Genomic DNA, 57,671 nt, shown 5'->3' on the forward strand with positions numbered 1-57,671 from the left:
GTTGGCCGATGTACAGGACTACGCCAGAAAGGTCACGGCCGAAGTGCCGGGCACACGTCTGCTGATTCGCGGCGATGAACAGGTTCCATACGGCAAAGTGGTGGTGCTGATGGGCGGTTTGCAGTCGATCGGGATAAAAAATGTAGGCCTGATCACTGAAGCGCCGGACCCGGAGGCTTCCCGTTAACATGGGCTGGATGACAACAGGCTGGCGCCGCCCCGACAGTTATGGTTTTGCTGTGGTTGTGGCATTGATAGTTCACCTGCTGGTTGCAGGTTTGTTTTTGCTGCAGTGGCCAGAGAGCAAACCGCGGATGGCTGAGCCGGTGCCGCAGCATATGATTGCGAATGTGGTGCAGGAAGAAAATAAAGCCGTTAAGCAACGGCGTGAAAAAGCCGAGCAGCAACGTCAGCGTAAAGCCCTGGCGGAAAAACGTCGGGCGCAACAGCAACGGCAACAACAACTGGCGGCGAAACGTAAAAAAGAACAGCAGCGTCGGGAGAAGCTGAAACAACAGCAACTGGCAAAACAAAAAGCCGCTGCGGAAAAAAAGCGTAAAGCGGAAGCTGAGCGGTTAAAGCAACAGCAGCTGGCTGAGCAACAGGCGGCGGAACAAAAAGCGCAACAGCAACGTCAGGAACAGCAACGCCAGGAACAGCAGCGACTGGAGCAACAAATGTTGCGGCAGCTGGCTCAGGAACAGGCTGCCGCCGAACTCGAAGCCCAGCGTCAGGCTGAGATAAAAGCTGAACGGGCAGCCGCGACCACGTTAGAACATACGGCGTTAATCCGTGACCGCATTACTTCTGCCTGGCGTTATCCGCCAGCGGTGGCTGCTGAGATGGAGGTAACGGTGCGTCTGACTCTGGTGCCCACCGGCGAGGTAATTCAGGTGCAGATTATCAACAGCAGTGGGCATCAGGGGCTGGACCGTTCCGTGGAACAGGCCATTCATAAAGCATCGCCGTTACCTGTGCCAAACGATATTGCGGTGTTTGAACAGAACTTCCGCCATTTAACGATGAAATTCCGACCGGAGAACGCCTCGTGGTAAGCCGAACCATCCGCTCTTTTTATATAGCGACCCTGTTATTGCTGAGTACTGTCAGTGCCCGGGCTGAATTAGTGATTGAAGTCACCCAGGGTAAACAAAGTGCCATGCCGATCGCCGTAGTGCCGTTTGCCTGGAGTGGTTCTACACCACCGCCGGAGGATGTCAGTACCATTATTGCGAACGATCTGGCCTCCAGTGGTTATTTCCGCGTGATGGATGAAAGCAATATGATCAGCCGGCCAACTGAGCTGGCGCAGGTTGCCTACCCTGACTGGAAAACACAGCGCCAGGACTTTGTGGTGATTGGCCGGATGAATGTACTGCCAACCGGTTATGCGGTGGAATTTCATGTGCTGGATGTACACCAGAAAGTTGAAGTATTCCGCCATCGGGTCAAAGGAACGGGCAGCCAGTTACGCGATGTGGCTCATTACATCAGTGATTTTATCTTTAAAAAGCTCACGGGTATTGATGGTGTGTTTTCTACCAAGCTGGTTTACGTCACCACCAATCGTGAACGTACCCGCTTTAATCTCAATTATGCCGATGCCGATGGTGCCCGTGAGCGTCTGATTTTTAAATCACCACACCCTATTATTTCCCCTGCCTGGTCACCGGATGGCAAAAAGGTGGCGTATGTGTCGTTTGAAAACGGCAAAAGCGAAATCTATTTTCAGACACTGGCAACCGGTCAGCGGGAAAAAGTGGCGGCATTTGCAGGTTCTAACAGTTCGCCGGCCTTTTCACCGGATGGTAAAAAACTGGCGTTTGTACGTTCGCGGCTGGGCAATCCGGATGTTTGGGTGATGGATCTGCAATCCCGTAAGCTGGAACGCATTACCCGTCATTATGGTATTGATACCGAACCTCAGTGGATGCCGGGTGGTGAACATCTGATCTTTACCTCCAGCCGGGCGGGCGGGCCACAGATTTATCAGGTATCGCTGGCGGATAAACAGGTTAAGCGTATGACCTACGAAGGGGGGTATAACGCCCGGGCACGAATTACCGCGGATGGCCGCAAAATGGTGTTTGTTCACCAGTCTGGCGGCAACTTCCATATCGCTTCACAGGAGATAAAAAGTGGCAGAGTGCACATTCTTACCACCGAGACTCATTTGGACGAATCCCCTAGTGTTGCGCCTAACGGAAGTATGGTAATTTATGCCGCAAGTGAGGCGAATCGTAGTATTCTCGCTGCGGTATCGGTCGATGGAGAGGTGAAATTCCGCCTGCCATCGAAGTACGGAGACGTCAGGGAACCTGCCTGGTCGCCGATTTTATAATGATTTTTTAAACTAACTTTCGGACTGGAAGACGGATATGCAAAAAACTGCACTGTATAAAGCCTTTGGCGTGGCGCTGGGCGCTGCTTTGATCTCTGCTTGTTCAAGCACTGGTGACGTTAACGAAGGCGCTGGTAACACTGAGCCAACAGCGGTTGAACAACAAGTTGAACAACAAGTGGCTGAAGCGGGCCAGGAAGCGGAAACAACAGCGGTTGAAGCCGGTGAAGTTGCAGGCGAATCTCTGGAAGCTCAGGCTAACGAAGCACAAAAAGCACTGCTGGAAATGACTGTGTTCTACTTCGACTTCGATCAGAGCACTCTGAAAGAAGACGGCAAAGATGCACTGAAAGCACACGCAGCTTACCTGGCGGCTAACCCGGCAGCTCGTGTTGTTCTGGAAGGTCACGCTGATGAGCGCGGCACGGTTGAATACAACCTGGCTCTGGGCGAGCGTCGTGCCATGACTGTACGTCGTTTCCTGATGGCGAACGGTGCAAAAGCCGGTCAGCTGCAGGTTGTTAGCTTCGGTGAAGAGCGTCCTGCTATTGTTGCTCACAACCGCGATGCATGGTCTAAAAACCGTCGCGTTGAAGTGAAATACCAGAGCCGTTAATGAAACATCTCATCCTGCCTTTGGCGCTGGCTGTTGCAGCCAGTGCTGTTGCTGAGGATGAATGGGTTTCGGTAGGCGCCAACCGCACGGTGGCGCCTGCACAACCCGAAACTCTTCCCCCATCTTCCTCATCATCTGTTACCCCTTCGGCCACTCTGGCTCAGCCCGCCGCCGAATCTGACGACGGCAATGATTTATTATCTGAGTTGTTATTTCAGGTTGAGCAAATGCAGCAGGAAATTGCGATGTTGCGCAGCCAGGTTGAAACTCAGGATAAACAGCTGCGGACCATGAAGCAGGAGCAGCGGGCACGTTATCTGGATCTCGACCGCCGTGTTGCCAGCCTGGTACGCCAGCCTGCGGCACAGAAGCCGGCGACGGATACTCCGGCTGTTGCCGCGACGTCTCAGGTGCCGGCGGCAGATGCTTATAAAGCGGCGATGACACTGGTGCGTGAGAAAAAATTCGTTGAAGCCAATCAGGCATTCGCCGATTTTGTCACTCACTACCCGGATGACGCGCTGGCCGCCAATGCCTGGTACTGGAATGGTGAAGTGTATCTGGTGCAAAGCAAGCTGCCAGAGGCGGAGAAAGCCTTTGCTCAGGTTGTCGAACATCATAGCGATCACCAGAAAGCGCCTGACGCGACTTACAAGCTGGGTGTGACTCTGCATAAGCAGGGGAAAACCGAACAGGCCCGTAGCTGGCTGAATAAGGTGATTGAGAGTTACACCGGCAAAGCGGATTCAACCGTACGCCTGGCGCAATCCTATCTGGAGAAGATGCCGGCTGGCCGTTAACGCCCTGTACTTAGCGGTCGTAAGCCTTTGCGACCGGCTAAGTTGCTGAAATCGAAACTTTTTTTAAAAAAAGGCTTGTCACTCAGAAAAATTTCGGTATTATACGCCGCACTTCCGGGGTCGTTAGCTCAGTTGGTAGAGCAGTTGGCTTTTAACCAATTGGTCGCTGGTTCGAATCCAGCACGACCCACCATCATCAAACGGAAGCTAAGTTGCTGAAATAGTTACTGAATTCCAGAAATTCAGAAAAACGCGAGTTTCATCTGCGCAGCACTTATCGGGTCGTTAGCTCAGTTGGTAGAGCAGTTGGCTTTTAACCAATTGGTCGCTGGTTCGAATCCAGCACGACCCACCATTTATTCCTGAAAAGGGGAGAAAGCCAGCCGGTTTTCTCCCCTTTTTTTATGGCCGGAAAACTTTGTTGCCAGAAGCAGGGCTGGCAGTCGCCCCGGGTCGCTATGATAAAATAGCGGCACAATCGCCAATCATGTGATGAGAGAAAGATGACAGAAGCGGTACAAACCCCACAGCAGGTGATTCGGAATTACTGGTCTAAACCGTCTGAGCAGAGCCCGGCAGAACAGCAGGCATTAAAACAGGACATTCGTCAGCTGCTCCGGCAGGAAGATGCTGTACTGGTGGCGCATTATTATTGTGACCCTGAAATTCAGGCGCTGGCTGAAGAAACCGGCGGTTGTGTGGCCGACTCACTGGAGATGGCCCGTTTTGGCCGCGATCACAGTGCCAGTACTTTGCTGGTGGCCGGAGTGCGTTTTATGGGCGAAACGGCAAAAATTCTCAGTCCGGAAAAACGGGTGCTGATGCCGACACTGGAGGCCACCTGTTCGCTTGATCTGGGTTGTCCGGTGGATGAATTTTCGCAGTTTTGTGATCAGCATCCGGATCGTACCGTGGTGGTGTACGCGAATACATCGGCAGCGGTAAAAGCGCGGGCAGACTGGGTTGTAACGTCCAGCATTGCGCTGCAGGTGGTAACCCATCTGAAAGAGCAGGGTAAAAAACTGATCTGGGGGCCGGACAAGCATCTGGGTCATTACATTCAGCAGCAAACCGGTGCTGATATGATTCTGTGGGACAGCGCCTGCATTGTGCATGATGAATTTAAAGCCAAAGGTGTTGAGGATCTGAAGAAGGTTCACCCGGACGCTGCCATTCTGGTGCATCCGGAGTCGCCGGATTCCGTGGTACAGATGGCGGATGTGGTGGGCTCCACCAGTCAGCTGATTGCGGCGGCGCGGGATCTGGCTAACGACACGCTGATTGTGGCAACGGATAAAGCCATCTTTTACAAGATGCAGCAGGCAGCACCGGACAAATTACTGATTGAAGCGCCAACCGCCGGTAACGGAGCGACCTGTCGCAGCTGTGCTCATTGCCCGTGGATGGGGATGAATGAGCTGCGTAATATGCGTGATGTATTAAAAACCGGCAGTCAGGAAATCATTATTGAAGAAGGTCTGCGCCAGCGTGCGGTTATCAGTCTGGACCGTATGCTGACCTTCACTCCGGCCTGAATGGCCGCAGCCACAGCGCTCCGCCCCGGGGCCCTGTGATTGGAAACGCCGTGATTAGAAACGCGGCGATCGGATCGTTTTCAGTTGCCAAAGCGGGTCGGGCTGTTGGCCATGATCCGCACTCTGCGGCTGATGGCGGCTTCCTGCAGAAAATCCCCTTCTTTTTTGGCCTGCTTCAGGGCCAGCTCCATTTGCCGCAAGGCTTTCGCCTGAAAGCCGGTGATAAACAGATATTCACCATTAGCCCGGTGCGACAAGGTCTTTTGCTGGTTTTTACCGGCGGCGGCCGCCAGGTTGCGCCACACGTGTGGATAACCCGGACGTTGCTCAGACAGCTGTTTCAGCAGTTGGCTGGCGTTGTCGTATTGCTCGTCGGCCATCAGAATATCGGCCTTGCGACTGCTTAATTCAAAGCTGCCGGGCTGAAAGACCAGGGCTTCATCCAGTGCCTTCAGTGCCGCCTGATTATTTCCTTGTAATCGTAACAGTTGGGCCTGCAGCGAGACCGCGGCCGGGTGTTCATTATAGGGGGCGGCCATCTGTTGCAGTATTTTAAGCCCGCTGGCGGCATCGCGTTTGTCGGCGGCCAGTTGTGCCAGAGCCAGTTGTGCGGCGGCATAAGGCTGGCTGTGTTTGCTGTTCAGGGTCAGTTGGTGTTCGAAATGTTGCTGCTGTTCAGCTGCATTCAGCTGATAACGCATGCGCGCCTGGTTTTTCAGAATATCGAAGGTGAAGCTGGTAAGCCTGGGTTTGTGTGGGTAATTTTCGGCCCGCCCGGCGGCATCGGCTACCCGGTTTTCTGTCACCGGGTGGGTCAGCAGAAACTCAGGCGGCCGCTGGCTGAAGCGATTGGCCTGTAACATGGCCTGGAACATACTGGGCATGGCGTGTGGATCGAGGCCGGCGCCGACCAGGGCTTTCATGCCGATGCGGTCGGCTTCGCGTTCCCATTCCCGGCTGTAAGCCAGTTGATTCTGTACCGAAGCAGCCTGGCTGGTGACCAGTCCGGCGAAACCGGCGTCGGCATTATTGCTGGCAATCAGTAGGATGCTGGCTAATAACGCGGCGATAGCAACCGGCTGTTGTTTTTCTGCCTGCTCAATCTGACGGGCAAAGTGACGCTGACTCAGGTGGGCCAGTTCGTGGGCCAGTACCGCAGACAACTCGTCTTCGTCGCGGGCGTGCAGAAAAATACCAAAATTAATGCCGATGATGCCGCCGGGAACGGCGAAGGCATTAAGTTCTTCGCGGTCGATGATAACAAACTCAAAATCAGACAGCTTCACTTCGCTGTGCGGGATCAGGCGGTAAATCAGATTTTCCAGAAACTGATTGGCCAGTGGTGATTCCATGGTATTAGCCTGGCGCCGTAACTGTCGCAGCCACAGCCGCCCCAGCTGGTGTTCTTCCTGTAATGACACATAGCTGGAGGCACTGTCTCCCAGGTCGGGCAGATCCGAATTGCCTGCCTGAGTGCTGAATGGCAGAGCGGCGAGCAGGCTGAATAAACAGGCGGCTGATTTCAAAAGTCGGGTTCCCGGTTCAGAATGTCCAATATTCAATTATCCCTTACGTGGCGATATCGACCAGCCGGTCGCCTGAAAAGTTCTGCAAAGGCAAAGCAAAGTTCGGCAAGACTGGCCAGTGATTGCGGCTGATGGCCGTTGTGGGGCGATTACGTCAGCAATGCTTAGGTATATAATAGCCGGCCAGTTTGGCAAAAGGCGTGAAGTGTGTCTAATTCAATCTCTTATCAGCAACATCTGGATGCTCGTGGTCTGGAATGTCCGATGCCACTGTTAAAAACCAAGCTGGCACTGAAGCAGCTGAACCCCGGGGAGGTGTTGTGGGTCACTGCCACAGATGCCGGTTCCTGGCGTGATATCAAAAAGTTTACTGAACTGACCAGTCATGAATTGCTGCATGCCAGTGATGAACAGGATTGTTATCAGTACTGGATTAAAAAGGGAGCCTGATGGCTATGTTTACTGTCGTTCGCCGTTGGGTGGATCGTTATTTTTCTGACGAAGAAGCCTTGCTGCTGTTATTGCTGATTACCGCGGTGTTGCTGGTGATTGTCACACTTGGGCAGGTGCTGGCTCCGTTTCTGACGGCTGTGGTGCTGGCGTATTTGCTGCAAGGTGGTATGAACTACTGCAAAAAACGTGGCCTGGGGCATCTGGGGGCGACGGTGGTGGTGTTTCTGTTGTTCATCGGTGTGTTTCTGGCACTGCTGTTTATTATCATGCCGGCAATCTGGCAACAGACCAGTCAGTTTTTTTATGAGTTGCCCAAGATGGCCAGTAAAGGCCAGGCGCTGTTGATGTTATTACCGGAAAAATACCCCGACCTGATCAGCAATGACCAGGTGCATCAGTGGACCAAGCAAATCGGTGATGAGCTGGCCAGGATGGGACAGCTGGCGGTCAGTTTTTCGATTTCGGGCATTACCGGTGTGATGGCGGTGCTGATTTATTGTGTGCTGGTGCCAATCCTGGTGTTTTTCCTGCTGAAGGATTCCGATCAGATCGTGCGCTGGTGTACGTCGTTTTTGCCGCGCAAACGCAGCATGCTGAACCGGGTGTGGGCGGAGATGGATGAACAAATTGCCAATTACATCCGTGGTAAGGCGCTGGAAATCGTGATTGTGGGTGGTGTGACCTATATCGCCTTTATCATCATGGGGGTGAATTATGCGGCTCTGCTGGCGATTGGTGTCGGCTTGTCGGTGCTGATTCCGTATATCGGGGCCGCGGTGATCACCATTCCGATTGCCATGGTGGGGTATGTGCAGTGGGGCTGGAGTAATGATTTTGTCTGGCTGATGGTGGTGTACGGCATTATTCAGGCGCTGGATGGCAATGTTCTGGTGCCGCTGTTGTTTTCGGAGGTGGTCAGTCTGCATCCGGTTGCCATTATTGTTGCGGTGCTGGTGTTTGGTGGTTTGTGGGGCTTCTGGGGGGTGTTTTTTGCAATTCCGCTGGCAACCCTGTTTAAAGCGGTGTTACAGGCCTGGCCGGATTCCCAGAATCTGGCCGAGACTGAGCCGCCAGCCAGCGGCGACTGAGACGCAGAATTCACCTTGTCTCTTGTGTCCGGGGCGCGGCATCAGTAGTATTGCGCCTCTGTTTTTACGCTCAGAATTTGGAGTATCGCTCAATGATTACCGGCAGTATTGTGGCTTTGGTTACCCCGATGCACGATGACGGTCAGGTCGACTGGGATTCCCTCGATCGCCTGATTGAATTCCATATAAAGGAAGGTACCGATGCAATTGTTGCTGTCGGTACAACAGGTGAGTCTGCGACACTGGACACCAAAGAACATTGTGCGGTGATTGAGCGGGTTGTTAAAGTGGCTGCGGGTCGTCGTCCGATCATTGCCGGCACCGGTGCTAACTCCACCTCCGAAGCCATCGAGCTGACGCAGGAAGCCAAAATTCTGGGCGCTGATGCGGCATTATTGGTGACGCCGTACTACAACAAACCGCCTCAGCGTGGTCTGATTGCGCATCATGAAGCGATTGCCGCGGCGGTTGATATTCCACAGATTCTTTACAACGTTCCGGGCCGTACCGCCTGTGATATGTTGCCGGAAACCATCGCTGCGCTGGCCGATGTTGAACAGATTGTGGCCGTTAAAGAAGCGACCGGGGATATGGCCCGTGCGCGCCAGGTGATTGATCTGGTTGGTGACCGCATGGCGGTTTATTCCGGTGATGATGCGACAGCTTATGAGCTGATCCTGATGGGCGGTAAAGGCAATATTTCAGTGACGGCTAACGTGGTTCCTAAACTGATGCATCAGCTGTGTATGCTGGCGCTGGATGGTAAAGCCGACGAAGCCAAAGCGCTGAATGATCAGCTGATGTCATTACATAATAACCTGTTCAGCGAAGCCAATCCGATTCCGGTGAAATGGGCGATGCACAAAATGGGCTATATGGGCAAAGGCATTCGTTTGCCTCTGGTTGAGCTGGATAACCGCTATCGTGCCAAGCTGGAACTGGCGATGGCAGGCTTTGACCTGATCGGATGATATGACCTTGAAGCGTATCTGTACGTCTGCACTGCTGCTCAGCAGTGCTCTGTTAAGCGGCTGTAGTTTCCTGTTTGGTGATACTTTCCAGGATCGTGCTGATAACTATCTGACACTGGAGCCTCAGCCGGAGTTGCAGACCCCGGCCGGACAGGCTCCGCTGGCGCAGCGGGATGCCAATGTGATTCCGCCATTGCCGGTGGAAACCCGGCGGCCGGACAAATTTGCAACGCCACGTCCGTTACCACTGGTGGTTGAGCAGGTCGACGATACCGGCGTGACCAGTCTGGCGCAGTATCGGGCTGACAGCCTGAATCCCCGTCTTGATAAAGACGGTGCTGGTACACAGATTCTGCGTATGGATCTGGGGTATGCCGCGTCCTGGGCTGCCGTTACCGAAGCGCTGGCGGCGTCTGATTTAAAGCTGACGGACTTAAACCGCAGTACCGGTACCTATTATCTGCAGCTGGAGCAAACGGATGTTGAGGATACCCGTAGCTGGTGGGGGAAACTCTGGGGTGAAGAGCTGGTTACCAGCGCCAACTATCTGTTAAAAATGAATCGCTCACGGCAAGGGGTTTACCTGTCGTTGTTAACTGATGCCGATAATCTGGCAGATGCCGATGTCACCCAGCGGGTATTAACCGAAGTGAAAAATCAGCTGGATCAGTGAGATACGCATCGTTAGGCAGTGGCAGCCGCGGCAATGCCACGGTAATTGACTATCAGCAGCAATGTTTGCTGGTGGATTGTGGTTTCAGCCGCAAGGTCATTCTCGAACGGCTGACGCAATTAAATCTGGATCCGGCTCAGTTAACCGCCGTGCTGGTGACTCATGAGCACGGTGATCATGCGAAAGGGGTACAGACGCTGTGTGAAACCCTGCAGATTCCATTTTATGCGTCGTTTGGTACGGCCCGTAAAATGGACTGGCTGTCGCATCCGTTGTGGCATTGTATCCGTTCGGAAGAAGTACTGACGCTGGCGGGAATGCAGGTGTTGCCGGTGGTGGTGCCACACGATGCCCAGGAACCACTGCAATATGTGATGAGTAATCCGGAAGGTTTTAAGCTGGGAATTCTGTCAGATCTGGGGTCATTAACTCCCCATATCCTGCAGCATTATGCCGGCTGTCATGCATTACAGATTGAAGCCAACCACGATCCACAATTATTGCAGGTAGGGCCTTATCCGCCCAGCCTGCGTGCCCGGGTTGCCGGCAATTATGGCCATCTGAACAATCACCAGTGTGCCGAGCTGGTGCAGCGGATTCACTGGCCCGGATTAAAACGGGTTACCGCCGGGCATATCAGTGAAAAAAACAACAACCGTACTCTGGTACGGCAGTTACTGGCGCCGGTATTAAACTGTACGCCGGATGAAGTAACCCTGCTGGAGCAGGATAAAGTATCTGAATGGTATTCGCTGGCGTAGCCCAACTAAGCATTCTGGCCGGCAAGCCGTTTGCCGACCGACTATTTAAACTATTTTTCCGGAGAGACTCCTATGGAAAAACGCGAACTGCTTTACTCTGGTAAGGCGAAATCCGTTTACACCACTGATGATAACGACCTGATGGTTTTGCAATTCCGCAACGACACTTCGGCGTTTGACGGTAAAAAAATGGAGCAGCTGGATCGTAAAGGTCTGGTGAATAATAAGTTCAATGCGTTTGTAATGAGCAAGCTGAGTGAAGCGGGCATTCCGACTCACTTTGAAAAATTGCTGTCGGATACCGAGTCTCTGGTTAAACGACTGGATATGATTCCGCTGGAATGTGTTGTTCGTAACGTCGCGGCCGGTAGTCTGGTACGGCGCCTGGGGGTGGAAGAGGGTATTGACCTGGTGCCACCCACTTTTGAGCTGTTCCTGAAGAACGACGAGCTGGGCGACCCGATGGTGAATGAATACCACGCCCGTTCATTCGGCTGGGCCGAAGAAGAACACCTGAACAAAATGAAAGAACTGACCTTTAAAGTGAACGAAGTGCTGAAGCAGCTGTTCGCTGACGGCGGTATGCTGCTGGTCGACTACAAGCTGGAGTTTGGTTTGTTTAAAGGTGAAGTGGTGTTGGGCGATGAATTCTCGCCGGACGGTTGTCGCTTATGGGATGCCGAAACCCGTGAAAAACTCGATAAAGACCGCTTCCGCCAGGGGTTGGGCAACGTGGTTGAGTCTTATGAAGAAGTCGGCCGCCGTATCGGTATGACCTTCTGAGTCGCAGTGAGTTGTTAAAATAATGTAAAAAGCCCTGCTGGTGGAACCCAGCAGGGCTTTTTTATGGATCGTTTATGGTACTAATTTCACAGCAGGTGTGAGAAGGCATTCTATTTGCAATCTCAGAATTTGCAGGCAAACTAACAACACAAAATGTCGGGTAATAAGCCCGTGACGTACCGAATCCGGTCTGTTGGAAAACTACAAAATTTACAGGAATGAATCATGAAAAAGACTGCGATCGCTGCATTGCTGGCAGCTCTGACCCCGATGGCGGCACAAGCCGATTTATTATTTACTGTTGGCGCAAAAGCCAGCATCTGGAATGCTGAGCCGAGTGGCCAGCTGGACGATGGTGTGTCGGTTGAAAGTGATGGCCTGAACCTGGATTCTGATAACGGCCAGCAACTGACCCTGTATTTTGAACATCCGCTGCCTTTTATCCCGAACCTGCAGCTGAAAAAGACAGCGCTGGAACTGGAAGGTGATGGATTTATCAATGCGAAGTTCGGCGATAAACCCTTCAGTGAAGACGTCACCTCAACGTTCGATCTCAGCCATACCGATCTGACCATGATCTGGGGCGTGCCGCTGCCAGTGCCCTTTGTTGATGTAAACTTCGGTCTGACGGCGCGTCAGTTTGACGGGGTAGCTGAAGTAACGAGTAAGACGAATTCACAAAAGAATGAACCTGTTGACTTGGACTTTGTGATGCCATTGTTATACGGCGAAGTGGAAGTGAACACACCGTTTGGTGTTTATGGTCAGGTGGATGTGAACTACATTGGCTACGGCGATAACAAAATGAAAGACCTGTCTTACGGCATTGGTTATGACCTGCCGATTCCGGTGGTTGATCTGGGTCTGGAAGCCGGTTACCGCAGCCTGACGCTGCAGACCGATGAAGATCTGGCCGATATCGAAACGGACGTGGAAGTGAAAGGCGCGTATTTTGGTGCGAACTTCGCTGTCGGTTTCTGATCGCTGATTGCCCGTCAAAAAAAAGCGCTGCCCGAAAGGCAGCGCTTTTTTTATGCAACTCTGGAAAAGTTTTCCCGGTTTTTTATTGTTCGCCATCCACCAGTACAAACCGCGCTGAACGCGCCAGCGGTTTGATTTCCTGAACTTTAACCTGCACTTTCTGATTCAGTTTAAAGCAGGCATCACCACTGCGATGAGTCAGGGTTTTGGTTTCAAAGGTCCAGTCACCTTTCACTTTACGGCGGTCGATGGTGCCTTCGATGCCGCTGTCTTCCAGGCGCACGGTAAAGTTCATCGAATTCATATGAACGATGGTGGCGTCGTAGGGGGTATTCTTGTCCTGCCGTTTCAGCCAGTCGAGTTTCAGCCAGCTTTCACTTTGGGATGCAGCGATACGGCTGTTGGCCTGACGTTGCTGAATCTGTTCCAGTTGTTCGGTGGATGGCAGGGCCGGTTGTGCCTGTTCCAGCAATGCTTTAATCACCCGATGCAGCAGCAGATCGTTGTATTTGCGCAGCGGTGAGGTGAAGGTGGTGTAGTGGCTGAAACCTAAGCCGAAGTGTGGCCCGGCTTCCAGTGACAGGTTGCTGCGCTCCAGCTGACGGCTGATGATGGTGCGTAATGGTAAATCAGAGCCGCTTTGTTCGGCTTTCTGTACCCATTCAACAAACTCTTCCAGTTGCTGGATCTTAGGTTTACGTTCCAGATCGAGTTGTTCGCGCAACAGGGCCACGACTTCGCCAATCCGTTCGGTGCGTACGCCGTTATGGGTAATAAAGAAACCACTGTTTTGTGTTGCTAACCAATCAGCGATAGAGCGGTTACAGGCCAGCATACATTCTTCCACCAGACGGTGTGCCTGGTTGCGTTCCAGCTTAACAATTTCTTTGGCTTTGCCCTGTTCGTCAGTAATGATTTTGTAATCCGGACGTTCTTCCATCACCAGGCAGTGTGCGGCGCGATACTGGCTTAACGCCTGTGAGCAGTTATACAGATGGATCACATGGCCATGCAGCTCGGCAGGCACATCGTTTTCTTCACCTTTGATTAACTGAGCGACCTGCGGGTAGTTTAACTTCGCCTGACTGCGGATTTTGGCATTGTGGATATGGGTGCTTTCGATGCTGCCGTCTTCAGCGATTCTGAGTTCTACCACCATTGCCAGACGTAATTCGTTTTCCTGCAGCGAACACAGTTGTTCGGACAGCTCTGGCGGCAACATAGGTAATACCTGATCGGGGAAGTACGATGAGGTGGCACGTTGCCCGGCCGCTTTATCCAGTTCGCTGTCCGCCTGAATCAGTGCCGCAGGATCGGCAATGGCAATCCATAAAGACCAGCCCTGACTGTGAGCCTCGGCGTACAGGGCGTCGTCGATGTCACGGGTACCGGCGGAATCGATGGTGACAAATGGCAGATGGGTCAGATCGGTACGTTTACTCAGTTCGGCTTCCAGTCCCTGATTAACCAGTTCATTCACCTGGGTACTGACAGCGTCACTGAAGTCGGCGCTGAGGCCCGCTTTGGTCATGATAAAGCGGTGTTCGATATGATCATCCCCGGGCTTACCGATAATTTCATCGATATGCGCCTGGGCACGGCCGTTCGGGTAAGGATGCTGACTGATATGTGCCCGCACCAGATCACCTTCTTCGGCTTTCAGGCGTTTGTTGGGTGGCACAAAAATCCAGCGGTTGAGCAGATCGTTGTCTGGCTCAATAAAGTGGCCTTTACCGCGAATGGTATAGCGGCCAAAAAATTCTGTTAATTCACTGCTGCTGACTGATTCAATAATGGCTTGTTGTTTGCCCTCACCGGCTGCTTCTACCCGGAAGGCAATCCGGTCGCCGGGTAATACCTTTTCCATCTCATCCGGTGACAGGAAAAACTGCTGCTTGTCATCGGTATTTACAAAGCCAAAACGGCCAGTGGTTGCCCTGACCCGGCCTTCATGACGGGGTGTGCTGTCATGAATTTCCTGTTTCAGGGACTTAAGCTGTGTAAGGGCGTTTTTGTCGAGCATCCGTAGGGCAACCAGTGTCAGATAAAAGAGCCGCCAAGTGTACGGAAAAAGGCTTTTTTAAGCCAGCTATGCGGGCGCTCAGCCGCCAAATATGCGCTCTGGGTTATTCTGAGACGGATTACGCCGATATCAATAAAATAACAAAAAGTTACAGTAACGTTAAGCTGGCGGTGTGTTCCTGTGCCAATTTCCCTTACGGCGCGTTTAATGTTTATAAAGAAATTGCAGGCTCAGATGCTCAGGCGGTGGTGCTTCTGGGTGATTACATTTACGAATACAAAGCGGGTGAATATCCGGCCGCCGAAGACGTGGCAGCTGGTCGTCAGGAAGAAATCGGTGGCGAAATTATTACCCTGGAGCAATACCGGGCGCGCTATAGCCTGTACCGTCGTGATCAGGATCTGCAGGCGGCTCATGCGGCTAAGCCGTTTATCTGTGTCTGGGATGACCATGAATTAGCCAACGACGCTTACAAAGGTGGTGCGCAAAATCATAACGACGGTGAAGGTTCGTTTGCTGAGCGCCGTGCTGCGGCTTTCCAGGCTTACTACGAGTGGCTGCCGATCCGTACCGGTGCGGATAACGCCAAAATCTGGCGGGGTTTTGAATTCGGTAACCTGGTCAACCTGACTATGCTGGATACTCGCCAGTTCGCGCGCGATAAGTCGCTTTCTTACGATGACTACATCAGTGAAACCGGCATTGACCAGGCGGCATTTGCCGCCGACTTAGGCAATTTATCCCGCACACTGCTGGGAGACGAGCAGCAGCAGTTTGCCGATGCCTCTGTGCGTGATTCGAACGCGACCTGGCAGGTGTTAGGGCAGCAGATTCTGATGGGGCATATTAAAGTACCGGCGGAACTGTTGCTGAGCTTGAGCAAGATCGAAAAACTGATTTCTGCCGGCCAGGATGCAAGCGCAGCCCAACAACAAACGGCACAGTTGTTAGGCGAACTGGCACAAATCAAAGGCTGTATTCTGCAGGGTGACCCAGGTGTGACGGATGCCGAAAGAGCACGTATAGAAACCGTGGCGCCATATAATCTGGATGCCTGAGATGGTTATCCGGTCGCACGTGAAAAGATGCTGCGTCTGGCCCAGTATTATAATAAAAACCTGGTTGTACTGGCCGGCGATACACACAATGCCTGGGCATCGAATCTGTATCCGGCGTTTGGTGATAAGAATACCATCCTGGACGGTCAGGACAGTGTTGGGGTGGAATTCGCGACGGCATCGGTATCATCGCCGGGCTTTGAAACTTATGTCGGTTTCGGCAGTGATGCTCAGCAGCAGGCTGACTTTGAGCAGGTGGTAACGACTCTGGTGGATGTGACTCCGCAACCGTAGCCTGATTCTGTGCCGTTAAATACGGCTGATCGTGTTAACCGGATTGCTTCACCGACGAGGAGAGGCAATCCGGTTATTGCCTGTGTTTAGGCTCGATATAAATTCACCCAGCGAAACTCATCCAGTTCATCCAAATCGGGGACGGTAAAGGATTCTTGGCGACCAATTTTCTGATAGGGCGGGAAATTAAAATCTTTCACCCGTGAATCGGCTACCAGAACCTTACTGGCTTTTTGCCGAAATATGTCCAGCAGTGGCAAATTCGCTTTGTCATACAACACGTCGGCGGCAATCAGCAGGTCGAGTGGTTCGTTGAAGTCAAATAAATCACCGTGTAAGCGATAATCCACCTGATTTAACCGGGCGTTGGCAGCACAGGCCAATAACGCATCCGGATCAATATCGCAGGCGATCACTTCGCGTGCGCCGGCGATGACACAAGCGATGGCCACCACTCCGGAGCCAGCGCCAAAATCCATCACTTTTTTATCTTTTACCCAGTGTGGATTGGCTAAAATCTGACGCGCTAATACCTGGCCGCTGGCCCAGCAAAATGCCCAGTAAGCCGGATAGCTCTGAATGGATAATATTTCTTGCTGGCTGAAAGGGCGCCGCATCGCCTCAGGTTCAACCAGCCAGAGTTTAATTTGCTCACATTGGGGTAAGGACTGAATACTGACGCTGGCATCGCTCAGCATCTGTTGTATGCATGTGTTTAACGGCTGTTGTGGTGATTGTGGTTGCTGCGTCAAGATGGGTTACCGTTTAATTCAATGGGCTGATCCGGCCGGGCAACGCGGTAACCGGCCTGTTGTAATTGCTCTGCTGCCTGTTCGTTGGCGTAATGGTACAACACCAGTCGCTGGCGTATATCTTCCCGGTATTCGTGTAAATCGCTCAGGCCGGTGTGGGACGGATTCGGGTGCAGGCCACAGTCATGACAAATAACCTCATTACCTGTGAGTTTATGATGCAATATCTCCGGGATCGGACGGCTGTCGCCGCTGTAAAAAAATACCCCGGGCAGGTGCAGAGAAAAACCGGAGTTTGGTGCGTGATGGCGGTTGGCGTACAGTTTAAAATGCAGCCCGGCGTGGTAAAACTCATCAGTAACCGGAATCAGCTGAAAGGCCTGCCAGAAGTCGTGGCCACCTTCGGCCATGGTGCCAAACTCCGGGTAAGTTGCTAAGCGCTGATGTAAAGTGGTCAGCAAATTCAGAGGCACAAATAGCCGCGTTAACGGCAGATTGTGTTGTTGTTGTTGTTGTTGTTGTTGCTGCTGCAACTTTAAGCGAACCGTTAAAATTTCCAGATCAGCGATATGATCCAGATGGCAGTGGCTGATAAAAATGGCTTTGGGAAGCTGCTGGTAACGCTGCAGGTAGCTGTGAATTGTACCGGGGCCGCAGTCAATCAGCAGCACCGCCTGGCCATCGTTTTCCAGAGTGGCCGCCGAACTGCCCATGGTTATTTGACCGCCACTGCCTGTGCCGTGAAAATTGAGTGAATAGTGTTGCGCTTTTGCGGTCATAACCCTACCTAACATCATCGAGAGGTCTGCATTATGTGGCGTCCTAAATTAATGTCTATACCCACCGCCGATCAGGCATTGCCAGGCCGGGATCAGCCGCTGACGGTTGATCCCCACCATTTTGTCAGTGGTGAACGTTTTGACGGCGATTGCCCGGCATATCTAAAACAGCTGATCATTGGTATGGGGTGTTTCTGGGGGGCGGAACGACGCTTTTTTCAGCAGCCTGGTGTGGCAGTAACGTCAGTGGGTTATGGCGCAGGCCACACCCCCAATCCAACCTATGATGAAGTGTGCAGTGGCCATACCGGTCATAATGAACTGGTGCGCATCTGGTACGATCCGCAGCAAACCACGCTGGAAGCGTTATTAAAAGTGTTCTGGGAAAGTCACGATCCGACCCAGGGCATGCGACAGGGTAATGATATCGGCACTCAGTATCGCTCGGGGATTTATCTGTTGCACGACGACGAGCTGGCATTAGCGCAACAGAGTAAACAGCACTATCAGCAGCGCTTAAGCGAGCAGGGGTTGGCTGAGATTACCACCGAAATCAAAAAAGCCGGGCCTTATTATCTGGCCGAAACCTATCATCAGCAGTATCTGGCGAAAAATCCCAATGGTTATTGCGGCTTAGCGGGCTGTAATGTCCGCTTTGACTAGGGCCTGTTAGCCGCTGCTGGCGGACAGCGGCTGTGTTTCACCTGAGGGAATGCCAGGTGAATAGCCCAGGCGATCGCCGTGGCGTAGGATAAATTGGTGGCCAGTTCGATATGTGGGTTATTCAGGAATTCCCGCTGTGATGCCAGGCCACGGATTTTACTCGCCAGTTCCGGATCGAATGCCAGGTGCTGATTCCAGACTTTCTGATGCAGGGCGGCATCAATATGATAAATGCCATAACTTTTGTTGGTCAGGCAGCTTGTGTCCGGCAGCTGGGTCTGGGCCAATAGCAGATTCTCGGTCGCGGCACACTGTTTGCCAAGGTAGCGCAGGGTGGGGCGAATGATGTGTTCACGCAGTTCCTGAGCGTCTAATTCCATGACTGTCATCCGCTACAAATGGCCAAAACTGGTAAACAAATAGCAGCTCTGGCGCAACTTGCCAAGTCTGTAATGATTCAGAGGACAGCCGATGGCAGCCAATAATGCCTTAGCCCGGTTAAAATGGGTCGATAGTCATTGTCATTTTGACTTTGATGCGTTTCGCCTGCATCGCTCACAACACTGGCAGCTGGCGCAGTCGCTGGGGCTCAGCGGATTAATTATTCCGGGTATTCATCTGCACCAGAGTGCACAACTGCCGGCGTTTTGTGCGGCAACGGCCTGGCATTATGCTCAGGGATTACACCCGTACTTTCTGGCGCAGCATCAGTCTGCAGACATCGCCCGGCTGGCAGAGCTGCTGCAGCGGGATAAGGCCATTGCCGTGGGGGAAATAGGACTCGATTGGACGCTGGCCAGGCAAACGGCGGATGAACATGCCGCACGACAACAGCAGTGGTGGTATTTTACCGAGCAGGCAACGCTGGCTGAGCAACAAAAGTTGCCGCTGATTTTGCATATTCGTGGTGCCCATGATGAGGCCGCTTCCTGGTTACGGCGCCAGCGCTTCAGTCAGGGCGGGATTGTGCATGCGTTTTCCGGCAGTGTGCAGCAGGGCCAGCGCTGGCTGGAACTGGGTTTTAAGCTCGGTATTGGTGGGGCAATGACCTTTCCCCGGGCACAAAAACTGCGCCGTACCCTTCAGCAGCTGCCGTTACACAGCTGGCTGCTGGAAAGTGATGCGCCGGATATGCGTCCGTCCTTTTTTAATGCCGGAATCAATAGTCCGGTCGCTGTACCTCTGTACGGACACATACTGGCGGCGTTAACCGGCACTGAAGTGGAAGAGGTTGCCGCGGCTAATCTGCGGTCTCTGACGCAGATTTTTCCTACCGCTGTTTTTTAGAGGATCGGGCACTGTAAATCCGAGTTTTTAGATCAGGTTTTTCCATCAGCTTGTGTCCGCTGCTGACTGTGTATAGCTTGAAGGCAAGTCCACAAAGCAGAGGATACTGCGTATGTTTCCCAATCATATGTTCGGCTTGTTATATCATCCCCGGGAGGAATGGGATGCCATTCGCAAAGAAGGGGCTCCCAGTCTGGTGCAGGTATTCGTGCGTTATGCTTTGTTACTGGCTCTGATTCCGCCGGTTTCGTTGTTTATCGGCTCCACTCAGATGGGCTGGAGTGTGGCCGGCGGTGATGTGGTGAAGCTCAGCACTGAGAGCGCTGTACCCATTGCCATTGCCTTTTATTTTGCCCTGTTGGTCGGGATCGCGTTTGTTGCTTATTGCATGTATTGGATGGAACGTACCTTTGGGGTGACGGCCAGCTTTGAGCGTTGCCTGATATTTACCGTATATACTTCTACCCCAATGTTCCTGGCCGGTTTTATCGGCCTGGTGCCTATTCTCTGGCTCGACTTTTTTGTCGTGTTGGCTGCTGTGGCTTACAGCGTGTATCTGCTATACAGCGGCATTCCGATTTTTATGGATATTCCGGAAGAGCGTGGTTTTATTTTTGCCAGCTCGGTGTTAACGGTTGGCTTGTGTGCCCTGGTGGGTTGTATGGCGATTACTGTGATTATGTGGGGAATGGGAATAGCCCCAAGCTTTATTTGACGCTGAGCTGAAGATATGAAAAATCCCGCCCGGTAGAGGATACCGGGCGGGATTTTTTGTGGCTGGCAGAAACTCAGCCCCAGATGGCTGTGAAACTATAAAAGAAAATCACGGCCAGAGCGGCACCCGCGGGTAAGGTGACAATCCACGACACAAAAATAGAACCGATTTTTTTCATATTGAGGGAGTCAGCTCCCATCGCCAGGCCAACACCAAGGATGGCACCCACCAGGACATGGGTGGTCGAGATGGGCAAACCTGTGCCGGAAGCGACCACAACTGTGGTGGCTGCGGCCAGGGTGGCGGCAAAGCCACGGCTTGGCGTTAACTCAGTAATACCACTGCCAACGGTGGCGATAACCCGGTGACCAAAGGTCATTAAGCCCACCACAATGCCCAGAGCGCCAACCAGTAAAATCCAGATTGGCAGTGCGGATTTAGCAGCAATTTCACCACCGTGTTCAATAATGCTGACGACCGCAGCCACCGGACCGATGGCATTAGCCACGTCGTTGGAACCGTGGGCAAATGCCATGGCACAGGCGGTAAAAATCATCAGAACGGAAAAGACTTTTTCTACATTAGCGAGATGGATCGCTTCTGACACTTCCTGATCAGCATGAATTCGCTGCACAAAAAAAGCGCCGATGGCCATAACAACCAGGCCGATCAGGGTAGCCATCCACAGGGCATCCTGATACGACAGGTTCAGCCCCAGATGTTTCAGACCTTTGGTTAGTGTCACCATCGCAATAACAAAACCAACCAGCAGAATATAAAAGGGCACTAAGCGTTTAGATTGACGAAAAGGATCGCTGCTGTCGTGAATCCAGTGTTTAACGGTTTTATACAGCACAAATGAAATGCTGCCAGCCACAGCCGGAGAGACTACCCAGCTGGCGGCGATGCTGCCAACTTTACCCCAGTTCACCGCATCCATTGAGATGCCAACGGCGGCAAAACCAACAATGGCGCCAACAATGGAATGGGTGGTGGAAACCGGCCAGCCCCGAAACGACGCAATCAGCAGCCAGGTGCCCGCTGCCAGCAGTGCTGACAACATGCCAAACACTAATAACTCCGGAGAATCGGCGGTGAATGATGGGTCAATAATGCCTTTACGAATGGTCGCGGTGACTTCGCCGCCGGCAAAGAAAGCACCCGCAAACTCGAAGACAATGGCAATTAAAACAGCTTGTTTGATGGTTATGGCTTTAGACCCAACGGAGGTCCCCATGGCATTGGCAACGTCATTCGCACCAATACCCCAGGCCATAAATGCACCAAAGACGCAGGCCAGGATAATAAACACAGACCCCTGGTCGGCAATTAATTCCATGATGAACTCCTGAGTTCACGGTAAAAAACGGCGCGATTCTACCTCAGCGTTTTCGTCGATCATAGGCGCCAGGGCATGAAAAACGGCATTAACTGAACTTTTATTCAATCTGGCTGGCGCTGGCTGAAAAGGGTCAGACCAGAGCGTCGCTGGCCCTGGCTGTGGTAAACTGGCGTATTATTTTTCTGGTGTTGTTAGCGTGTCTCATTCAGGTAAAAAATCCGGGCCTCCGGCTGCCCGCAAACGTCTGTCATTGTCGGGTGAAGCGGTTGAGCGCAAGCCCAGAATTCAGGTGCGTAAAGCATCAGCGACGGTTGCCAGCGCGAAAAAGCCGGCAACGAAAGCGGCCGCCAGAGCTGGGAAAACAATCGGACTGCATCGTCGTAATGTTCACCAGGGGCGCTACGACATGGCGGCACTGGTTGCGACTTTGCCAGCGCTGGAGGCGCACCTGACGCTGAATCCACGTGGTGAACAAACCATTAATTTCTCCGATCAGCAGGCAGTTTTATGTCTGAACCAGGCATTGCTGCAGCATCATTACGGTATTCATGGTTGGCACATTCCGGCCGGTTATTTATGCCCTCCTATCCCTGGTCGTGCTGATTACATTCATTATGCGGCGGATCTGCTGAAAAAATATCAGCTCGATCAGGGCCGGGTGACGGTGCTGGATATCGGTACCGGTGCCAATCTGATTTATCCGCTGCTGGGGGCTGCTGTGTATCAGTGGCAGCTGGTGGCGAGTGATATTGATACCGCTGCGCTGGAAAATGGTGGCGCCATTCTGGCCGCGAATCCGCAGCTGGCCGATCAGATTGAGTTACGCCAGCAGTCACAACCGCAGGCCATTTTTCAGCACCTGATTCAGCCGGGGGAGCATTATCAGCTGACGCTGTGTAATCCGCCGTTTTATGCTTCTGCTGAAGAGGCGCAGGCCGAAAATCAGCGAAAACAGCGCAACCTGTCACGCCATCAGCAAAAGCGCCAGGAAGTCGTGAGCTCTGCTCCGGAGCTGGATGGAGTGTCGTCAGACCCGTGGGGTAAGGCGAAAGCCCGGGCTGAGCAGCGTAATTTTGGTGGTCAGCAGAATGAACTCTGGTGCGACGGTGGGGAGCTGGCGTTTTTGCAGCGGATGGCGCGGGAAAGTCGGGAATATTCGTGTCAGGTCGACTGGTTCACCTCACTGGTGTCGAAGCAGGATAATGTCCCGCTGTTGCTGGAATACCTGAAACGCCAGGGGGCGAAAAAAACCGAAGTGGTGAAGATGTCTCAGGGGCAAAAAATCAGTCGTTTTATCGCCTGGTGCTTCTGAATCCTGACGGTTACAGCCAGGCTTTACCAAGCAAAATCACCCCGGAGCTCAGCAATAACACCCGGCACAATGCCATAAAGCGTACCTCGCTGATACGCCCCTGAATTTTATGGCCGAGCCAGACGCCCGCTAATGCCACGGGAGCGAGAATCAGAGCTGTGAGAAGCAGGGTCTGATGCCATTGACCGAGGAAATAATACGGCACCAGTTTTACGCTGTTCATCACGCCAAAAAAGATGGCGGTGGTCGCCAGCCAGCGCAATTTAGGCAGCTGACGGCCGATCAGGTAGATGTTGATCGGCGGTCCGCCGGCGTGAATTAACGTGCTGGTAAAGCCGGCGATGCCGCCCCATAACCAGGCGGCACCGCGCAGCTGAGACAGGTAGCGGGTCAGTGGTTGCCAGCAGGCAAACAGGATACACAGAATAGCCAGTGTCAGTTGCAACACACTTTCGGGGAGTTTTCCCAGTACCAGGCTGCCGAGCAGAATGCCGGCCAGAGCGGCAGGGATAATATGTTGTAATTCGGATCTGATCACATGCTGGCGATAATGCCAGATAGTCCGGGCGTCCATTAATAACAGCAACGGCAAAACCAGAGCGGCCGCACTGGACAGCGGCATCGTCAAAGTCAGCAGGGGCACCACGACGGTTCCGGCTCCGCTGGCGAAGCCGGATTTTGAAATGCCGGTGAAAATCAGGCCAATGACGGCCAGAACCCAGAACAGTGGCTGATCGTAAGGAATCATACTGTGTATTTTGTTAATTGTGACTGGCGCAGTATGAACCTGTTGTGTTCATAGTGCTACTGGCGGCAAATCAAACCACAAAGCGGTCAGTGGTTCGTGACTGGTTGCTGTGATGGTTAATGGCCTGACCGAGTGGCAGCCTAATGCATCCGCCGGGTTCAGAGTCAGTTGTTCCCCGCGCTGGCTGACCCGCGCGGTGCCATTGATTATATGCAGGTAACTGCTGCCTGGCTGATTACAGGTTGATCAGCCTTTCTGAGCGAAATGTCAGCGCTTCTGCCTGCCAGCTCTGCAGTGCCGGAATCAGTCTGGCATGACCATCGACAATAAACTTGGTCGGCTGGTCACTGTTGAGCAAATTCAGCAGCGCAGCGCCAACATCACTTAATCGCAGGCTGATGGGTAATGACACCGTTTGTTGCTCTCCCGCTTCAAGGGTAACCGACTGCAGCTCTGCTGAACTCAGGGTTTTGCCCATCGCCTGCAGATTAAAACCCAGTTGTTGCAGGGTTAAGGCAAAGCTGTTGGGGTTATCCAGTGCCAGTTGCAGTTGCAGCTTGATCTGGCTGAAGCCGGCCTCCAGCAACTCAACATCTTTCAGTTGTACGTCAGGCAGGCGTGGAACGGGTAACACATCCTCGTATTCCAGCGGAATGGCAATGTCACCCAGGACAGGCACCTGGATACGAATTTTACCACTCAGGCCGTAAGGAACTTCGTTCTGTTGCCGGGCATGATCCGCTGCCGCAAATAACTCCTTAAAACGCAGCACTATTGGCAGTTCTGTTGTGGTGCTGCCGGATGCGGGCAGGGTCAGCTGGGTATCCGGCTGTTGGATCTGTGCCAGTGATTGGCCGGCGATGGCCAGATCAAGTGTCAGCCCGGCTGTTGTCAGTGGAAACGGATTGGGGTTGTCGAGCTTAATCCGGGCGTTCAGGGTGATGCTGGTGAGTGATAAATTGGCCACTGCGACACTGGTTACTGCTGCTGTGGGTTTTTGCGCCTGACTCAGTTGCTGCAGATTGGCACAGCTGGCAAGCATCAGAATGGCGAACCAGAGTAGTAGTTGCAGGGATGATTTCATAATAGCCTCCGTTATCAGGCGTCAGAGTGTAGCGCAAAGTGCCACGACTGTTTCACAGTGTCAGCAGCGCTCCGCCTGTATTTTGTATTTCTGCGGTATGGTAACGGCCGGTATCAGTCATGGCCGGGACCGTCTGTTCTGGATTTTTATTACATGTAATTGTTTGACTTGTTACATGTGAGGAGGGTAGTCTGCCTGTATGAAAGCAAAATCGTCAGCCCATTATCAACGAGAATACCGCCGCCGTTTGCGAGAGCAGGGGCTGGTCAAGAAGGAAGTATGGATTCTGCCGGAGCATGCCAAGCAGTTGTCGGAGTTTGAAAAACAGCTGCGTAAGCCCGGCGAAGTAAGCGAAACAACAGGAGTTGTGACTATGACTGAAAACATCAAACGCTGGACGACTGCCAGCTTGTATGACGCGCTGCGACAGGCGGAGTTGTTTGCTGAGCAGCGGGCAACCATTGAGCTGATCGATGGTGTTGATCCGGCTTTGCATATTGTAATGAATGAATATGGCGATCTGCCGCTGTTCTTAACGGTGGTCGGTGATCAGATTATTGTTGAAGCGGTGTTGTGGTCCGCGTCTGATGTCAGTGACCTGGTGCAGTTTAATGATGCCGTCCTGCGTACCCATAAATATCTGCCGCTATCGACCATCAGTCTTGATCAGGTTGACGGTGAGGACTACTACCACATGTTTGGTGCGCTCAGTGCCACGTCTTTACTGGCCAATGTTATTTTTGAAATTGAAGTCCTGGCCAGTAACGTCATTCAGGCTACTGAAGCCTATGGCGAGTTTTTAACCCTTCCTCTGGCTGCCAATTAAGGCAAGGAGCACGATATGAATATCTGGGTAAAAATGATGTCCGCTTTGCGCGGTGGTGTAACGGAAGCCGGTGAAGCCATTGTTGATAGCCAGGCGTTGCGTATTCTGGATCAGGAAGTACGCGATGCCGCCACTGAACTGACTCAGTCGAAAAACAGTCTGGCTGAAATTATGGCGCGTCAGAAGGTGGCAGAAAATAAATGCCAGGCGCTGCAGCAGCAGATTGAAGAACATGAAGGTTATGCGCTGAAGGCGCTGGAGAAAGGTGATGAAGGCCTGGCGCATGATGTGGCCGGTAAAATTGCTGAACTTGAGTCGCAGCTCGCTGTTGAGCAGGAAGCTGGTAATGGCTATGCCGCCAGTGCTGCCAGATTAAAAACGGCCATTGCGCAAACAGAGCGTAATATTAAGCGTTTAAAACAGCAGGTTGACACGGTGAAGGCCACTGAAAATGTACAGCGCGCACAGGCTGCGGTGGCTGAACGTCATAGTGGTTCACACTCGCGACTGCATACTGCCATGGAATCGCTGGAACGTATTAAAGAAAAGCAGGCGTTGCGTGATGCGCAAATGGAAGCTGCAACGGAAATGGCGGAACAGACAACCGATGCTTCGCTGCAGGAAAAACTGGAGCAGGCGGGTATTGCTGTCGGGGGGCACAGTGCCGATGATATTCTGGCCCGTATCAAAAGTAAGAAAAACTGATGTAAACTGCCGGCCAGCTGCCGCGGTGGCGGCTGGTTATTCAATGAGGCACAGGGAGTAGGGATGTTTGCCATCTTTTTGACCGAAGGAATGAATCCTTTTTATCAGAATATCGCGTCGTTCCCGACGGCTGTTTTTACCTTTTTACTGGCGCTGGCTGTCTTATATTGGCTGGTGGCGGTATTAGGATTGGTGGATATTGATATTCTCGATCTGGACTTGCCGGACGGTGATGCCGACCTGGATATTAACAGTAATCACAGCACGGCAGATGCGTTAGCCGGATTGTTATTGCGGTTCGGCCTGGTCGGGGTTCCGCTGACTGTCATCGTTTCTCTGATCGCCTTATTCGGCTGGCTGATCAGTTATTATTGTGTGCACTTCTTATTCGGCATGATTCCCGATGGGCTATTGCGCTGGCTGGCGGGTGTGCCGGTATTGCTGGTCTCTTTATACCTGGCGGTTTTAATTACAGCCCAGGTTATTAAACCGTTACGTTCATTTTTTCAGGCAACCGAACAACATACCGAGAAGAAGGTATTGGGCCAGGTTGCCATTGTTCGCACTGCTCGTGTTGATGAACATTTTGGTGAGGCCATGCTGGCAGATGGTGGTGCCGGACTTATTCTTAAAGTCCGTTCCCTGCCGGATAGTCAGTTTGCCAGAGGAGACCGGGTGGTATTGCTGGAATATCTGGCTGAACAAAATGCCTATCAGGTTATTTCTGAGCAGGAATTTAATCACTAACAGGCTGTTAAACAGCCACCTTCACCGGTTGTCAAAAACCGGTATTTAAAACAAACAGGAAATGGAGTACCAGGACATGGCAGACTTGTCTGTATTAATGCCCATTGTTTCAGGAATCGGCATTGTCTTTATTATCCTTATGGGGCTGGCGGCCCTGTTTAAGGCTTTCTATTTTAAAGTCGATCAGGGCACCGCGCTGATTGTCAACGATATGAGCTCGACCCCTAAGGTGCATTTTACCGGGGCGCTGGTTTACCCGATCATCTACAAAAAAGAGCTGATGAAAATCTCTCTGATCACCCTGGAAGTTGATCGCCGTGGCAAGGATGGTCTGATCTGTGCGGATAACATGCGTGCTGATATCACCGTAGCCTTTTACTTACGGGTGAATGAAACCGCGGAAGATGTGTTAAAAGTCGCCAAGTCGATTGGTGCCGGCCGGGCATCCGATAAAGCAGCCGTGAATGAGCTGTTTAATGCTAAGTTCTCAGAAGCGCTGAAAACCGTTGGTAAACAAATTGATTTTGTCGCTCTGTTTGAGAATCGTCAGGATTTTCGTGACAAAATTATTGAAGTTATCGGTGATGACCTTAACGGCTATGTGCTGGAAGATGTTGCCATTGATTACCTGGAGCAGACGCCGAAGGTATCCCTTGATCCTCATAACATTCTTGATGCAGAAGGTATCAAGAAGATCACTCAGCTGACCGCTGCGCAAAATGTGATTACCAATAATCTTGAGCGTGACGAAGAGCTGGCAATCAAAAAGAAAAATGTAGAAACCGTAGAAGCGATGCTGGAGCTGGAGCGTCAGCAATCCGATGCTGAAGCCAAGCAAGAGCGTGAAATTGCAACCATTCGGGCGCGGGAAGAAGCTGAAACCAAAAAAGTTCAGGAAGAAGAGCGTCGTAAAGCAGAAGAAACCACCATTATGGTGGAAAAAGATCTGTCCGTGCAGCGTGAAAACCAGCAGCGTGAAATTGAGGTGGCGGAGCAGAATCGTCAGCGCGCGGTGGTGATAGAAATTGAAAAAGTAACCCGGGCAAAAGACCTGGAAGTGGTTGCTCGTGAACGTGAAGTGGAAATCCAGAAGATTGAGGCAGAAAAAGCCATCGAACTGGAGCGTAAAGAAATTGCCAATGTTGTACGTGAGCGGATTGCAGTCGACAAAACGGTAGCGATTGAAGAAGAACGTATTAAAGAAGTACGCGAAGTTTCCGAAGCCGATCGGGCTAAGCAAACTCAGGTGCTGGCGGCTGAAGCGATTGCTGAAGAAGAAAAAGTGAAGCAGGTGAAAGAAGCGGAAGCGAAAGAGCTGGCTGCTAAACACAAAGCGATCGAAATCACCACCATGGCTCAGGCAGAGCTGGAAGCATCGGCTAAAGAAGCCGACGCCAAGAAGAAACTGGCTGAAGGTGAACAGGCTGAGCTGGCGGCCCGCGGTCTGGCTGAAGCGAAAGTTCAGTCTGCTAAAGCTGACGCGTTTGAGAAAGAAGGGTTGGCTGAAGCGAGTGTTATCAAAGCCAAAGGTGATGCCGAAGCGGACGCACTGTTGGGCACTGGTAAAGCCGAAGCGGAAGTGGTGGCAGCTAAAGGTGATGCCGAAGCGAATGCTGCGCGTGAGATCGGTATGGCGAATGCTGCAGTTACCCGCGAGCAATACAAAGCCGAAGCGGATGGCCTGGTAGAGAAATTCGACGCGATGAACAATATGAGCGACGAAGCCCGTTCGCACGAAGAATTCCGTATGGGTCTGGAAACCGCGCTGAAAGAAGCTCTGGCCTCTATTGACGCCGGTAAAGACATTGCCCGTGAAAATGCTGAAGTCCTGGCTGTCGCACTGCAGAAAGCCAAGATCGATATTGTTGGTGGTGAAGATCACTTCTTCGATAACTTTGCTAAATCGCTGTCGATTGGTAAAGCCATCGACGGTTTTGCCGGTAAGAGTAATACCATTCAGGCCTTGCTGGGCAAGGTAATGGCGGCGGCTCCGGCAGACGTAGCGACAGAAAAAGCAGAGCAGCATTAATACGCTGGTGCCTGTAACCATAGCGGTTGCAGGCACACCTGATTAACGGATCAATGCCCGGCTGATGGGATAAGGAAAAGTACATGGCAGAGCAACAACAGGCTGCGGATATTGTCGATTCAGCAGTTGCCGAAGGTGGTGCCTACGACATTATTAAGAAACGCCTGCAGGAACAGGGCGGTCAGCTGGAACAGGCTATTGATACGCTGAATCAGGCGCGTACTGACGAATTTGGCCAATCAGATATGAAAGTGGTTGGCCGCACCCGGATCCGCACCGAAAATAACTGCATTGCCCGTGATATGGTGCAGGTTGGCGGACATTTATTGTTTGGCTACAACGTGTTTATCGGGTTAAAAAAAGAAACCCGGGTTGACGATGTATTTGCCCTGTTCGATGTGCAGCAGCGTGATGGCCAATATGAAGCGGTTGCGGTTGATCCGGCCGGAACTTTTCTCGCCGATCCGTCGTTTGTCAGTGATTTTGATGAGTTGTATCGCTATTACAAACATACGCGGCTGGTCGAGCTAACGGTTAAAAAAGGAAAATTACTGGCAGGCTTCCAGATTGGCGAGCGGCTGGAAGATGTGCGGGTATTCCGCTGGTCGGTATCGGCAGATGGGCAGACGGTCAGTTATATCGATAACCGTGGCGAACGTGATATTCAGTTGCCACCGGCCTACGATTTTGAATGGACTGAAACCAGTCGCGATGACAGTGTCAATGGTCGCCATCCGCATATCAATATTCTCGACACCGTGTTTGTTGAAACGGTGGGCGGCAGTCTGACGATTAAGATTGAGAATAATACCGAGGATGGCCTGGGTATTTATCAGGAAGATGTCGAAGACCGGACTCAGTCACTGGATGATGCCGATATCTTTTATGCTGCGGTTGGTGGGCTGATTCTGCTGCGTATAAAACCCTACCGTGAGCAGCAATGGCGCCATTTTATTTATAACACTCTGACCGAAACCGTGGTGCGTGTGGATGCCATTGGGGAGTCTTGTGTGCAGCTGCCGGAAGATCACGGCATTATTTTCCCCGGTGGGTTTTACCTCAGCAACGGCGACTACAAACAGTTTGATGAAAGTACTGCCGGGTTGCGTTTTAAGCGTAAATTCCGTTCGCCCAACGGCGAAGATATGTTGTATATCTTTTACCAGCCGGTCAGCGGTGAAGTCGGATTGCTGTCTTATAATCTGATCGATAAAAACCTGCAGAACCCGGTATATGGCCACGGTTATGCACTGGCGGATAATGGTCAGCTGGTGATTTTTTCAGCAGAAAGTGAAGCTACCCGGGTGCACCCGATGCAGATCTGGGAAACACCGTATCAATCCGCAGAATTTGCCAGCCGGGCACCGGCCAGTCAGACATTTTATGGTCGCATTGGTAATGCCGAGCTGGTGCGTGGGGTGTCTGATTTATACAGTGTGGTACGCATGGTTAACAACCAGAGCGTATCGGCACGACTCTATGAAGAATTGACGAAAGCGGCGTTAAAAACCTTCGATGATCATTATTGGTTAGCTGAAAGTGAAACCAGCCAGATTGCCGGTTTGCTGAAAGATATTGCCGCGACTTCGGAACTGGTGATTGACGAGTTTGAAAAGGTTCAGAGTATCCGTAAGCAGTCCGCCAAGGCGATGACGGAAGCGGAAGGCGAACAAAAGTCATTGTTGCAGGCGGTACAGACAGAAAGTTGGGATAGTGCGGAGGAGTATGTCAGCGCGCTGGCACGTATCCGCCGTCAGCGTGGTCACCTGATGACATTGCGTGACTTGCGCTATATCGATGTCAGCCGGCTTGAACAGCTGGATGCTGAACTGCAGCAGGTTGAGGAAAACCTCAGTGAACGCACGGTTGGCTTCCTGGCTGATGAGCAGGCACTGCAGCCTTACCAGGAAAAAGTTGCGGACATTAATCAGCAAATTGACAGTGCGACCTCGGTGGCCATGCTTGACCCTGTTATTGAACAGATTGACGAAAGCGCCAGTCAGCTGGATTTATTGTCTGAATTAATGGGGACGCTGAAGGTTGATGATGCGACATTACGTACCCGTATTATCGACGCGATTTCGCAGGTCTACTCTCAGCTGAATCAGAGTAAAGCGCGTGCTCGTCATAAACATAAATCGCTTGGATCTGACGAAGCAATTGCTCAGTTTGGTGCACAGTTCAAACTGTTCTCACAAAGTATTGCTAATGCACTGGGCATGGCCAGTACGCCGGAGAAATGTGATGAGCAGCTGTCGCGTTTGCTGGTGCAGCTGGAAGAACTGGAAAGTCAGTTCAGCGAGTTTGATGAGTTCCTTGCCGATATTATGGAAAAGCGCGAGGAGCTGTACGAATCGTTTGAAAGTCATAAACAGCAGCTGCAAGACGAAATTCAGCGCAAGGCGCAGTCGGTAACGGATGCTGCCTCGCGTATTTTAACCAGCATCGAAAAGCGGTCACTGAAGTTTACTCAGCAGGATGAACTCAATACCTATTTTGCCTCTGATGCACTGGTTATCAAAATCCGTGAACAGGTTGAGCAGTTGCGTCAGCTGGACGCTTCGGTTAAAGCGGATGATGTAGAAGCACGGTTAAAAGCCATTAAAGAGCAGGCATTACGCTCGCTGCGCGATAAAACCGATATTTATGAAGACGGTGGCAATGTTATTAAGCTTGGACCGCGGCATAAGTTTTCGGTCAATACCCAGGAACTGGATCTGACGATTATTCCGCGCGAAGGGCTGCTGAATATTCATTTATCCGGTACCGATTTTTATCAGCCTATCGACGACCCTGAATTACTGGCGTTGCGTCCGTTCTGGGATATGAACCTGGAATCGGAGACGCCACAGGTCTATCGCGCTGAATATTTAGCCAGCCTGATACTGGAAGCTGCCCGTCAGCATAACGATGGTCTGAGTATGGAGCAGCTGCGCCATGCGCTGTTGAGTGACGAGCTGGATGAGCTGGTACAGCGTTTTGCTGCACCACGCTATAAAGAGGGGTATCAGAAGGGTATCCATGATCACGATGCCACGCTGTTATTACGCGCTCTGATACCGGCGCTTGATGGCGCCGATCTGCTGCGCTACGACCCGCTGAGCCGTGCGCTGGCGCAGGTATTCTGGTCGAATATTAAGGAGCTGGCACGTTCTGACGAAAAACCAGCGCTGATCAGGGACGAGCCGGATGACAATCCGCAGCAGAAAAAACAGGCGGCATTGTGTGTCAGCACCTGGCCATCCCGGGCCCAGTCAGCCGCGCAAATGGCGTCGGTCTTTCAGAGTAATGAAGCGGTGGCCTTATTGGCTGCCGAAGTCCGTACGTTATTGCAGCAATTTATTGCACAACATCCGATTGCTGTCAGTCAGCTGGATATTCGCCGGGCGGCGGATTATTTAGTTGCTGAGCTGGGACGTGAGGACAGCGCTTTTATTGGCAGTAAATACGCCCGCCAGCTGGTGGATGAGCTGAAGCGTTCGCTGGATGACGAAACCTGGCGCCGTTATCAGATGGCACTGGATAACATGCTGGGCTGGCCTGCGGAACGCTGGAATCTGACCTCTGCCTGGTTGCAGGCACTGGTCGATGACAAAGGCTTGCCGAAGCTGGCGCGTTATATTCCGGAGGCGGTGGCGCTGATCAACGCCAATGAGCGTATTGAGCGACGTTTTACTGAAACTGATCTGGAGCTCAGTGTCGGCGGCCTGATGGGGGACCACCCGTTATTACAGCAACAGACACTGGCGTTTGCTGTGGATGCTTTTTTATTAAAAATGGAGCATCACCTGCATGAAGTGGTGCCAGCTTACCAGCGTTATCTGTCATTACGTCAGCAAACCATCAGTGAACAGAGAGAGGCGCTGCGGCTTGAAGAGTTTAAGCCAAGACCACTCAGTTCATTTGTCCGTAACCGCCTGATTAATGAGTCCTATCTGCCGATTATTGGTGATAACCTGGCAAAACAAATGGGCACCATCGGTGAAAATAAACGGGCCGATTTAATGGGCCTGCTGATGATGATATCACCACCGGGCTACGGTAAAACCACCCTGATGGAGTACGTCGCCAGCCGTCTGGGGTTAATTTTTATGAAAATTAACTGTCCGTCTCTGGGTCACGAAGTGACATCACTGGATCCGGCTCAGGCGCCGGATGCCACCTCCCGCAAGGAGCTGGAAAAACTGAATCTGGGTCTGGAAATGGGCAATAACGTGATGCTGTATCTGGATGATATTCAGCACACCGACCCAGAGTTTTTGCAGAAGTTTATTTCACTGTGTGACGGCACCCGGCGTATTGATGGTGTCTGGCAGGGTAAAACCAAAACCTATGATATGCGCGGACGCAAATTCTGCGTGGTTATGGCGGGTAACCCGTACACCGAATCCGGCGATGTTTTCAAAATTCCGGACATGCTCGCTAACCGTGCGGACATCTATAACCTGGGTGATATTCTCGGTGGTATGGAAGAGCAGTTTGCCCTCAGTTACATTGAAAATGCGCTGACCTCCAACCCGGTGCTGGCACCGCTGGCGGTACGTGATCTGGCGGATGTTTATAAACTGGTGGATCTGGCCAAAGGACGTGACGTGGCAACCACGGATTTGTCTCACCAGTACAGTGGTGCGGAAATTTCTGAGATCACCAGCGTGTTGCAGAAAATGATGGTCGTGCAGGATGTGGTGCTGAAAATTAATCAGCAATACATTGCCTCTGCTGCCCAGGATGATAAATATCGCACCGAACCTTCGTTCAAGTTGCAGGGCAGTTACCGCAACATGAATAAAATGACAGAAAAAATTTCTGCCGTGATGAATAACGAAGAGCTGATGCAGATGATCGCTGACCATTACCTTGGTGAGTCACAATTGCTGACCTCCGGTGCCGAAGGCAACCTGCTGAAACTGGCAGAGCTGCGCGGCAATATGACGCCGCAACAACAACAACGCTGGCAACAAATTAAAGACGATTTTATACGTAATAAAGCCATGGGCGGTGATGATGCGGATACCGGTGCCCGGGTTGTGGCTCAGCTGGTGGATCTGGTGGCCGGCGTTGAAGCCGGTGTGCAGACCTTGTCGGCCAATGCTCAGCAGCAGCAACGTCATCTGCATGAGCAGAGTCAGCAAGTACGGCAACAACATTTACAGCAGCATGAACAGCAGCAACAAAGTCAGCAGGCGTTATTAGCAGCCAGTAATAAAGCCTTTCAGCAGAGTAATCAGCAACTGGCTGGCAGTGTGTTAACCGGACTGAAACAATTTGCTGAAGCGCTGCAGCAGATTAAACCTCAGGTGAGTGTGGTGAATCAGCCGGTCCCGGGGATGGACAAAATTCTGCGCGTGTTGGCTGAAACCATCGAGCACAGTATTTTCCCGCTGGTGCGCAGCATGGATAAAAAAATTGATATCGACTTACGCACCCACGACAAAATGCGTGATATCTCCGATCAGTTGCGTCAGCTGGAGCAGCAGGTAACGACCAGCGGTGATTCTCAGAGTGCCAATAGTGGGCATGAGCACAATTAAAGCTGCTCTGAGCGTTATTCTGCTGCAGTCGTTGGTGCTGGTGTTGGTGTTTATCGCCAACGCTATCAGCGGTGCGGCACTGAACGATTATGGCATTATTCCGCGTTATGTCGATGGCTGGTTTCATGTGCTGACAGCTCCTTTTATTCACAGCGACCTGAGTCACTTGCTGAATAATCTGCTGGGGCTGAGTTTACTCAGCCTGATCAGTATATGGCGTTCTGTCTCGCAGTATGTGTTGGCCAGTGTTTTTATTATCGTCATCACAGGCGGGCTGGTGTGGCTGTTTGGCCGCCCGGCATCTCATATTGGCGCCAGCGGCTGGATATTTGGTTTGTGGGCCTGGCAGATATCGCTGGCGTTGTTTGAGCGCAGTTTTGCCAGCCTGGCAATATGCCTGCTGGTGATTGTGTTACACGGCGGAATGGTGGCTGGTTTAATGCCTACTGATTCGTCAGTGTCCTGGGAAGCCCATGTCGGTGGTGCCATCTCGGGTTTGTTGTACGCTTATCTGGCCAGCCGCTGGCGATCGGAACAACAGAATAACTGACATCACTGCGTGCAGTGATCCATTCACTCCGTAACGGAAACAGGAGTTTTATATGAAAGAAAGCCGTGACTATCTGGAGATGTCATTCCATTCAATTAATTGTTTTTCTGATGACGGCACACTGGATGTGCATGAGCTGGAAAAGATCCTCGATATCGCTAAACGTGACGGCGTTATTGATGACAACGAAAAGCGGGTATTAGCGAATATCATCGGGCGTTTATCCGATAAGGAGCTGCGTGGCGAGTTGCGTCGCCGGGTGGATGATCTTAAAGCTGAGTACGATATTTAAGGATCAGCTGGCCTCCTGCCAGAGGCCGAACTATCTTTTAATTCTCGCTACTTTCAAGGTTTTTGCGTTTTTCGGCTTCTTTAATACCCCCATATATACCCCCATGTTTATTGGGGTGGGGGGTATTGGCAATATTCTGTTTGGATCAACAGGCAAGGTTTAGGCAAGGTTTTTCAGGCCCAGATAGTCCCATCTCTCAAGCGGTTCTTTCACGCTACAGGCAGCCCGAATCGCTGGTCGAGCCAGGGCACAGCGGTCGATATCAAAAGTCTTTGGACGATATTGCTCGCTAATGTCCCTCCCTTTCCAGTTCAGTCAATGTACTCTAAGCCTTTTACCTGGGGAGGCAGACTTTGGTTCCATTCTCTATGTTACTACTAGCGCTAACGAGTGATTACCCTGAAAGCGCGTGGAAGAACTATTTTCGCTATATGACCGGAGCTTCTCTGAGGACCGTAAATCATAATTTGAGTACAAAGACAGGCGAAGAATTTATGGCTTGGCTCATCTCAAAAGCAGAGAAAAACCAGAATTTTCCTGAGACGTTAAGGCAGGACTTTTCAGATTTTAAGCAGGCGAGAGAGAATGGTAGGGATTGCATAATGCCAGGTCGGAATATGGCATTGGCAGAGCACTATGGTGTTGAATCATTTTATAGCATGAAGCTGATTGACTTGATGGCGTATCCCTTCTCATCTGATTTCACTAACGGAAGTCTGGATCGCGCAGACGATTATATTTTCTGGGCTCAACATTATCCGTATTCTGAAATCATTGCTTATGTTGGTGATAGATATTTTTGGAAATTTCAGATTGAAACGCGTCTTGCAATGGATGCTCTGGTTATGTCGTTGGCTTGTCTTGCTTTGGATTCTGGTGACTATGTTGAAAACATTGATGATATAATGAACATGGTGATTATCCCTTATCTTAATAAGAGTAAGAGTGAAAAATCTTGCCGTGGTCACTGGTTTAAACAGCTTAGGAATAAGGTATGTGAAAAACACTCTTTAGGTGTCAGTGACTTTTATGGCTCTATTGCAATAGGTGACGAAGACCCGGATAACGTCGAAAAGCGATACAAACGTTGGATGAGCGGTAATAACCAGGCAACAGAGACAAAAGTTGGTGAGTTGTTACAGCAGCTTCAGAAAGAATTTGAATGGGATGATAGGGATGTTATGGCGGCAGCGAATGCATATAAGTTCTATTGTTCGGTTCCTTTATTAAATTCATCATTAAATTCATCTGATCTGGGTATTCTGCATTCAGTACCGTGTGGCGATGTTGGCTTTAAGGTTCGTGAAGAATTCAATGACGATTTTTCTGAACGATTTAAGTTCTGGATGATGTCACTTTCAGAACAGTTTAAATAATAAAGCCTACTCCAAGGAGTAGGCTTTTCTTGTCAGCGTTTGGGTGGGTTGTTTCCACGTCCTTTCCCAGAGCTGTTACCGGTTGTGCTGGGACCGTTGTGTGGTCTCGGTGCAGTTTTGGCCATTGTTTTGTCTCCATTTTTATACTCGACATTGAGTTCTTGTATAAAACCAGAGCAATGTCGCCAGTCACAGGGACATCCGGCAGCAATTAGATAAATAAAACTCTATTTCATCGTCATGGAGAGGGTATTTCCCACACGCCTTTCAGCCTTTCCACGGTATGCCGCCACTTGGTCGCGGTCGGCTTACAGACCGTGTTCTGATTACCAAATAACCCGGTTTCACTGAATGCTTTGCCGGTGGCCTCGGTATGCAGCCAGTTGACGGGCACAATGTATTCGGCCATTTCGTCAGGCTCTGCAGCAAAGTCACTGTAATCCATCTGAGTTGGCAGGCTGGTTAATGGCTTACCGTCGATACAGAAGTCGCTGATGCGCTGGCGTTCGCCGCTAACAATGCCCACGCCAACATAACCTGTTTTAGGGATGTTCACCCAGACCCGGTCGCCTTCGGCCAGCATATTCAGAGTGTTGGAATACCACTGGCCGGCACCGGCTGAGATAAATCCGTATTTAAGAGCGTCTTCCCAGTTACGGCGCTCGCCATGGCCGAAGGATACATAGAACTCGCCATTCCACGGCTCGCGGGCGCCACGGGTGCTGACCAGTTGCTGAGTCTCCTGTGGGTCGATCATCCAGGCACGGGACAGGTAGCGGTTATTGCCGTCAGTAAATGCAGAAAAGAACACCGCGTTAATACCCACGCCATGGCGGTTGTTCAGGTAGGTGATGATGCGCTCGGTACTGGCATCCAGCTCAGATGCCACAATCACCATCTGGTGGGAATCATTGATGCTGATGTCTTCCAACGGCTGACCAAATTTCGCCTTAAAAGCTGCATCCAGGCTTTGCACTGGCAGCTTATGCTTGGTGGCGAAGTCGACGTAACAATCGACCAGCTGATTGTCTTCCAGCGTTTCTATCCACGAAGCGTAATCAATAGCCTGCGCCACCACATCCCGCGGTGTTTTATCGCGCTTTAGTTCAATGATGATGACGCTGCCGTTGGCATCCAGTGCCAGCAGGTCGATGCGCTTATCAAAGCTGGTGCGTACCTGACGGCCTATCAGCAGCCAGTCGGCGTTGATGATGGATACATCCTGCACAATCAGCTCTTCCAGCTGGTTTTCATCGTCCAGGCGGGCGGTCTCCAACCGGGTTGGTGTGCTGGCTGTGCTGTTGCCGGCGTTGATGCGCCAGATGCCTTGTTGAATGGCCATAACATCCTCTTCCTGACTATTTATCTTGAATCAGTGGCTGGGTTAGTAGCTGACCCACTGAGTTGACAGCTTTTTGCCAGCGGCCTAAAGTCGCCACCAACACGCCCCCGGCCTCTTGGTGGCCAGCAACCTACGCTGAGGCTTTTTGCACCCCTAAGGCGTCTGCGTTATGGCTCAAAAAAACTGGCTGGCGGTGATTGCATGGTTCTTTCCATACCATCGCGCAGTGATTCGAGCTTTAACATAACCTTGCGGTTTTGTGCGTTAAGAATATCCGGTGATACCCATTGGCGATCATCAAAACCGCCAATGTAAACTCTTTCCGTTCTGGTTTCCCCAGACATCAATCCACGTTCACCAAAACCGACGTAGAGGGGTTTTTGGGTTGTAAAAACGGGAGTCCTTCCGTTGTTCAGGTATAGCCTGGCATGAACGTAACCACTGCTGAGGGTTTTGTCGCTCTGGTTGCGTACTGTCACTTGTATGTTGGGTTCGATGCGACCAAAAGAGCCTTTCGTATATTGCAGTTTTACATCCAGTATTTCTAAGTCGGCGTTACCGATGCCAACACTGTCCCCATTACTGAAGATAGTTTTTAGTTTACTGATATCCGGTAACACTTTTGCGACCTGGTTTGCTGTCGTGGTATTGGTATCAAGGCCGCTATGTACGCCCAGCTGGTCAAAGCTCGACGATTTGATCGGGACACTCTTCCTCATGCCATCGCTTATGCCAATCAAATTCAAAATCAGCTGCCGGTCGCTGGCATTCAGAATGTCGGGGGATTTCCAGCGCTCCTCTGAAAATCCACCCATGCTAACGCGGGTAGTAACGGTTGAATTAGGCTTCAGGCCATGGTCACCAAAGAAAATGTACAGATTTTCACGGCTTCGCCCTGCGCTGGTATCTACCGCAGGTTCCTTCTGACCCTGGATATATAAGCGAGCATCCAGTTTGGCGGAACTTAAATACAGTTCTGTTTTGTTATTCACGGTTATTTCAATGAATGGTTCCGTACTTCTGAAGCTACCCTCACGATAGCTTAAACGAATATCGGTAATTTCAAGATAGTTGTTTGGAATGGCAGTGTGTCGCCCCTGCTGCATGTGTTTACGCCAGGCAGACGTTTCATTTTTATCAGTATTTGAAATTGGCTTTGGTATATCTTTCTTATCAGCAACCTCAATATTTTTTTCAGTAACTTTCGCTGAAGACTTTGGTTCATGCTTAGTGGTTTGCGATGCAGACGATGGTTTGGGTTGTGGCTTCTGTAGTGCAGCCCGAACCTCTGTATTTTGTTGCCCCAGTTCAGAAACAAGCTTAATAGTCTTCGTGCCTTCTGGAATTACGAGGGGTTGTACATGTTTAGTTGGCTTTTGATTAATAAGCCATTGATACCCCATATAGAGAACAAGCATGACCATCACCCAGCGCCAGAACCGCCGACGAGGTTTTGCGGCTGGTATCGGCTTCAAGCCAGAAGCAGGGTCTTGCTGCATTGTTTTAGCACGCTGCATTGTCTGATCAGTCACCAACTCTTCCAACTGAGCAACGGCCTTTCTTGCAGTATCCAGAAAAATTTCAGGCTCGCTCAATTCAAAATCATGTTCATGCATCATCTTGTTACGAATCGTGGCGACATAGCGCAACTTTTTAAGCAACGGCGCTGGAATATAGCGCTCGGCATGTGACAACTTTTCATGCATACCACGCCCTTCGGCCTTGAAGTGCGTTTCCAGAATATGCTCGGCCTTTTTGGTGTGGTTAATAACCTGTTCGATGATGCTCATAGTCTGTTTCCGTACATAACCAGCGCACTCCTGCGCTGGATTCTTGTGGTTGCCTTGTATTTAACAGTCAGTGTCGTGTGTTGGTTGAATTGGGTTCATTGCTCAGTTCAGCGCTTGCTCGATGATGGCGTCGGTGAGGTTTAGCTGGGTTTCGCTCGCCTGCTGCAGGCGGTCTTTCAGCTGGTCACAGAGGGCGAATAGCTCGCCGACTTTGGCGATGACATTGGTTTGTTCAATTTCAGACGGGAAAGGGCAGAGTAAATTTTCTAGTTTTCCCTGGTAAATTGCCCAGACGTTGGTGGTTCCGGATTTTATTTTATCAAGTTCATACTTTCCCGATATGCTTCGCATCCAAATATCAATAAAATAAGATGTTGCTGGTTTTGAGAACTTAGCGCGTAGAATATTATTGTTATATAGTATTTTTATATTTTTTTTATTTTCAAAAACACATGTTTTTCCTACAAGCTCTTTGCTGTTTCTTGTATTGAATAAGAAATCACCAGAACTCAAATGGAATTTTAGTGCTTCTTCTTCTGTTGCATCCACATTCGTGATTTCTGCAATGTCGAAACCTCCAGTATTTAATATGTTATTCATTTTGAAATAGGGGTACTTCAAGTCGGGTGACTGACTATTTTTCCCCTTATCTATTCCCACGTGATGTTCAAGTGATAGTGTTCCGAATCTCACCCACTCCCACCCCTCTGGCAGTCCAAACGGTTTCTCTTCGTCACTCACCGGCGGCAGTTTTTTCGGCTTTTTGATTTTGCCTTCTTTCACCAGTCGGGCTTTTTCGGCGTCGATGCGTTTTAGCAGTTCTGACGCGGGTTCATCCTCTGGGTTTTGTTGCACCAGTTTACCCATAACGGCGAGTTGGAGGATGGTGTCTTTCAGGCGGTCGATGGCCCAGGCGCCCATGGGGCCGGAGAACAGCAGGTCGAAGTGTTGGGCGAGGCGTTGCCAGTTATCGCTGAGTTCTTGGGCGTTAGCTGACTCTGTCAGCGTTGCCAGCAGGGTGTCGGTTAGTTGCTGGTGGGCGGTGAGCTGGTGTTCGCTCTGTTGCTCCAGCTGGTCGCAGAGGGCCATCAGTTCATCGACTTTGGCGACGATACGTTGTTGTTCGGCGAGAGGGGGGAGCGGAATGCATATATTCCCCCATTTGCCTTTATTCAATATCGAAATGGTAGTGCTTGATGAATTACTCCACGCCATCTCTTGAAAGTATGAACTGCTCAGAGCTGCGAGCAGATATTCTTCCATAGGCAAGAAGGGGGTTATGGAATTGATCTGTTGATTGAAGCTACAGCGTTCGCGAGATATTGCGCACTTGCCAATAGTCCCAATACATACCATCAGTAAGGAACCTTTCGGCACCTCTCGACCTAAAGCATTTAGACCCGATTCAGATAGAAACTCGCTAGAGTTCTTCAGTATTCCTTGGTCAATGTCGCCTGGCTTCACGAATGGGATGTTGCCAGTGAAATATTCTGCCTTTCCTTTCGCTGGTGTCCCCCCTGTTTGGGTATTTCCCAAATTCCCCAGCCTTACCCATTCCCATCCCTCAGGCAGCTCAAAAGGCTTTTCGTCGTCATTCACCGGCGGCAGCGGCTTCTGCTTTTTCAGCTTACCGTCTTTGACCAGCTGCGCTTTTTCCGTCTCGATGCGCTGCAGTAACTCTGCAGCCGGTTCGTCATCCGGGTTTTGTGGTACCAGTTTGCCGCGTACGGCCAGCTCTAAAATCAGCTCACGCAGTTTTTTGATGCCGGTGAGTTCGAGCTTGCTGCTTTTCCCGGAACCACGGCCGCGCCCAGCGGTGGATTTGGGTGTGACGGTGCTGGTCCAGAGGTCGAGGTGTTCTGTGACCAGTTGCTGGGGGGGTCGTTGCTCTTTACCCGCCGCAGGCGCTTGGCTGTCCGAACGCTCTGGTGGATTTTGACCAGCTATCTCTGCTTGGTAGCGCGCTGCGCCTTCGTTGATCTGGTTGCTCATTTGGCGGTTTCTCCGCCTTTTTCGCCCGTGAGAGCAGCAGCCAGTATGCCTTTGAGCTGGTCGCGCAGTTTCTGGATGTCGTTCTGCTGGTCGGCGTATTGGGCCAGCAGTTCGTCCGGGTCGTGGCTGATTTGCTCTCCGACGTGTGGGTTTTTGATATCCAGGTTGTAGTTGCGCGCCTGAATATCGCTAAGGCTCACTTTCCAGGCTTGTTCGTTTTCTACACGTTTGGCAAAGCCGTCGGCTTCGTTGCCCCACCAGTCGATTTCGGTGGCGAATTCGTCAAAGCGCATGGGTTTGGTTTTGCTGTAGCTTTTGTAGCCTTCCGGGTACGGGTGTTCGTAGTACCAGATGTTCTCGGTCGGTTGGCCTTTGGTGAAGAACAGCAGGTTGGTTTTGATGCCGGTGTATGGGTTAAACACGCCGTTGGGCAGGCGCACGATGGTGTGCAGGTTGCAGTCATTGAGCAGGCGTTCTTTTAAGCGGGTTTTCATGCCTTCGCCGAACAGAAAGCCATCGGGCAGTACCACGGCGGCGCGGCCACCGTCTTTCAGCAGGCGGATAAACAGGGCCATAAAGAGGTCGGCGGTTTCGCGGGTGCGGAACTCGGCCGGGAAGTTGTTTTCAATGCCGTCTTCTTCGGTGCCACCAAACGGCGGGTTAGCCACAATAACGTCGACACGCTCTTTTGGCCCCCAGTCGCGGTAAGGGCGGTTGAGGGTGTTGTCGTGGCGAATCTGATCAGGCGTTTCGATGCCGTGCAGAATCATGTTGGTGGTGGCCAGCAGGTGCGGCAGTGGCTTTTTCTCAACGCCGTGTATGGTCTGCTGCAGGACTTTTTCGTCTGTTGGTGACTGCACGTAGCGTTTGCGCTTGTGCTCGATGGTGCAGGTTAAAAAGCCGCCGGTGCCGCAGGCTGGGTCCATCACGCTATCTTCGAGTTTTGGATCGACGCGGTCGACCATAAATTCGGTGACGGCACGGGGTGTATAAAACTCGCCTGAGTTACCAGCACTTTGCAGGTCTTTCAGAATCTGTTCGTACATGTCGCCGAAGGCGTGACGCTGCTGCGATTTGTTGAAGTCGATACCTTCCTGAATTTTGTTGATGACCTGACGGATCAGCTGACCAGATTTCATGTAGTTGTAGGCGTCTTCGAAGACGCTGCGAATCACGGCGGCGCGTTTGTCGCCAGCGATTTCGAGGTTCTGCAGGCCAGGGAAGAGTGTGGCGTCGATAAAGTTTTTCAGTTCGTCGCCGGTAATGCCTTCCGGGTTAGCTGCCCAGTTACGCCAGCGCATAGCGGTCGGTATCGGGCTTTTGTAATTGTCGTCAAAGAGTTCCCACTCTTGTTCGCGGTCGTCGTAGATTTTGAGAAACAGCATCCAGACTAGCTGGCCGATGCGCTGGGCGTCGCCGTCGACGCCGACGTCTTTGCGCATGATGTCTTGGATGGATTTGATTACGGTGCTGATGCTCATGGGGAGGTTCTACCTTCTGTGGTCGCGGGCATGGCCCGCTCCTACGTGTTATCTGTTGTGTTTTTGTTCGCGGGCATGGCCGCACCTACGTTATGCCAGGGTGGTGGCAGAAAGCCGGTAGTTTAACCGGCTTCGTCGTTGTAGAGGGTATTTTCCAGTTCACGCAGTGCTTGTTCGTAGCCACTTTTGTCGCCGAAGGCGTTGATCAGCTCCATGCCGGTTCCCAGTTTGTCGAATGGGGGAAGCTGCAGAATCTTGATGTCTTCGATGCTCTGTACGCCGGTGTCGGCGTATTTATCAAGCAGGGTGTCGAGTACGGTTTGCGCCTGCTTACTGTAGCGGTCGAAGATGTTACGCCGGCGTTTGGCTTGTACGGCGCGCTGCTTGCGGGTGAGGGCTGGCTGGTCGTATACGATGTGGGTAATCACATCGAAGGGGTCGGGTTCGTCGCCGAGTTTGCCTTTAAGGTCGTCGATCAGGTCGTCCCAGGAAACGCCCTGGGCGGTCAGTTCGTCGATAACCGCTTGTTTGCGTTCGGCTTCGTTCCAGCGTTTGAGGAAATCGCTGAGGGTGGCGTAATGGCCCTGCACCGACTTGCGGGTGAAGTCGGTGAGGTTTTCGGTAATGAGTTTGCCATCGCTGTCGAGATGCTGAATGCGCTGGTCGATGATGCTGAACTCGACGTCGCCAATGCGGAATTTTTTCTTCGGCTCGCGTGGCTCGTCACCGGGTTCCCAGGGGCCTGTTCCGGTATCTGCGCCACTATTGCCCGATGAGGTGCCGTATTCGCCTTCCGGTTCTTTGATGCCGGTTGGCTGTTCAGTACCGTTTTCGTTTGTCGGGTCGGGCGGCAGAATATCGTCGTTATCACTGGGGACGTATATCTGTTCGGGGTCGCCGTCGAATTTTTCATCGGCGAACAGTTCCGTCGCTTTCTTAAAATCGAGAATGGTAAACCACTGCTTGCCGTAGGCTTCGTCGATACGGGTGCCGCGGCCAATAATCTGTTTAAACTCGGTCATCGACTGTATGCGCTGGTCGAGCACTACCAGTTTGCAGGTTTTGGCATCGACGCCGGTGGTCATCAACTTACTGGTACAGGCTATAACCGGATAGGGTTCTTCCGGATCGATAAAGTGGTCGAGTTCGGCTTTGCCTTCTTTGTCGTCGCCGGTGATGCGCATAACGTACTTACGGTTTTTGGCGACCTGCTCCGGGTTCAGGTTAACCAGTAGCTGGCGCATACGCTCTGCGTGGTCGATGTTTTCGCAGAAGACGATGGTTTTCTGCATAGGGTCGGTTTTTCGCATGTATTCGGTGATGGTCTGGGCAACCAGCAGGGTACGCTGGTCCATAACGATATTTTTATCGAAATCGCGCTGGTTGTAGATGCGGTCGTCGATCAGCTGGCCGCTTTTGTCTTTCTGCCCTTTGTTCGGACGCCAGCCCTGCAGGTCTTTATCGAAATCGACACGAATAACTTTGTAGGGGGCCAGGTAACCGTCGTCGATGCCCTGTTTCAGTGAGTAGGTGTAAACGGGTTCTCCAAAGTAGTGGATGTTGGATACTTCTTTGGTTTCTTTGGGCGTGGCGGTGAGGCCGATGTGGGTGGCGCTGTCAAAGTATTCGAGAATTGCCCGCCATGCTGAGTCTTCTGCGGCACTGCCGCGATGGCACTCGTCGATCACAATCAGATCGAAGAAATCGGGTGAGAACTGTTTGTAGACGTTGCGTTCTTCTTCGGTGCCACTCAGGGCCTGATACAGACCGAGGTAGATTTCATAGGAGGTGTCTACCTTGTTGACCCGGTCTTTGTCTTTTTTAACGGCGAGTTCGATATCCAGCTTTTTGCCGTTGCGTTCCATACCGCCACCTCGTGGCGATAGCTTGGCCATGGCGCCAGCGAAGGGTTTGAAGTCGTTGTTCATGGTCTGGTCGACCAGAATGTTGCGGTCGGCCAGGAACAGAATGCGTTTCTTCTGTTTCGACTTCCACAAACGCCAGATTATCTGAAAAGCGGTGTAGGTTTTGCCGGTACCGGTGGCCATAACCAGCAGAATACGGTCTTGCCCTTTGGCGACGGCTTCAATGGTGCGGTTAATGGCCACCATCTGGTAATAGCGCGGCGTTCTGTCGTTGGCGGCTTCGTGATAGGGCTGGCTCATGGCGGCCTGACCATCCGGGATATCTTTCCAGCGGCAATAGGCTGCCCACAGGGTATCGGGGCCTGGTAATTCGCTCAGAGCAATTTCGGTTTCTACTTGTGGGTAGATCAGCCCGTGCGGGTCACGGAACAGGAAGCTATCGCCATTACTGCTGATGGCGAAGGGCACGTCCAGCTTTTCGGCATAATCCATCGCTTGCTGCATACCGTCACCAACGCGGTGCTTGTTGTCTTTGGCTTCGATAACGGCAATGGGCTTGGCTTTCTGGTAGCAGAGAACATAGTCGGCCCGGCGTGGGGCCTGGCGGCTGTGCATTCGGCCACGCACGACGATACGGCCATCGCTGACAGAAAATTCTTCATAGACCTGGGTCTGGATATCCCAGCCAGCGCTGATAATGGCAGGTGTGATGTACTTGGTGCGGATATCCGTTTCGGTCAGGCTGCGCTTATCCATGCTGATGGGGTCAACTCCGGTCGCTGAGAATTTAGTTAGCAGGAGTGTACTGGAGTTTGCCGGTGCGCTGAAGCCTCTGGGCGGGTTGCGCCAGGGGGTGTAAGAATTTTTGACAGGTGGCTGGCCTCCCCAACGGCACCGTATGCGTTCTGTTCGCCAGAACGGGCGGTGCCCCTTGGTAATCTATAAAGGAGTACGCATAGCGGGTAATGCGAGAGTAAAAAGCCGCCGGACTGGTACGCATAGCGGGTAGTTCAGCATCTTGCTGGTGGAGTGGCCGGTTGTATTGGCCCACATAGCGGGTAGTTTGGTACGCATAGCGGGCAGCGAATTTTTTAGTGTTGGTCTGGTTCTCGGTAAAAACGATACAGTCCACTGGGGGCCTGCGTTTCTTTTACGTCCAGTTTTCCTTTGCATTCATCAATGGCTCGCCATGTTACGGCATACAGTGAACAGCGGTTTTTACCGCCCTGGCGGGTTTGCTCAATCATGCCGACTTCCTGCAGTTTCTTCAGCGAGCTGTTCAGGGTTCCTTTTGAGTTCCAACCTTTGTGCTGCAGCTGTGACCAGACGGCATTCAGGTCGCCGTTGTTAAAGCCGGTGAACTGCACGGCAATATCAATCAGGAGTTTTACATCCCAGCCATCCAATGCGCGATATGCCTCACTGCCGAGTACGCTGTGGGGAATATTCAGAAAGGGCGCATTGCCTTTGCGCCCGTTGGCTTTCGCTCTGCGGTCTTTTGCCATGGTTGGCAGCCTGACGGGTGAGGGTGGAAAACAGGCTGCGGGTTGTTTGCCGGCAGCCGGAAGGTCAGTTCCATGACGGTTAATGCGGCAGTAAAAAATTCGGGTCGTTGGCGGCCTTCATCAGAAACTCCACGTTTTCGCGCATTCGTGGCGTCAGCGTGTTCAGCACTGTGCTCTGGTCGATCACATGGTAGCGGGCATGAGTGCCTCCCACGTGGGGTTCATCCACGGTTTTTATGGCTGCGCCCGCGTTGCGCAGTTCATGTATGACGGTGGACAGACGAGCGTGCTGGTAGTTGTTGATGGCCTGCCAGCTGGAAATATGCCCCGCCGCCAGCAGATGGGCGATTACGTATTCTTTTTTGCTGAATGACTTCATGCTGCACCTCCCTGCCTACGGGAAGCGTTGATGCGGCTTTCGATCCAATCATTGATTTCGCTTTCAACCCAGGCAGACGCTCGGGCCCCGAGTTTTACGGATGCAGGGAAGGTACCTTCCTGAATCATGGCGTGGGCCTGAGAACGGCAGATGCCGACGCGGGGCTGGACGTCTTTCCAGCGCAACAGGCGTGATTGTTGAGTATGGCTGATATTGGTCATTGGTTGCCTCCTGTGGGCGTTGTTGGTGACCAAAACAGCTTCATCTGTGAGTTGGTATTAATGTAGGGGAATAAAAATTTCCTTTTTCCCGTTGCTTTTTTGTACGACCCAGCGTTCGTAGTAACGCCTTACTGTATCGGGGAATTTATTGAGTGATTTTGCTACTACTTCGTAAGCTTTGGATTTGTTTGTCGTATTCTTTAGTTCAAACTTTACCATGCCAATAATTTGCAAAATTTTTTGCTCCGTCATGGAGTTAGGTCTGCCGGATATTTTTTGTTCCATACCAAGACTCTGCAAAGCCAGATTCTCTGAAAAGGCTTCACTAAATAGGCGCTCTAGCAGCTCGCCAAATAGGCCAATGTTTCCAGTAGTAAGCTTGTCTTTAAGGAAAGCGACGAAGCAGTACCAATCGAAAGGTGTCAGACGGGTGGTGTCTAGCGTGGAATTAATTTGACAATATTTCTCGTAAGCAGCATCTATCATCGTTGCTGCGTCATCATAGTCATCCCAATAGAATCCAATGATGTATAGCAGTTTCTTTGTATGGCCTTCAGGCGGCAATGATTTCCAGTCCAGCATTCTCAGAGTCCATTCATGTTGCTGTTATAGATTATCCGCCCACCACTGAAGCATTTCCGTTCGTTCTTCCAGATAGTCCGCCCGGTTGTAGGCTTTACGTATCTGATTGCGCTCTTCGTGGGCCAGTTGTTTTTCGATCACATCCGGCCTGAATCCGGCTTCATTCAATACGGTTGAAGCGGTGGAGCGTAATCCGTGAGTGGTGGTGTGCTCTTTGAAGCCTGTGCGTTTAAGCAGCACCAAAAAGGCATTTTCAGACAAAGGCTTCTCAATGGTATTGGGGCTTCGCAAAAGCCATTCAGTGTGGCCCGTGTGTTGTTTAAGCTCTGTCAGTACATCAATGGCTTGACGGCTTAAGGGTATCAGGTGGTCTGTCTTCATTTTCATACGCTCTGCCGGAATTAGCCAAAGCTGCTTTTCAAAGTCGATTTCACTCCAGCGACCAAAGCGTACTTCACCGGTTCGGGTCATGGTCAGTATTAGCAGCTTAAGTCCTAGCTTTACTACCGGGTGGCCTCCGTATGCGTCGATACTGGTCAAGAAACTCCCCATCATTGCGAATGGTAAGGCACGCTGATGGTTGACGGCTGGTACGGCTTTTAGCGCTGGAGTGATACCTGTTACCGGGTTGTTTTCGACGAGTCCTTCAGCAATGGCAAATGCAAAGATACCTTGAAGGTAATTTTTTACTTTGCGGGTGGTTTCACCAATGCCTTCGTTTTCCATTAAGCGCAGTACAGTCAATACGTCGGCGCTGGTAATCTGGTGAATGGGTTTGTCGCTAAGGTAGGGCATTAAGCGCCGGTCAATCATCTGGCGAACTTTGAGCGCGTAGCGCGGTGTCCATCTGGGGGTATTGAGTTCGTGCCAGCGGTAAGCCAACACCCCAAAAAGATTCTGAGCCTGAATACGTTGTAGGCGCTTGGCTTCCATGCGTTCGTCGGTGGGATCAATGCCTTTGCGAATCTTAGATTTGGCAATGTCGCGTTCTTGTCTGGCTTCCTTTAACGAATAATCGGGGTATTGGCCGATGGTATAGGCTTTCTCCTTGCCATCTAGGCGGTATTTTACCCGCCACGATTTGATCCCTGTTTTGCTAACCATCAAATACAAGCCGCCAGCATCAGATAGCTTATATCCCTTATCCTTGGGCTTTGCGGCTTTGATAGCGGCAACGGTCAATGACATTGGTTGTTCTCCTTGTGGGGGTATTGGAGCTACCCGAACACGATACCCCCTGTGCAATACCCCTAACTAGGAGCGGTTGTCCATAGACGTTGCTGGTCGCCTGAGAATATGAATGTCAGTATTAATGCGGCTTTGGGGGTGGTTTAGAGGTTGTTTCATGTGCGGTAAAGCAGGAAGTGAGCAAATTTCTAGATAACTTGAGCTGATTGTTCCGTATATAGAAGTAATGGTTGTTAATGAACCTCTATTGGATCTAACAATAAGAGTCAATAATGGCGCCTCAGCTTTTCCTAACCAGTGAACTCTAATCTGTATGTAAAGCTATATGGCCTCGACAGATTACTCAGTAGACAACCGGCTATGCCTCCTCCTAGAAGAAAAAGAAGCCAATTACCGCTTTTAGTATAGCTACCAGCTACTCCTCCTAATATCGCACCAATTAAAGTAGCTTGCAGCTGAGGACTATACTTCCTACCCTGAATTAGCATATATGCAATATGTTCACAGTTATTACCGACTACTTCGTACCGATGATCATTGTTCAAGATACGCTCCAACCTCTTGGTCAATAATGAGTGATCATCTACATGGCTACGAATTACCTTGACTGGTTTCCCTTCGGAATACTGATCAACAGAGATTAGTTCAACATTGTTCTGAGGGCTGTTATGCAAAACTTGCCCATTGCCCAGGTAAACCCCTGCATGCTGAATAATGCCTTTGCTTCTATATAGCAAATCACCGGATTTCAGATTATTATTCATTTACAAACTTCCTATTCATTTACGTTTTACGCAAATATACATTAAACGTAAATAGTTGCAAACTTGCTTTGTCCTAAATAGTATAAATTTGGTGATTTATGAATGCTGAACAAACGTCCTATTCTGCTGTTTTGGGTGTTGTCTTGAGCAACCTCCGTAAAGAGCGCCGTATTGAACAAGGCGAAATGGCGGCAAGAATGGGGCTTTCTCAAGCAAGCTATAGTCGTCTTGAAAGTGGAAAATCAGCTTTTTCTATCGATCAGATGTATCAGGCTGCCTCTGCACTAGGAATAGATGAGAGTGAAATTACAACTCGTCTAAATTCCACAGTTATCCAGCTAAATGCCAATGGAGTACGCGTCGTCCCTCAGTTAAGGGGAAACACCACACAAGCGAAACAGGAAAGCTCTGATGTCGGAAATTTTATCGCTGGAGCAGCGTTAGGTGGATTACTAATTGGACTACTGAGCCGGAAATAACACAGACAGGATGTCAAATGGCAAGCAAAAGCAATAACAGAAAGACAGATTCATCGGAGCTAGTTCGCTACTCCAGAGCAGGAGACACCTTTCACTATCGCTGGGCTGCGAGACGCTGTTTACGTCTGCTTGATTTCAATTCAGACCTAACCCACATCACTATTGAGGGCTCTAAAGAAGCAAAACTCGGCGGCGAATATGTCATTGATACAGCTGAATACAGCTCGGACAATGGTAAAGGATCATCAGTCGCTTATTTTCAACTAAAACATTCAACTACACGCTGCAATGAAAACTTCACTCTTAGCGGCCTGAAAGAAACTATTATCGGATTTTCTAACAGATATAAAGATCTCCAAGAAAAAAACCATAGTTTTACATCTATCCAATTCCTAATAATAACTAACCGACCAATAAGCCCTAGATTTAAAGAGTCTATTAACAAGTTAGCAAGGGGTGAATCCGGTGGAAAAAGCTTCGACGATACGATAAAGGCTTACTCAAAACTTACGGGAAAGAAGTTACAAGAGTTTTGCGGTCTCCTAAAGTTAGTTGACGGTGAAGGTAATTATGATGCACAAAAACATGCTTTACACCGAGAAATAGCCAATTTGGCCTGTGATAGCAGTGATGTTAGTCAAATGCTAAAGCTTGTCGAACTAGTACGCGAGAGAATAGAGCCTGGAGCCAAAAAACAAGAAATTGACAGAAATGACGTTCTAGAGCAATTTGGTCTAACGTCTGAAAAAGACTTGTTCCCAGCCCCCCCCTTATTTGAAAAGCTACCTTCAATTATTGAGCGTGAACAGTATGATAGCCTTTATAAAGAAATAGTAGATTCTACATCTCCATTTACGATCCTATCTGCTGTAGGTGGCACCGGTAAATCAATAACATGTAATCATTTAGTTGATAGGTTTGTTAATGGTTCCCTAGCTATTGCTTATGATTGTTTTGGCAATGGCGGATATAGAAGATTAAGTGGACATAGGCATCGCACATATGATGCTTATATACAGGTTGCAAATGAACTTGCTCAAAAGGGATTGTGCGAACCCATAATTCCAAGTAGCAGGAATCACGATGACAGGCTTACAAAGTTATTCCTATCGCGATTATCTCAGTCTATCGAAAAACTAAAAGAGAGAAACGAGAATGCTCTGTTAATTATTTTATTTGATGCTGTTGATAATGCAGAAATGGCCGCTACAGAGTTTGGGGACAGGTGCTTTGCCAGTCACCTATTGAAAGAAAACATTCCAGACGGATGCCGAGTCGTTTACCTCTCTCGTCCTGAACGGATAAAATTATTTTCCCCATCAGAAAAAATTCCACAAATTGAAATAAAGCCATTTAGTGATAATGAGACTCTATTCCATCTTAAAACAAAGTACCCAGAAGCCACTCTTGAAAATGCTGTTGAATATCGACGACTAACTAATGGAAACCCCCGGGTTCAGGCTAATGCACTAGCATTGAATAAGAACTCGGTCGACGACTTATTAACTCATTTTAGCGCTAGGGAGAAAACGGTAAATGACCTAATTGAAGACCAGCTTAATAATGCTTTGACAACAATAAAGGAGCAATACCCTAATAGCTTCAGAACTCATGTCGAAGATATCTGTACAGGTCTTGCGACACTACCACCATTTGTACCGGTTGAAGTACTTGCAGCAGCTGCTGAAGTTAGTGTTTCGGCCGTGAAAAGCTTTATCTCTGACCTAGGTCGGCCTCTTTGGTTAACGGATAACTATGTACAATTTAGGGATGAACCAACTGAAAGCTGGTTCGTCTCAACATTCAGCGCTAAGAAAAGGCAGATAAAGGCTTATATTTCTAGATTGAAGCCTTTAGCTGGCAAATTCTCCTATGTTGCCGAAGCCTTGCCATCTCTTTTACTAAAAGCAGGGCAATACAAAGAGATTATTCGTCTTGCTTTGTCGGAAGATATGTTACCGACTGACAACCCAGTTGAATCGAGAAGCATCCAGGTTTACCGATTACAATTTGCATTCAAGGCAGCTCTAAAGAATAAGAAGTATTTAGATGCCTGTAAGCTTGCGCTACGTGCGGGAGAAGAAGTTTCAGGAACGGATCGGCAAATAGAGCTATTAACTAAAAATATTGATCTCGCTACTCAGTATTTATCTCCACAGCGCATCATGGATCTAGCTCATCAGCGTGAAATGAGCGGTGAATGGAATGGCTCAGAAACCCTATATTCATCAGCACTATTAGCACCAATGCCAGAATGTGAGGGTGAGGCGCGTAGTTATTTAAGGTCAGGTTGGCATTGGTTAACACGTTATATTGAAGATAGAGATAGTAGAGATGAACGATCCCACTATAGAGATAGTATTAAAGACATCGACATATTAGTCATGTTTTATAGCTGCTTCTACCTTGATGGTTATAAAGCAGCGATTGATTTTATCTTACGCTGTAAACCACCTGAGCTGATTTTCAGAATAGTATCTGATTTTTCTTCAAGGATGGTAGATAAAGCTGAATATGAAGTATTAGAGCTAATGGCTCATTATGGTAAAAATTGCCCTCCACTGGTTCTTGCGATAACACATGAATTACTTAAGATTGGCCGTATACCAGACAAAAAGTGCATTACTCGAGCACTAAATAAAATTGTAGGGCCTGGAAAGTGGCTTATTAAGCCGAAAGGTGGATTCGATAATCACAACATTAGCACTTCTGCTTATCTGTCATTGCTCGAAGCCTCGATAATCCATAAGCTCCCTCTGAAAAATATCAAGCGAGCACTAAATTACTATATTGATGGGCCTAGAGCATATTCTATAAATTCTGATTGGGATGGCAGTAGTAGAAGTTGTTTTATGAGGTCTATATCAATTAGAGCCTGTATAAATAATTCTTTTGATTTTTCAGTCGAATCTGTCATTCCAAAGTCATGGTACTTAGACAGCAATGATTATCATGATAGAGAGGAAGTTAAGGGGGCTAAAGAAGCTATTTCTATATTGCTACCTTGGTATTTGATTCGGGCAAGGCTTTTATCTGGAAATAGAATATCTATAGAAGATTGGCATCAAAAAGCTAAGGAGGGGTCGTCCCGATTATTGAGAAGTCGATATAAAACATATGACCCGCTACCGTTTGAGATTACAACAGCCAGGTTCTTCAATCTGGCAATTTCACAAACAAATGTTGATAAAGAACTAGATGATATTGCTAGTGGTATTAATGATAACAGCATTAGTTTTCGCTATCCAGATAAAGTTAACGCCCTAAGAATAGCGAATCGGCAGATTAGACTCACTAGGATTAGCGATATTTTAGAAGAGTCATGCTATAAGACTGCAAAGATAGTTGATGAAGAAGAATCTCCTATAGATCATGCAAATAATTTCATTAATCTGTCTAGGGCCGTTTTATCTATAAGTAAAGCCGATGCAGAAATTTATTTTGAAGAAGCAATAGCAGCAGTCTCTCGATTTGGTGATGAAGCCTATGAAAGGTGGATGGCGGTGAATTCAATAGCCAAACGATCGGCCGAAAAGTTAACAAATCGTAGTAAACATGCATATCGTTATATGCGTTGTGCAGAGCTTATAGGTGACACAATCGGTAGAGAAAAGAAATGGGATAGAGATGGTGCTATGGAAACGTGCTTTCATCTTTCCCCAGAATCGGCCTTCGCAATTGCTAGCAGATGGAAAGATAGGGATGTTGGACGTTCAGGTCGAATGCTTGCGTCCTTACTTCAAACCGCTGTTGTAGAAAATGCCATTTCTCCTTCTGCAGCTTGGTCACTATCAGTACTTCCTTTTGATTATGATCTCTCCATATTCGCTGAACAATGTATTGAAAGAGAATATGATGAAAGCAGGCGGAAAATCATCTTCGATTCTCTAATATCCGATTTTAGAAAGAAGGGGATTACTGGTAAGCCTTGGAAGAAAATGAGTGAAATCTCTGAGAAATATGGACTATTTAATGAAGTATTAAATGATCTAGCTATTTTGATGAGAGAAAAGTCAGAGGGAGGATCTGAAACTGGTCGTAATTTTCTTATTAAAGAACCCAAAGAAAGCGACCACCAAATTGGTCTGTACGATGATATCAATATTTTATCTGATGAAGGATTGCAAGAAGTTCTAGAGCGCTTTGAGTCGTTGGATTTTCCTAAAGATGTAGACGCTCCATGGAAATATGCAGCCAGTAAGCTAACAGCAGGAAATGCTACAAAATTTCTTTTCCTACTCGCAAATTCTGAATTTCTTAATGCCTATCATATTCAAAACGCTATAAATTGGATTCCTGATAGGTTAAAACGAAAACCCAGCGTCATTAAAATTTGGCCGGATATCATAAAAATTATAGCTAAACGTTTTCCAGAAGAATTCACTCGCTGGTATAGCCGGGATAGAATACTCGGAGAAATAGGATCTGACGTTACTACAGTAAATGCTATACGAGAAGGGGTTCTCGAAGGTCTATCGGAGTCCAATGGACTAGAATCTGCCAGTACATTTTTTGGATTTGTAGATTACTACGTTAACTCTCTTTCATCCTCTGATGCAGCAAAACTTTTAGATTATGCACTGACGAGATTTGAATTACATATCAATGATGGGTATTCAGATGGGAATTGGTCTTCTAGTTTAGAGCCACCGGAAAATATTGTTCAGTCATTTACTGGATATCTTTGGGCAGCACTTGGTTCCCCTCGAGCTTCAGAACACTGGTGCGCAATGCACGCAGTAAGGCGTTTATATCAACTGCGCTGCGAGGAGGAGTTAGATGCACTGCTTGAATGGATGATCTCTGATAGCGCAGGGTCTTTCATCTATAAAGGCTATCCATTTTATAACATGCATGCTAAGCAGCATCTCTTAATGGCTTTAGCGCGTTGTGCTATTGAAGATCCATCCGTTATTGTAGGAAAGCATAAAATATTCTCAAATATTGCACTAAATGAACAGCATATCTTGATCCAAAAGTACGCTGCAGATATTGCTCGATCAATAGCCAAAATCTTCCCTAGCGCTCATACGGAAAAAGTTCTTGTTCAGTTAGAAGAAATCGAAAAATCACCTTTCCAGATTGAATATTCGGATAACTACAATGAAAAACGTGATACCCCGTGGCACAAAGATAAGAGTATCGCTCTAGATACAGGTTTATATTTTGCTCACGATTTTGATCGATACTGGTTTGAACCACTTGGTGAGGTTTTCAAAGTACCAGGATCGCAAGTTGAAGACTTAGCAGCCGATGTAATTATGAACGACTGGAAGCTACCAGTCTCTGAGCGCTTTATTCGTGATCCACGCCAAGATATTTGGAATTCTTACCGGGATCAGAGCACATACCACAGTCACTCTGGTTATCCAAAAACGGCAACATATAGTTTCTATCTTTCGTATCATTCTATGATGGTGGCTGCGGCAAAATTATTGAATGCAATGCCTACTTTCCATTCTAGAGATTGGCATGAAAATCAATGGGAAGATTGGCTACATAGACACCTGTTAACAAGAAAAGATCAGTATTGGCTATCTGATACAAGAGGTTTTATACCCGCACATCGTAGAGCCTGGACAGACGATAAAACAGATAAAGACTGGCGCTGGCAAGTTTTACCTAGGGATTTCTTAGAAGTTCTCTTGCTTCAAAGAGAAAAAGATACCTGGCTTAACGTAGCTGGGTCGTGGGATGAATATTACAATGGCCACAATGAACATATATCTGTCTCTAGCAGGCTAGTTCCGAGTTGGGCATCTAGCTCACTGCAGAGAGCTATGACTCAATACCGATCTCACTGGCCTGGTACAAGTAGCTTAGATGCATTTAGTGGACAAGAAGAGAATGATAATTGTAATGGAAATCCGTTTAGATTGAGTTGTTGGTATAGTAATGCTTATCAAGACAACGGAGTTGATGAACTGGATCCCTATGCAGGTTGCATTGGATATCCTCCGTGCACAATCCATCAAGATGTTATGAGCCAACTTGATATATATTCAGACAATGAATCATGCCAATGGATTGATTCAAATGGGGCTGTCATTGCGCATGGTCAGATTTGGAGTGAAGACAAGCCTTTGCGAGAAGACGAGGAGTATTGTTGTAGAGGCAACCGATTACAGGCCTCATTAAGCTTCTTAAAAAAAATGTGTAAAAAGTTGGATGTAGATTTAGCAATACAAGTAGATATAAAAAGAGATTTAGTCGGAATACATAGAGATAGGAACGATGATATTGGATATCTCCCCCCATATAGAAAAATTTTTATCCTCTCCAGAAATGGAGTGCTCAAAGACACAAGCACGACTTTTAGGCTTAGGGAACAAGTTAGCGAAGAACTTTGAAGGTGATAATGGAGATGAATTAAGCGAATGGATGTCTCATTATATCGCCGAAAAAATTCTGGAACTAGAAGTGGCTACTGGTGAAGAGAAAAGATCTTTACAAAAATATTGCTTTGAAGCGATATTGCTACTATGGAGTCATCAGGCCTATTTCCCTAGTGGATCTAGACCATTTGAAAACTTTGAACCAGTATTCCGAGCTCTTGATCATATAGACCCAGATAGGCCAGGGTATTCTTATATCAACGAACAACCGGAGGCAAATTCTGATGTCCCTAAAGATATAGACCTATACGTCAAATATATTGTCAATCTTGATGCTACAACAAGAGTGCTGCTTTCATACTTTGTAGAGCTAGCCATAAGTTCTGCAGCTGACCAGAGCACAAAAGATTGGATTAATAGTCTAGGTGTGGAGACTAGATCAGAGGTACCTAAAGTTCTTTTGAGTTTTTATAGGGACAGACGTGAGAAATCGGATAAAGACATAGTTGAAGAAAAGATTGAAAAATTGTCTGATCAAATTCGAAAAATCGACGCTTTTGTAGATGTTAGCAAAGATATTAGATTAGAATTAGCCAGAAAGATCGAAAATCTGAAAGGCTAAACTCCACATAATAATTACTAATATAATAGATTTCTAGATAGAAATATGAGCAAATAATTACACTCATGGTGACTTCAGGTTATATCCTATGCAGAGATTTATATTACATTCAAGGTTAGTATTTGAATGACATGGATTATGAAAATCTATTTCCTTCGATCGCTTTCAGGTTTATTTTGGTTTTCGACTTTCCAAAATTCGACTCGGATTTAAAGAAATGTCGAGTCAAAGGTCCTTGGGAAAATTTCAATTGATATATTAGTTAAAGCTAATGATTGAGCTTATGAAAAATGTCTAAATCAAGCGGTGGAGGAGGTGGACGAGGCCCATCTTCTCATCCTGGCCAGGTGGTAACTGGCCTAGTATAACAGGGAACCCATCTGGCGGAGGGCGAGATAACTCTCCGTTTAAGTAGTTAACTCGCGGCCAGGCCAGCCGGGCTTCTCCATTCGGAGTGCCTCAGGAAAATAACTATCTAATCAGGT

General features: G+C 49.8%; 48 protein-coding genes, 2 tRNA genes and 1 pseudogene (1 of these 51 running past the window's edge). 32 read left to right on the plus strand and 19 right to left on the minus strand.

The features are described 5' to 3' along the window. The 8 genes from tolR to nadA all read left to right on the plus strand — a co-directional run. A protein-coding gene (gene tolR / locus ACFOMG_RS02870) for a protein TolR (protein ID WP_376864671.1) crosses the window boundary here: on the plus strand, positions 1 to 187 show its 3' end. It extends 263 nt beyond the left edge of the window; 187 of the gene's 450 nt are visible here — the last part of the coding sequence; its start codon lies off the left edge, out of view; the stop codon is at positions 185 to 187. Between the two features lies 1 nt (position 188). Continuing rightward, the gene (locus ACFOMG_RS02875) at positions 189 to 1,055 is read left to right on the plus strand and encodes a cell envelope integrity protein TolA (RefSeq protein WP_376864673.1); all 867 of its coding nucleotides are present in this window, start codon (positions 189 to 191) and stop codon (positions 1,053 to 1,055) included. Next, positions 1,049 to 2,341: a Tol-Pal system beta propeller repeat protein TolB gene (gene tolB, locus ACFOMG_RS02880; protein WP_376864675.1), complete on the plus strand. Its 1,293-nt coding sequence runs from the start codon at positions 1,049 to 1,051 to the stop codon at positions 2,339 to 2,341. Before ACFOMG_RS02875 ends, tolB begins: the two co-directional genes overlap by 7 nt. A gap of 37 nt (positions 2,342 to 2,378) precedes the next feature. Continuing rightward, complete coding sequence (gene pal / locus ACFOMG_RS02885) at positions 2,379 to 2,957, plus strand: peptidoglycan-associated lipoprotein Pal (RefSeq protein WP_376864677.1); 579 nt, start codon at positions 2,379 to 2,381, stop codon at positions 2,955 to 2,957. Then, positions 2,957 to 3,757 (plus strand): tol-pal system protein YbgF, encoded by an 801-nt coding sequence (ybgF, locus tag ACFOMG_RS02890; protein WP_376864679.1) that lies wholly within the window; start codon positions 2,957 to 2,959, stop codon positions 3,755 to 3,757. The genes pal and ybgF overlap by 1 nt, the downstream gene beginning before the upstream one ends. A gap of 117 nt (positions 3,758 to 3,874) precedes the next feature. After that, positions 3,875 to 3,950: transfer RNA gene (locus ACFOMG_RS02895), tRNA-Lys, on the plus strand. An 86-nt stretch (positions 3,951 to 4,036) separates the two neighbouring features. After that, positions 4,037 to 4,112: transfer RNA gene (locus tag ACFOMG_RS02900), tRNA-Lys, on the plus strand. A gap of 148 nt (positions 4,113 to 4,260) precedes the next feature. Then, on the plus strand, positions 4,261 to 5,292 hold the full coding sequence (gene nadA / locus ACFOMG_RS02905; RefSeq protein ID WP_376864681.1) for a quinolinate synthase NadA: 1,032 nt from the start codon (positions 4,261 to 4,263) through the stop codon (positions 5,290 to 5,292). Between the two features lie 80 nt (positions 5,293 to 5,372). On the opposite strand, the gene ACFOMG_RS02910 is transcribed toward nadA, so the two are convergent. Continuing rightward, positions 5,373 to 6,818 carry a M48 family metalloprotease gene (locus tag ACFOMG_RS02910; protein WP_376864683.1) on the minus strand — a complete coding sequence of 482 codons (1,446 nt, stop codon included), beginning with the start codon at positions 6,816 to 6,818 and terminating at the stop codon, positions 5,373 to 5,375. A gap of 207 nt (positions 6,819 to 7,025) precedes the next feature. Here ACFOMG_RS02910 and ACFOMG_RS02915 point away from each other — a divergent pair, with 207 nt between their 5' ends. The 7 genes from ACFOMG_RS02915 to ACFOMG_RS02945 all read left to right on the plus strand — a co-directional run bounded on the left by ACFOMG_RS02915 (position 7,026) and on the right by ACFOMG_RS02945 (position 12,528). After that, positions 7,026 to 7,268 (plus strand): sulfurtransferase TusA family protein, encoded by a 243-nt coding sequence (locus tag ACFOMG_RS02915; protein ID WP_376864685.1) that lies wholly within the window; start codon positions 7,026 to 7,028, stop codon positions 7,266 to 7,268. Then, positions 7,268 to 8,359: an AI-2E family transporter gene (locus ACFOMG_RS02920; protein ID WP_376864687.1), complete on the plus strand. Its 1,092-nt coding sequence runs from the start codon at positions 7,268 to 7,270 to the stop codon at positions 8,357 to 8,359. The genes ACFOMG_RS02915 and ACFOMG_RS02920 overlap by 1 nt, the downstream gene beginning before the upstream one ends. Before the next feature lie 92 nt (positions 8,360 to 8,451). Then, positions 8,452 to 9,330 carry a 4-hydroxy-tetrahydrodipicolinate synthase gene (dapA, locus tag ACFOMG_RS02925; protein ID WP_376864689.1) on the plus strand — a complete coding sequence of 293 codons (879 nt, stop codon included), beginning with the start codon at positions 8,452 to 8,454 and terminating at the stop codon, positions 9,328 to 9,330. Position 9,331: 1 nt separating this feature from the next. Then, positions 9,332 to 10,003 (plus strand): outer membrane protein assembly factor BamC, encoded by a 672-nt coding sequence (gene bamC, locus ACFOMG_RS02930; protein ID WP_376864691.1) that lies wholly within the window; start codon positions 9,332 to 9,334, stop codon positions 10,001 to 10,003. Next, positions 10,000 to 10,764, plus strand: coding sequence for an MBL fold metallo-hydrolase (locus ACFOMG_RS02935; RefSeq protein ID WP_376864693.1), 765 nt, complete (start codon positions 10,000 to 10,002; stop codon positions 10,762 to 10,764). Before bamC ends, ACFOMG_RS02935 begins: the two co-directional genes overlap by 4 nt. A gap of 72 nt (positions 10,765 to 10,836) precedes the next feature. After that, positions 10,837 to 11,547 (plus strand): phosphoribosylaminoimidazolesuccinocarboxamide synthase, encoded by a 711-nt coding sequence (gene purC / locus ACFOMG_RS02940; RefSeq protein ID WP_376864695.1) that lies wholly within the window; start codon positions 10,837 to 10,839, stop codon positions 11,545 to 11,547. A gap of 225 nt (positions 11,548 to 11,772) precedes the next feature. Continuing rightward, on the plus strand, positions 11,773 to 12,528 hold the full coding sequence (locus ACFOMG_RS02945; RefSeq protein WP_376864697.1) for a TIGR04219 family outer membrane beta-barrel protein: 756 nt from the start codon (positions 11,773 to 11,775) through the stop codon (positions 12,526 to 12,528). 82 nt (positions 12,529 to 12,610) lie between these two features. On the opposite strand, the gene ACFOMG_RS02950 is transcribed toward ACFOMG_RS02945, so the two are convergent. Further along, the gene (locus ACFOMG_RS02950; RefSeq protein ID WP_376864699.1) at positions 12,611 to 14,551 is read right to left on the minus strand and encodes a VacB/RNase II family 3'-5' exoribonuclease; all 1,941 of its coding nucleotides are present in this window, start codon (positions 14,549 to 14,551) and stop codon (positions 12,611 to 12,613) included. A 14-nt stretch (positions 14,552 to 14,565) separates the two neighbouring features. Between ACFOMG_RS02950 and ACFOMG_RS02955 the strand changes: the two genes are divergently transcribed. Next, the gene (locus tag ACFOMG_RS02955; RefSeq protein ID WP_376864701.1) at positions 14,566 to 15,609 is read left to right on the plus strand and encodes an alkaline phosphatase D family protein; all 1,044 of its coding nucleotides are present in this window, start codon (positions 14,566 to 14,568) and stop codon (positions 15,607 to 15,609) included. 12 nt (positions 15,610 to 15,621) lie between these two features. Next, positions 15,622 to 15,903, plus strand: a pseudogene (locus ACFOMG_RS02960) (alkaline phosphatase D family protein); the annotation flags it as partial. 86 nt (positions 15,904 to 15,989) lie between these two features. Here the strand turns inward: ACFOMG_RS02960 and ACFOMG_RS02965 are convergent. Both ACFOMG_RS02965 and ACFOMG_RS02970 read right to left on the minus strand, forming a co-directional pair. After that, positions 15,990 to 16,655: a class I SAM-dependent methyltransferase gene (locus ACFOMG_RS02965; protein WP_376864703.1), complete on the minus strand. Its 666-nt coding sequence runs from the start codon at positions 16,653 to 16,655 to the stop codon at positions 15,990 to 15,992. Then, positions 16,652 to 17,434 carry an MBL fold metallo-hydrolase gene (locus tag ACFOMG_RS02970; RefSeq protein WP_376864705.1) on the minus strand — a complete coding sequence of 261 codons (783 nt, stop codon included), beginning with the start codon at positions 17,432 to 17,434 and terminating at the stop codon, positions 16,652 to 16,654. The genes ACFOMG_RS02965 and ACFOMG_RS02970 overlap by 4 nt, the downstream gene beginning before the upstream one ends. Positions 17,435 to 17,485: 51 nt before the next feature. Here ACFOMG_RS02970 and msrA point away from each other — a divergent pair, with 51 nt between their 5' ends. Then, a complete protein-coding gene (gene msrA / locus ACFOMG_RS02975; RefSeq protein WP_376864707.1) occupies positions 17,486 to 18,097 on the plus strand; it encodes a peptide-methionine (S)-S-oxide reductase MsrA in 612 nt (203 codons plus the stop codon). Here msrA and ACFOMG_RS02980 read toward each other — a convergent pair. After that, entirely contained in the window at positions 18,094 to 18,477 is a 384-nt protein-coding gene (locus tag ACFOMG_RS02980; protein ID WP_376864709.1) for a hypothetical protein, read from the minus strand. The two genes, msrA and ACFOMG_RS02980, sit on opposite strands and share 4 nt — an antisense overlap. A gap of 91 nt (positions 18,478 to 18,568) precedes the next feature. Here ACFOMG_RS02980 and ACFOMG_RS02985 point away from each other — a divergent pair, with 91 nt between their 5' ends. Together ACFOMG_RS02985 and ACFOMG_RS02990 are read left to right on the plus strand one after the other, a co-directional pair. After that, on the plus strand, positions 18,569 to 19,384 hold the full coding sequence (locus tag ACFOMG_RS02985) for a TatD family hydrolase (protein WP_376864711.1): 816 nt from the start codon (positions 18,569 to 18,571) through the stop codon (positions 19,382 to 19,384). 112 nt (positions 19,385 to 19,496) lie between these two features. Beyond that, on the plus strand, positions 19,497 to 20,099 hold the full coding sequence (locus tag ACFOMG_RS02990) for a Yip1 family protein (RefSeq protein ID WP_376864713.1): 603 nt from the start codon (positions 19,497 to 19,499) through the stop codon (positions 20,097 to 20,099). Between the two features lie 73 nt (positions 20,100 to 20,172). On the opposite strand, the gene ACFOMG_RS02995 is transcribed toward ACFOMG_RS02990, so the two are convergent. Further along, on the minus strand, positions 20,173 to 21,438 hold the full coding sequence (locus tag ACFOMG_RS02995; protein ID WP_376864715.1) for an inorganic phosphate transporter: 1,266 nt from the start codon (positions 21,436 to 21,438) through the stop codon (positions 20,173 to 20,175). A gap of 199 nt (positions 21,439 to 21,637) precedes the next feature. Between ACFOMG_RS02995 and rlmF the strand changes: the two genes are divergently transcribed. Beyond that, positions 21,638 to 22,753, plus strand: a complete 1,116-nt coding sequence (rlmF, locus tag ACFOMG_RS03000) for a 23S rRNA (adenine(1618)-N(6))-methyltransferase RlmF (protein WP_376864717.1) — start codon at positions 21,638 to 21,640, stop codon at positions 22,751 to 22,753. A 10-nt stretch (positions 22,754 to 22,763) separates the two neighbouring features. On the opposite strand, the gene ACFOMG_RS03005 is transcribed toward rlmF, so the two are convergent. Continuing rightward, a complete protein-coding gene (locus ACFOMG_RS03005) occupies positions 22,764 to 23,501 on the minus strand; it encodes a sulfite exporter TauE/SafE family protein (RefSeq protein WP_376864719.1) in 738 nt (245 codons plus the stop codon). Positions 23,502 to 23,736: 235 nt separating this feature from the next. Further along, positions 23,737 to 24,585, minus strand: coding sequence for an LEA type 2 family protein (locus tag ACFOMG_RS03010; RefSeq protein ID WP_376864721.1), 849 nt, complete (start codon positions 24,583 to 24,585; stop codon positions 23,737 to 23,739). Between the two features lie 199 nt (positions 24,586 to 24,784). On the opposite strand from ACFOMG_RS03010, the gene bacA reads away from it, so the two are divergent. The 8 genes from bacA to ACFOMG_RS03050 all read left to right on the plus strand — a co-directional run bounded on the left by bacA (position 24,785) and on the right by ACFOMG_RS03050 (position 36,641). Continuing rightward, positions 24,785 to 25,411, plus strand: a complete 627-nt coding sequence (bacA, locus tag ACFOMG_RS03015; protein WP_376864723.1) for a biofilm formation regulator BacA — start codon at positions 24,785 to 24,787, stop codon at positions 25,409 to 25,411. Positions 25,412 to 25,426: 15 nt separating this feature from the next. Continuing rightward, entirely contained in the window at positions 25,427 to 26,116 is a 690-nt protein-coding gene (locus ACFOMG_RS03020) for a PspA/IM30 family protein (RefSeq protein WP_376864725.1), read from the plus strand. Between the two features lie 63 nt (positions 26,117 to 26,179). Further along, positions 26,180 to 26,863: a DUF1449 domain-containing protein gene (locus ACFOMG_RS03025; protein WP_376864727.1), complete on the plus strand. Its 684-nt coding sequence runs from the start codon at positions 26,180 to 26,182 to the stop codon at positions 26,861 to 26,863. A 76-nt stretch (positions 26,864 to 26,939) separates the two neighbouring features. Beyond that, the gene (locus ACFOMG_RS03030) at positions 26,940 to 28,892 is read left to right on the plus strand and encodes a flotillin family protein (protein ID WP_376864729.1); all 1,953 of its coding nucleotides are present in this window, start codon (positions 26,940 to 26,942) and stop codon (positions 28,890 to 28,892) included. Positions 28,893 to 28,975: 83 nt separating this feature from the next. Then, on the plus strand, positions 28,976 to 34,423 hold the full coding sequence (locus ACFOMG_RS03035; protein ID WP_376864731.1) for a DNA repair ATPase: 5,448 nt from the start codon (positions 28,976 to 28,978) through the stop codon (positions 34,421 to 34,423). Beyond that, entirely contained in the window at positions 34,410 to 34,973 is a 564-nt protein-coding gene (locus tag ACFOMG_RS03040; RefSeq protein WP_376864733.1) for a rhomboid family intramembrane serine protease, read from the plus strand. The genes ACFOMG_RS03035 and ACFOMG_RS03040 overlap by 14 nt, the downstream gene beginning before the upstream one ends. A 52-nt stretch (positions 34,974 to 35,025) precedes the next feature. Next, on the plus strand, positions 35,026 to 35,265 hold the full coding sequence (locus ACFOMG_RS03045) for a hypothetical protein (protein ID WP_376864734.1): 240 nt from the start codon (positions 35,026 to 35,028) through the stop codon (positions 35,263 to 35,265). Between the two features lie 494 nt (positions 35,266 to 35,759). Continuing rightward, entirely contained in the window at positions 35,760 to 36,641 is an 882-nt protein-coding gene (locus tag ACFOMG_RS03050; protein ID WP_376864735.1) for a hypothetical protein, read from the plus strand. 238 nt (positions 36,642 to 36,879) lie between these two features. Here the strand turns inward: ACFOMG_RS03050 and ACFOMG_RS03055 are convergent, their stop codons facing one another. From ACFOMG_RS03055 to ACFOMG_RS03105, 11 genes are all read right to left on the minus strand, one after another. Then, on the minus strand, positions 36,880 to 37,983 hold the full coding sequence (locus ACFOMG_RS03055) for an endonuclease NucS domain-containing protein (RefSeq protein WP_376864736.1): 1,104 nt from the start codon (positions 37,981 to 37,983) through the stop codon (positions 36,880 to 36,882). A 167-nt stretch (positions 37,984 to 38,150) separates the two neighbouring features. Beyond that, positions 38,151 to 39,773, minus strand: coding sequence for a hypothetical protein (locus tag ACFOMG_RS03060; RefSeq protein ID WP_376864737.1), 1,623 nt, complete (start codon positions 39,771 to 39,773; stop codon positions 38,151 to 38,153). Between the two features lie 102 nt (positions 39,774 to 39,875). Next, entirely contained in the window at positions 39,876 to 41,765 is a 1,890-nt protein-coding gene (locus tag ACFOMG_RS03065; RefSeq protein WP_376864738.1) for a restriction endonuclease subunit S, read from the minus strand. Next, positions 41,762 to 43,246 (minus strand): type I restriction-modification system subunit M, encoded by a 1,485-nt coding sequence (locus tag ACFOMG_RS03070; RefSeq protein WP_376864739.1) that lies wholly within the window; start codon positions 43,244 to 43,246, stop codon positions 41,762 to 41,764. Before ACFOMG_RS03070 ends, ACFOMG_RS03065 begins: the two co-directional genes overlap by 4 nt. A gap of 122 nt (positions 43,247 to 43,368) precedes the next feature. Then, on the minus strand, positions 43,369 to 45,867 hold the full coding sequence (hsdR, locus tag ACFOMG_RS03075; protein ID WP_376864740.1) for an EcoAI/FtnUII family type I restriction enzme subunit R: 2,499 nt from the start codon (positions 45,865 to 45,867) through the stop codon (positions 43,369 to 43,371). A 335-nt stretch (positions 45,868 to 46,202) separates the two neighbouring features. Then, complete coding sequence (locus ACFOMG_RS03080; protein WP_376864741.1) at positions 46,203 to 46,616, minus strand: hypothetical protein; 414 nt, start codon at positions 46,614 to 46,616, stop codon at positions 46,203 to 46,205. Between the two features lie 79 nt (positions 46,617 to 46,695). Then, the gene (locus ACFOMG_RS03085; protein ID WP_376864742.1) at positions 46,696 to 46,995 is read right to left on the minus strand and encodes a winged helix domain-containing protein; all 300 of its coding nucleotides are present in this window, start codon (positions 46,993 to 46,995) and stop codon (positions 46,696 to 46,698) included. Further along, positions 46,992 to 47,216, minus strand: a complete 225-nt coding sequence (locus ACFOMG_RS03090; RefSeq protein WP_376864743.1) for a helix-turn-helix transcriptional regulator — start codon at positions 47,214 to 47,216, stop codon at positions 46,992 to 46,994. The genes ACFOMG_RS03085 and ACFOMG_RS03090 overlap by 4 nt, the downstream gene beginning before the upstream one ends. A 57-nt stretch (positions 47,217 to 47,273) precedes the next feature. Continuing rightward, complete coding sequence (locus ACFOMG_RS03095) at positions 47,274 to 47,798, minus strand: hypothetical protein (protein ID WP_376864744.1); 525 nt, start codon at positions 47,796 to 47,798, stop codon at positions 47,274 to 47,276. A gap of 24 nt (positions 47,799 to 47,822) precedes the next feature. Then, the gene (locus tag ACFOMG_RS03100; RefSeq protein WP_376864745.1) at positions 47,823 to 48,986 is read right to left on the minus strand and encodes a tyrosine-type recombinase/integrase; all 1,164 of its coding nucleotides are present in this window, start codon (positions 48,984 to 48,986) and stop codon (positions 47,823 to 47,825) included. A gap of 290 nt (positions 48,987 to 49,276) precedes the next feature. Further along, positions 49,277 to 49,750, minus strand: coding sequence for a lecithin retinol acyltransferase family protein (locus tag ACFOMG_RS03105; protein ID WP_376864746.1), 474 nt, complete (start codon positions 49,748 to 49,750; stop codon positions 49,277 to 49,279). Between the two features lie 98 nt (positions 49,751 to 49,848). On the opposite strand from ACFOMG_RS03105, the gene ACFOMG_RS03110 reads away from it, so the two are divergent. The 3 genes from ACFOMG_RS03110 to ACFOMG_RS03120 are packed head-to-tail and all read left to right on the plus strand — an operon-like array spanning position 49,849 to position 57,186. Further along, positions 49,849 to 50,229, plus strand: coding sequence for a helix-turn-helix domain-containing protein (locus tag ACFOMG_RS03110; protein WP_376864747.1), 381 nt, complete (start codon positions 49,849 to 49,851; stop codon positions 50,227 to 50,229). Between the two features lie 17 nt (positions 50,230 to 50,246). After that, positions 50,247 to 56,579, plus strand: coding sequence for a hypothetical protein (locus tag ACFOMG_RS03115; RefSeq protein WP_376864748.1), 6,333 nt, complete (start codon positions 50,247 to 50,249; stop codon positions 56,577 to 56,579). 31 nt (positions 56,580 to 56,610) lie between these two features. After that, positions 56,611 to 57,186 (plus strand): hypothetical protein, encoded by a 576-nt coding sequence (locus ACFOMG_RS03120; RefSeq protein ID WP_376864749.1) that lies wholly within the window; start codon positions 56,611 to 56,613, stop codon positions 57,184 to 57,186. Positions 57,187 to 57,671 lie beyond the last annotated feature (485 nt).

It is taken from the genome of Bacterioplanoides pacificum (assembly GCF_042648445.1).
Taxonomy (GTDB): domain Bacteria; phylum Pseudomonadota; class Gammaproteobacteria; order Pseudomonadales; family Oceanobacteraceae; genus Bacterioplanoides; species Bacterioplanoides pacificum.

Coding starts and splice junctions, on each gene's coding strand:
- ACFOMG_RS02875 (WP_376864673.1), top strand. CDS start 189: ATGGGCTGGATGACAACAGGCTGGCGCCGCCCCGACAGTTATGGTTTT.
- pal (WP_376864677.1), top strand. CDS start 2,379: ATGCAAAAAACTGCACTGTATAAAGCCTTTGGCGTGGCGCTGGGCGCT.
- ybgF (WP_376864679.1), top strand. CDS start 2,957: ATGAAACATCTCATCCTGCCTTTGGCGCTGGCTGTTGCAGCCAGTGCT.
- nadA (WP_376864681.1), top strand. CDS start 4,261: ATGACAGAAGCGGTACAAACCCCACAGCAGGTGATTCGGAATTACTGG.
- ACFOMG_RS02920 (WP_376864687.1), top strand. CDS start 7,268: ATGGCTATGTTTACTGTCGTTCGCCGTTGGGTGGATCGTTATTTTTCT.
- dapA (WP_376864689.1), top strand. CDS start 8,452: ATGATTACCGGCAGTATTGTGGCTTTGGTTACCCCGATGCACGATGAC.
- bamC (WP_376864691.1), top strand. CDS start 9,332: ATGACCTTGAAGCGTATCTGTACGTCTGCACTGCTGCTCAGCAGTGCT.
- purC (WP_376864695.1), top strand. CDS start 10,837: ATGGAAAAACGCGAACTGCTTTACTCTGGTAAGGCGAAATCCGTTTAC.
- ACFOMG_RS02945 (WP_376864697.1), top strand. CDS start 11,773: ATGAAAAAGACTGCGATCGCTGCATTGCTGGCAGCTCTGACCCCGATG.
- ACFOMG_RS02950 (WP_376864699.1), bottom strand. CDS start 14,551: ATGCTCGACAAAAACGCCCTTACACAGCTTAAGTCCCTGAAACAGGAA.
- ACFOMG_RS02970 (WP_376864705.1), bottom strand. CDS start 17,434: ATGACCGCAAAAGCGCAACACTATTCACTCAATTTTCACGGCACAGGC.
- msrA (WP_376864707.1), top strand. CDS start 17,486: ATGTCTATACCCACCGCCGATCAGGCATTGCCAGGCCGGGATCAGCCG.
- ACFOMG_RS02980 (WP_376864709.1), bottom strand. CDS start 18,477: ATGGAATTAGACGCTCAGGAACTGCGTGAACACATCATTCGCCCCACC.
- ACFOMG_RS02985 (WP_376864711.1), top strand. CDS start 18,569: ATGGCAGCCAATAATGCCTTAGCCCGGTTAAAATGGGTCGATAGTCAT.
- ACFOMG_RS02990 (WP_376864713.1), top strand. CDS start 19,497: ATGTTTCCCAATCATATGTTCGGCTTGTTATATCATCCCCGGGAGGAA.
- ACFOMG_RS02995 (WP_376864715.1), bottom strand. CDS start 21,438: ATGGAATTAATTGCCGACCAGGGGTCTGTGTTTATTATCCTGGCCTGC.
- ACFOMG_RS03005 (WP_376864719.1), bottom strand. CDS start 23,501: ATGATTCCTTACGATCAGCCACTGTTCTGGGTTCTGGCCGTCATTGGC.
- ACFOMG_RS03010 (WP_376864721.1), bottom strand. CDS start 24,585: ATGAAATCATCCCTGCAACTACTACTCTGGTTCGCCATTCTGATGCTT.
- bacA (WP_376864723.1), top strand. CDS start 24,785: ATGAAAGCAAAATCGTCAGCCCATTATCAACGAGAATACCGCCGCCGT.
- ACFOMG_RS03020 (WP_376864725.1), top strand. CDS start 25,427: ATGAATATCTGGGTAAAAATGATGTCCGCTTTGCGCGGTGGTGTAACG.
- ACFOMG_RS03025 (WP_376864727.1), top strand. CDS start 26,180: ATGTTTGCCATCTTTTTGACCGAAGGAATGAATCCTTTTTATCAGAAT.
- ACFOMG_RS03030 (WP_376864729.1), top strand. CDS start 26,940: ATGGCAGACTTGTCTGTATTAATGCCCATTGTTTCAGGAATCGGCATT.
- ACFOMG_RS03035 (WP_376864731.1), top strand. CDS start 28,976: ATGGCAGAGCAACAACAGGCTGCGGATATTGTCGATTCAGCAGTTGCC.
- ACFOMG_RS03040 (WP_376864733.1), top strand. CDS start 34,410: ATGAGCACAATTAAAGCTGCTCTGAGCGTTATTCTGCTGCAGTCGTTG.
- ACFOMG_RS03045 (WP_376864734.1), top strand. CDS start 35,026: ATGAAAGAAAGCCGTGACTATCTGGAGATGTCATTCCATTCAATTAAT.
- ACFOMG_RS03050 (WP_376864735.1), top strand. CDS start 35,760: ATGGCTTGGCTCATCTCAAAAGCAGAGAAAAACCAGAATTTTCCTGAG.
- ACFOMG_RS03055 (WP_376864736.1), bottom strand. CDS start 37,983: ATGGCCATTCAACAAGGCATCTGGCGCATCAACGCCGGCAACAGCACA.
- ACFOMG_RS03060 (WP_376864737.1), bottom strand. CDS start 39,773: ATGAGCATCATCGAACAGGTTATTAACCACACCAAAAAGGCCGAGCAT.
- ACFOMG_RS03065 (WP_376864738.1), bottom strand. CDS start 41,765: ATGAGCAACCAGATCAACGAAGGCGCAGCGCGCTACCAAGCAGAGATA.
- ACFOMG_RS03070 (WP_376864739.1), bottom strand. CDS start 43,246: ATGAGCATCAGCACCGTAATCAAATCCATCCAAGACATCATGCGCAAA.
- hsdR (WP_376864740.1), bottom strand. CDS start 45,867: ATGGATAAGCGCAGCCTGACCGAAACGGATATCCGCACCAAGTACATC.
- ACFOMG_RS03080 (WP_376864741.1), bottom strand. CDS start 46,616: ATGGCAAAAGACCGCAGAGCGAAAGCCAACGGGCGCAAAGGCAATGCG.
- ACFOMG_RS03085 (WP_376864742.1), bottom strand. CDS start 46,995: ATGAAGTCATTCAGCAAAAAAGAATACGTAATCGCCCATCTGCTGGCG.
- ACFOMG_RS03090 (WP_376864743.1), bottom strand. CDS start 47,216: ATGACCAATATCAGCCATACTCAACAATCACGCCTGTTGCGCTGGAAA.
- ACFOMG_RS03095 (WP_376864744.1), bottom strand. CDS start 47,798: ATGCTGGACTGGAAATCATTGCCGCCTGAAGGCCATACAAAGAAACTG.
- ACFOMG_RS03100 (WP_376864745.1), bottom strand. CDS start 48,986: ATGTCATTGACCGTTGCCGCTATCAAAGCCGCAAAGCCCAAGGATAAG.
- ACFOMG_RS03105 (WP_376864746.1), bottom strand. CDS start 49,750: ATGAATAATAATCTGAAATCCGGTGATTTGCTATATAGAAGCAAAGGC.
- ACFOMG_RS03110 (WP_376864747.1), top strand. CDS start 49,849: ATGAATGCTGAACAAACGTCCTATTCTGCTGTTTTGGGTGTTGTCTTG.
- ACFOMG_RS03115 (WP_376864748.1), top strand. CDS start 50,247: ATGGCAAGCAAAAGCAATAACAGAAAGACAGATTCATCGGAGCTAGTT.
- ACFOMG_RS03120 (WP_376864749.1), top strand. CDS start 56,611: ATGTCTCATTATATCGCCGAAAAAATTCTGGAACTAGAAGTGGCTACT.